Source organism: Cytophaga aurantiaca DSM 3654, assembly GCF_000379725.1.
GTDB lineage: Bacteria > Bacteroidota > Bacteroidia > Cytophagales > Cytophagaceae > Cytophaga > Cytophaga aurantiaca.
The window spans coordinates 57672-115342 of the sequence record NZ_KB903624.1; the positions used below are offsets into that span (position 1 = coordinate 57672).

At 37.3% G+C, this 57671-nt stretch carries 60 protein-coding genes and 1 tRNA gene (2 of these 61 cut by a window edge); 30 read left to right on the forward strand and 31 right to left on the reverse strand.

The genetic code is table 11. The features are described from left to right. A protein-coding gene (locus A3EE_RS0104470) for a DEAD/DEAH box helicase (protein ID WP_018342241.1) crosses the window boundary here: on the forward strand, positions 1-238 show its final stretch. 1103 nt of this gene lie to the left of the window's left edge; the window shows 238 of its 1341 coding nt (coding positions 1104-1341); its start codon lies beyond the left edge, outside the window; its stop codon occupies positions 236-238. A gap of 117 nt (positions 239-355) precedes the next feature. Here the strand turns inward: A3EE_RS0104470 and A3EE_RS0104475 are convergent, their stop codons facing one another. The 4 genes from A3EE_RS0104475 to A3EE_RS0104490 form a co-directional block, all read right to left on the reverse strand. Beyond that, on the reverse strand, positions 356-2230 hold the full coding sequence (locus A3EE_RS0104475) for a c-type cytochrome (RefSeq protein WP_018342242.1): 1875 nt from the start codon (positions 2228-2230) through the stop codon (positions 356-358). Between the two features lie 4 nt (positions 2231-2234). Beyond that, positions 2235-2810, reverse strand: a complete 576-nt coding sequence (locus A3EE_RS0104480) for an RNA polymerase sigma factor (RefSeq protein ID WP_018342243.1) — start codon at positions 2808-2810, stop codon at positions 2235-2237. 292 nt (positions 2811-3102) lie between these two features. Then, positions 3103-3840, reverse strand: coding sequence for a LytR/AlgR family response regulator transcription factor (locus A3EE_RS0104485; protein WP_018342244.1), 738 nt, complete (start codon positions 3838-3840; stop codon positions 3103-3105). 77 nt (positions 3841-3917) lie between these two features. Beyond that, positions 3918-4961, reverse strand: coding sequence for a sensor histidine kinase (locus tag A3EE_RS0104490; protein ID WP_018342245.1), 1044 nt, complete (start codon positions 4959-4961; stop codon positions 3918-3920). A 297-nt stretch (positions 4962-5258) separates the two neighbouring features. On the opposite strand from A3EE_RS0104490, the gene A3EE_RS0104495 reads away from it, so the two are divergent. Genes A3EE_RS0104495 through creD form a run of 5 tightly spaced genes read left to right on the forward strand, consistent with a single transcriptional unit; the run spans position 5259 to position 8584 of the window. Next, the gene (locus A3EE_RS0104495; RefSeq protein ID WP_245553802.1) at positions 5259-5897 is read left to right on the forward strand and encodes a hypothetical protein; all 639 of its coding nucleotides are present in this window, start codon (positions 5259-5261) and stop codon (positions 5895-5897) included. Further along, on the forward strand, positions 5894-6193 hold the full coding sequence (locus tag A3EE_RS0104500; RefSeq protein WP_026209594.1) for a winged helix-turn-helix domain-containing protein: 300 nt from the start codon (positions 5894-5896) through the stop codon (positions 6191-6193). The genes A3EE_RS0104495 and A3EE_RS0104500 overlap by 4 nt, the downstream gene beginning before the upstream one ends. A gap of 48 nt (positions 6194-6241) precedes the next feature. Next, positions 6242-6871 (forward strand): DUF1361 domain-containing protein, encoded by a 630-nt coding sequence (locus A3EE_RS19990; protein WP_018342248.1) that lies wholly within the window; start codon positions 6242-6244, stop codon positions 6869-6871. Continuing rightward, positions 6846-7229 (forward strand): diacylglycerol kinase family protein, encoded by a 384-nt coding sequence (locus A3EE_RS0104510; protein ID WP_018342249.1) that lies wholly within the window; start codon positions 6846-6848, stop codon positions 7227-7229. The genes A3EE_RS19990 and A3EE_RS0104510 overlap by 26 nt, the downstream gene beginning before the upstream one ends. After that, complete coding sequence (creD, locus tag A3EE_RS0104515) at positions 7226-8584, forward strand: cell envelope integrity protein CreD (protein WP_018342250.1); 1359 nt, start codon at positions 7226-7228, stop codon at positions 8582-8584. The genes A3EE_RS0104510 and creD overlap by 4 nt, the downstream gene beginning before the upstream one ends. Before the next feature lie 59 nt (positions 8585-8643). Here the strand turns inward: creD and A3EE_RS19995 are convergent, their stop codons facing one another. Beyond that, the gene (locus tag A3EE_RS19995) at positions 8644-9522 is read right to left on the reverse strand and encodes a DUF2167 domain-containing protein (protein ID WP_018342251.1); all 879 of its coding nucleotides are present in this window, start codon (positions 9520-9522) and stop codon (positions 8644-8646) included. 250 nt (positions 9523-9772) lie between these two features. Here A3EE_RS19995 and A3EE_RS0104525 point away from each other — a divergent pair, with 250 nt between their 5' ends. Both A3EE_RS0104525 and A3EE_RS0104530 read left to right on the forward strand, forming a co-directional pair. Further along, positions 9773-10240: a nuclear transport factor 2 family protein gene (locus tag A3EE_RS0104525; RefSeq protein WP_018342252.1), complete on the forward strand. Its 468-nt coding sequence runs from the start codon at positions 9773-9775 to the stop codon at positions 10238-10240. A gap of 5 nt (positions 10241-10245) precedes the next feature. Further along, positions 10246-10893, forward strand: a complete 648-nt coding sequence (locus tag A3EE_RS0104530; RefSeq protein WP_018342253.1) for a hypothetical protein — start codon at positions 10246-10248, stop codon at positions 10891-10893. A 6-nt stretch (positions 10894-10899) separates the two neighbouring features. Here A3EE_RS0104530 and ung read toward each other — a convergent pair whose 3' ends face one another. After that, positions 10900-11568 carry a uracil-DNA glycosylase gene (gene ung, locus A3EE_RS0104535; RefSeq protein ID WP_018342254.1) on the reverse strand — a complete coding sequence of 223 codons (669 nt, stop codon included), beginning with the start codon at positions 11566-11568 and terminating at the stop codon, positions 10900-10902. Between the two features lie 82 nt (positions 11569-11650). On the opposite strand from ung, the gene apaG reads away from it, so the two are divergent. Both apaG and A3EE_RS0104545 read left to right on the forward strand, forming a co-directional pair. Continuing rightward, a complete protein-coding gene (gene apaG / locus A3EE_RS0104540) occupies positions 11651-12037 on the forward strand; it encodes a Co2+/Mg2+ efflux protein ApaG (RefSeq protein WP_018342255.1) in 387 nt (128 codons plus the stop codon). Further along, on the forward strand, positions 12034-12825 hold the full coding sequence (locus A3EE_RS0104545) for an O-methyltransferase (protein WP_018342256.1): 792 nt from the start codon (positions 12034-12036) through the stop codon (positions 12823-12825). Before apaG ends, A3EE_RS0104545 begins: the two co-directional genes overlap by 4 nt. Positions 12826-12906: 81 nt before the next feature. On the opposite strand, the gene kdsA is transcribed toward A3EE_RS0104545, so the two are convergent. After that, positions 12907-13719: a 3-deoxy-8-phosphooctulonate synthase gene (gene kdsA / locus A3EE_RS0104550; RefSeq protein WP_018342257.1), complete on the reverse strand. Its 813-nt coding sequence runs from the start codon at positions 13717-13719 to the stop codon at positions 12907-12909. Positions 13720-13978: 259 nt separating this feature from the next. On the opposite strand from kdsA, the gene A3EE_RS0104555 reads away from it, so the two are divergent. From A3EE_RS0104555 to A3EE_RS0104620, 15 genes are all read left to right on the forward strand, one after another. Next, the gene (locus A3EE_RS0104555) at positions 13979-14914 is read left to right on the forward strand and encodes a hypothetical protein (protein WP_018342258.1); all 936 of its coding nucleotides are present in this window, start codon (positions 13979-13981) and stop codon (positions 14912-14914) included. 201 nt (positions 14915-15115) lie between these two features. Further along, positions 15116-15481 (forward strand): 30S ribosomal protein S6, encoded by a 366-nt coding sequence (gene rpsF / locus A3EE_RS0104560; RefSeq protein WP_018342259.1) that lies wholly within the window; start codon positions 15116-15118, stop codon positions 15479-15481. 2 nt (positions 15482-15483) lie between these two features. Next, on the forward strand, positions 15484-15735 hold the full coding sequence (gene rpsR / locus A3EE_RS0104565; protein ID WP_018342260.1) for a 30S ribosomal protein S18: 252 nt from the start codon (positions 15484-15486) through the stop codon (positions 15733-15735). Positions 15736-15753: 18 nt separating this feature from the next. Beyond that, positions 15754-16197, forward strand: coding sequence for a 50S ribosomal protein L9 (rplI, locus tag A3EE_RS0104570; RefSeq protein WP_018342261.1), 444 nt, complete (start codon positions 15754-15756; stop codon positions 16195-16197). 273 nt (positions 16198-16470) lie between these two features. Then, positions 16471-17436 (forward strand): GSCFA domain-containing protein, encoded by a 966-nt coding sequence (locus A3EE_RS0104575; protein ID WP_018342262.1) that lies wholly within the window; start codon positions 16471-16473, stop codon positions 17434-17436. A 4-nt stretch (positions 17437-17440) separates the two neighbouring features. After that, a complete protein-coding gene (locus A3EE_RS0104580; RefSeq protein ID WP_018342263.1) occupies positions 17441-19480 on the forward strand; it encodes a thioredoxin domain-containing protein in 2040 nt (679 codons plus the stop codon). A 5-nt stretch (positions 19481-19485) separates the two neighbouring features. Continuing rightward, positions 19486-19938 (forward strand): leucine-rich repeat domain-containing protein, encoded by a 453-nt coding sequence (locus A3EE_RS20000; RefSeq protein ID WP_018342264.1) that lies wholly within the window; start codon positions 19486-19488, stop codon positions 19936-19938. Positions 19939-19955: 17 nt separating this feature from the next. Further along, positions 19956-22445 (forward strand): replication restart helicase PriA, encoded by a 2490-nt coding sequence (priA, locus tag A3EE_RS20005; protein ID WP_018342265.1) that lies wholly within the window; start codon positions 19956-19958, stop codon positions 22443-22445. 5 nt (positions 22446-22450) lie between these two features. Next, a complete protein-coding gene (locus A3EE_RS0104595; RefSeq protein WP_018342266.1) occupies positions 22451-23086 on the forward strand; it encodes a hypothetical protein in 636 nt (211 codons plus the stop codon). A gap of 117 nt (positions 23087-23203) precedes the next feature. Then, positions 23204-23530, forward strand: a complete 327-nt coding sequence (locus A3EE_RS0104600) for a hypothetical protein (RefSeq protein ID WP_018342267.1) — start codon at positions 23204-23206, stop codon at positions 23528-23530. Between the two features lie 231 nt (positions 23531-23761). Further along, the gene (locus A3EE_RS0104605) at positions 23762-24514 is read left to right on the forward strand and encodes a proteasome-type protease (RefSeq protein WP_018342268.1); all 753 of its coding nucleotides are present in this window, start codon (positions 23762-23764) and stop codon (positions 24512-24514) included. Continuing rightward, the gene (locus A3EE_RS0104610; protein WP_018342269.1) at positions 24511-25359 is read left to right on the forward strand and encodes a transglutaminase-like domain-containing protein; all 849 of its coding nucleotides are present in this window, start codon (positions 24511-24513) and stop codon (positions 25357-25359) included. Before A3EE_RS0104605 ends, A3EE_RS0104610 begins: the two co-directional genes overlap by 4 nt. A gap of 122 nt (positions 25360-25481) precedes the next feature. After that, a complete protein-coding gene (gene nrtS / locus A3EE_RS22245) occupies positions 25482-25673 on the forward strand; it encodes a nitrate/nitrite transporter NrtS (protein WP_083921242.1) in 192 nt (63 codons plus the stop codon). After that, positions 25670-26125: a DUF1569 domain-containing protein gene (locus tag A3EE_RS0104615; protein WP_018342270.1), complete on the forward strand. Its 456-nt coding sequence runs from the start codon at positions 25670-25672 to the stop codon at positions 26123-26125. Before nrtS ends, A3EE_RS0104615 begins: the two co-directional genes overlap by 4 nt. Before the next feature lie 11 nt (positions 26126-26136). After that, a complete protein-coding gene (locus A3EE_RS0104620; protein WP_018342271.1) occupies positions 26137-26529 on the forward strand; it encodes a hypothetical protein in 393 nt (130 codons plus the stop codon). A 74-nt stretch (positions 26530-26603) separates the two neighbouring features. Here A3EE_RS0104620 and porN read toward each other — a convergent pair whose 3' ends face one another. From porN to A3EE_RS0104720, 20 genes are all read right to left on the reverse strand, one after another. Continuing rightward, positions 26604-27416, reverse strand: a complete 813-nt coding sequence (gene porN, locus A3EE_RS0104625; RefSeq protein ID WP_018342272.1) for a type IX secretion system ring subunit PorN/GldN — start codon at positions 27414-27416, stop codon at positions 26604-26606. A 430-nt stretch (positions 27417-27846) separates the two neighbouring features. Beyond that, positions 27847-30618, reverse strand: a complete 2772-nt coding sequence (locus A3EE_RS0104630) for a PrsW family glutamic-type intramembrane protease (RefSeq protein ID WP_018342273.1) — start codon at positions 30616-30618, stop codon at positions 27847-27849. Positions 30619-30828: 210 nt separating this feature from the next. Then, positions 30829-32721 carry an amidophosphoribosyltransferase gene (locus A3EE_RS0104635; RefSeq protein ID WP_018342274.1) on the reverse strand — a complete coding sequence of 631 codons (1893 nt, stop codon included), beginning with the start codon at positions 32719-32721 and terminating at the stop codon, positions 30829-30831. Positions 32722-32733: 12 nt separating this feature from the next. Continuing rightward, a complete protein-coding gene (locus A3EE_RS0104640) occupies positions 32734-34212 on the reverse strand; it encodes an NADH-quinone oxidoreductase subunit N (protein ID WP_018342275.1) in 1479 nt (492 codons plus the stop codon). Positions 34213-34242: 30 nt separating this feature from the next. Beyond that, positions 34243-35937, reverse strand: coding sequence for a complex I subunit 4 family protein (locus A3EE_RS0104645; protein WP_018342276.1), 1695 nt, complete (start codon positions 35935-35937; stop codon positions 34243-34245). A 15-nt stretch (positions 35938-35952) separates the two neighbouring features. Beyond that, positions 35953-38007 carry an NADH-quinone oxidoreductase subunit 5 family protein gene (locus tag A3EE_RS0104650; protein ID WP_026209595.1) on the reverse strand — a complete coding sequence of 685 codons (2055 nt, stop codon included), beginning with the start codon at positions 38005-38007 and terminating at the stop codon, positions 35953-35955. Position 38008: 1 nt separating this feature from the next. Next, on the reverse strand, positions 38009-38314 hold the full coding sequence (gene nuoK, locus A3EE_RS0104655) for an NADH-quinone oxidoreductase subunit NuoK (protein ID WP_018342278.1): 306 nt from the start codon (positions 38312-38314) through the stop codon (positions 38009-38011). Next, positions 38311-38832, reverse strand: a complete 522-nt coding sequence (locus A3EE_RS0104660; RefSeq protein WP_018342279.1) for an NADH-quinone oxidoreductase subunit J family protein — start codon at positions 38830-38832, stop codon at positions 38311-38313. The genes nuoK and A3EE_RS0104660 overlap by 4 nt, the downstream gene beginning before the upstream one ends. Continuing rightward, on the reverse strand, positions 38829-39998 hold the full coding sequence (locus A3EE_RS0104665; RefSeq protein ID WP_018342280.1) for a 4Fe-4S binding protein: 1170 nt from the start codon (positions 39996-39998) through the stop codon (positions 38829-38831). Before A3EE_RS0104665 ends, A3EE_RS0104660 begins: the two co-directional genes overlap by 4 nt. Further along, positions 39999-41096, reverse strand: a complete 1098-nt coding sequence (locus A3EE_RS0104670; RefSeq protein ID WP_018342281.1) for a complex I subunit 1/NuoH family protein — start codon at positions 41094-41096, stop codon at positions 39999-40001. A gap of 492 nt (positions 41097-41588) precedes the next feature. After that, positions 41589-41990: a hypothetical protein gene (locus A3EE_RS0104675; protein ID WP_018342282.1), complete on the reverse strand. Its 402-nt coding sequence runs from the start codon at positions 41988-41990 to the stop codon at positions 41589-41591. 15 nt (positions 41991-42005) lie between these two features. Beyond that, positions 42006-42440, reverse strand: a complete 435-nt coding sequence (locus tag A3EE_RS21175) for a hypothetical protein (protein ID WP_018342283.1) — start codon at positions 42438-42440, stop codon at positions 42006-42008. Between the two features lie 18 nt (positions 42441-42458). Beyond that, entirely contained in the window at positions 42459-43127 is a 669-nt protein-coding gene (locus A3EE_RS0104685) for a hypothetical protein (protein ID WP_018342284.1), read from the reverse strand. A gap of 53 nt (positions 43128-43180) precedes the next feature. Further along, a complete protein-coding gene (locus A3EE_RS0104690) occupies positions 43181-43864 on the reverse strand; it encodes a hypothetical protein (protein ID WP_018342285.1) in 684 nt (227 codons plus the stop codon). Positions 43865-43950: 86 nt separating this feature from the next. Next, positions 43951-44760, reverse strand: coding sequence for a glutamate racemase (murI, locus tag A3EE_RS0104695; protein WP_018342286.1), 810 nt, complete (start codon positions 44758-44760; stop codon positions 43951-43953). Next, a complete protein-coding gene (gene pth, locus A3EE_RS0104700; RefSeq protein ID WP_018342287.1) occupies positions 44757-45323 on the reverse strand; it encodes an aminoacyl-tRNA hydrolase in 567 nt (188 codons plus the stop codon). Before pth ends, murI begins: the two co-directional genes overlap by 4 nt. 259 nt (positions 45324-45582) lie before the next feature. Further along, positions 45583-46158, reverse strand: coding sequence for a 50S ribosomal protein L25/general stress protein Ctc (locus tag A3EE_RS0104705; protein WP_018342288.1), 576 nt, complete (start codon positions 46156-46158; stop codon positions 45583-45585). Positions 46159-46179: 21 nt separating this feature from the next. Continuing rightward, a complete protein-coding gene (locus tag A3EE_RS0104710) occupies positions 46180-47106 on the reverse strand; it encodes a ribose-phosphate pyrophosphokinase (protein WP_018342289.1) in 927 nt (308 codons plus the stop codon). 70 nt (positions 47107-47176) lie between these two features. Continuing rightward, positions 47177-47249: transfer RNA gene (locus A3EE_RS0104715), tRNA-Gln, on the reverse strand. A gap of 554 nt (positions 47250-47803) precedes the next feature. Beyond that, complete coding sequence (locus tag A3EE_RS0104720) at positions 47804-48679, reverse strand: SDR family oxidoreductase (RefSeq protein WP_018342290.1); 876 nt, start codon at positions 48677-48679, stop codon at positions 47804-47806. Positions 48680-48810: 131 nt separating this feature from the next. On the opposite strand from A3EE_RS0104720, the gene A3EE_RS0104725 reads away from it, so the two are divergent. From A3EE_RS0104725 to A3EE_RS0104740, 4 genes are all read left to right on the forward strand, one after another. After that, on the forward strand, positions 48811-49779 hold the full coding sequence (locus A3EE_RS0104725; RefSeq protein ID WP_342661991.1) for an OmpA family protein: 969 nt from the start codon (positions 48811-48813) through the stop codon (positions 49777-49779). A gap of 193 nt (positions 49780-49972) precedes the next feature. Continuing rightward, positions 49973-50443 (forward strand): DUF937 domain-containing protein, encoded by a 471-nt coding sequence (locus A3EE_RS0104730; RefSeq protein WP_018342292.1) that lies wholly within the window; start codon positions 49973-49975, stop codon positions 50441-50443. Between the two features lie 107 nt (positions 50444-50550). Then, on the forward strand, positions 50551-51330 hold the full coding sequence (locus tag A3EE_RS0104735; RefSeq protein ID WP_018342293.1) for a VTT domain-containing protein: 780 nt from the start codon (positions 50551-50553) through the stop codon (positions 51328-51330). Between the two features lie 59 nt (positions 51331-51389). Next, on the forward strand, positions 51390-52865 hold the full coding sequence (locus A3EE_RS0104740; protein WP_018342294.1) for a DUF5723 family protein: 1476 nt from the start codon (positions 51390-51392) through the stop codon (positions 52863-52865). Positions 52866-53024: 159 nt separating this feature from the next. On the opposite strand, the gene A3EE_RS0104745 is transcribed toward A3EE_RS0104740, so the two are convergent. The 4 genes from A3EE_RS0104745 to A3EE_RS0104760 form a co-directional block, all read right to left on the reverse strand. Continuing rightward, positions 53025-53342: a rhodanese-like domain-containing protein gene (locus A3EE_RS0104745; protein WP_018342295.1), complete on the reverse strand. Its 318-nt coding sequence runs from the start codon at positions 53340-53342 to the stop codon at positions 53025-53027. Between the two features lie 91 nt (positions 53343-53433). After that, positions 53434-54057 (reverse strand): precorrin-2 dehydrogenase/sirohydrochlorin ferrochelatase family protein, encoded by a 624-nt coding sequence (locus A3EE_RS0104750; protein WP_051081600.1) that lies wholly within the window; start codon positions 54055-54057, stop codon positions 53434-53436. 7 nt (positions 54058-54064) lie between these two features. Beyond that, positions 54065-54835 (reverse strand): uroporphyrinogen-III C-methyltransferase, encoded by a 771-nt coding sequence (cobA, locus tag A3EE_RS0104755; RefSeq protein ID WP_018342297.1) that lies wholly within the window; start codon positions 54833-54835, stop codon positions 54065-54067. A 1-nt stretch (position 54836) separates the two neighbouring features. Beyond that, a complete protein-coding gene (locus A3EE_RS0104760; protein ID WP_018342298.1) occupies positions 54837-56981 on the reverse strand; it encodes a nitrite reductase in 2145 nt (714 codons plus the stop codon). A 330-nt stretch (positions 56982-57311) separates the two neighbouring features. Here A3EE_RS0104760 and A3EE_RS0104765 point away from each other — a divergent pair, with 330 nt between their 5' ends. Then, on the forward strand, positions 57312-57671 hold the 5' portion of the coding sequence (locus tag A3EE_RS0104765) for an OsmC family protein (protein ID WP_018342299.1). It continues 54 nt past the right edge of the window; only the first 360 of its 414 coding nucleotides appear in the window; its start codon is at positions 57312-57314; the stop codon falls past the right edge of the window.

Below are 57671 nucleotides of genomic sequence, written 5' to 3' on the forward strand. Positions count from 1 at the left end.
TGTTATCGACGATCATGCATATCCATTGATGGACCACAATCCACCGAAGACGATACAAGGCGGCAGACAACAACGCAGCAGCAGTCCAAGAGCAACATCTTCTGCCGGTTCAGGCAGATCAGGCGGAAGCTCTAACAAGCCAGCTGGAAGTGCTAGCCGTCGACCAAGCAGCGGTGGTTCATCATCCTCTTCTTCTTCAAGAAGCAGAAATGATGGTCCGCCTAAAAAGAGATGGTAGTTTAGTGGTCAGTGGTCAGTAAACAGTAGACAGTTCGATAATATTCATTCATAAAAATGTCCCGTTGATAAACAGCGGGACATTTTTATATTATTGTCAATTTGAACTTCAGCAATACTACATCGCCCAAATACAGCCACAATCACAATCTTTCGGTGCCGTTTTTTTCGCCTCTTTGATCTTCTCTTCCAGCGCATCCAGATCGGAATCGATCTTACGGATCTTTGCAGCATTTTTTGAATCCTTCGCCTGCACCGACATGCTTTCGGTTTGCAACAGCTCTTTTATTTTCTTATTGAATATTTCTTTCGAAATTACAATTGGCTCTAAGCGTATGTTATTCAATGTATCGATCACAAACGTAGCTGCTGCATACAATAACTGTCTGTTCTTTTCACCAACTAAATACACATGTGCTGTTTTTCCTTGCGGCAAGTTTATATTACCATTGTCTTCATAGAAACCATACACATCTTTCTTATCTTTTAACAAACCTCCTGCACCGTATACTTTAGTATCGGGTAATATCAGATAGATCTGGAATTGTTTAGCGAACGAATCTGCAACATGAACAAAAAGTTTTGACGCTGCAACGCCCGGAATATTTTTTGTAAGCATATCAATATTATGCCAGCCAAAGGCACTGACCTCAACCTGATAATATTCGGCTTGCTTGGTAACAGAGTACACATATGACTTACGATCATCATTGCTGATCCTTGCAGCATTGCTTGGCATCTGTAATACCTGCATCGATTGATTTACCACTTTCACAAACGGACCATTATCTACAATTTTATCCGCACGTTTATTTTGCAATTTATATTTCTGTTCATACAATTTTGACATCAATGCTTTATACGTTTTACATTTTTGAAAATTGATATACAATTCATCTTTGGGATACGGAAGTTTCAAACGTTTGCTTTCATCGTTACAATAATTAGCAAGTGCTTTAATTTCTTTCTCTGAAAGAGTTGGAAATGCTGTCATTACAGCTTTACTATTAGCATTAAATAGGCATACTGCATATTCATCGTTGGAATAATCTACGCCAGATTCTTCAGCCGTTGCAGCTGCATAATCTTGACCGGATTTTTGTTTGTATACAACGTTTGTTGAAATACTATCATATTCAACATATGCAACTTCTTCGCTTGTCCCCCCACACGCTTGTGCGATCATTAAAGAACTGTTTCTAACATATCTTTTAAGCCAATCAAAATCCCTACGCTTTCCAATATAAGCCAGATCAGGACCAACAGATTCCTTACCAAGTGTATGACAGCTTTTACAATTTTCCTTAAACAAGATTTCTCCTCTCGAAACAATTTTAGCTGTATCTTTTTTCAATGCTACTGGCTCCTGCCAATCTATCTTGCCTAAAGGTGTTGTTCCACCTTTATATAATTTCATCTTCGAATCTACTTCATCTGTCGGAACATCTATAAATAAAGGTTTAGCGATCTTTACATGTGCGCTATCCTTTGCCTGTATATAAAACATACCGCCACTGCTTAATAATTCTTTACCCGACTTGGTAGTCAAGCCTGCACGGATCATATCTTCCATGTTATAGGCTTCTTTTACCAGCAGCACAACAGCTGCATTGGTCGACACCAACGAACCTGCAGCTATTTTTATAACCGCACCTTCCGCTGTTTCTAAAATCGTATCCCGATCGATCTGCACAACAAACTCCTGCGTCTTCAATGAATCAATTGAGCCTATTTCTTTCGCAGTAGAGATCTGTGCATACCCATCATTTTCATGCGCTTTTGTTTCACGTACTTTCTTCTCCAGCTGCGAAACCGTATACACAACAACGGTTGCAAACAGCATAACAAGAATACTGTTCAGAAAGATTTTTGTTTTATAAAATGGTTTGCTGTATGACATCACTTTTGCTAAAATGTTTTCAAAATTTCGCTTCGAATCAATTTCTTCTTTTGATACCTTCGCGCGATCGATATTTATTTTAATCTTTTTCATCTTCTTATCGAATGGATAAAATACATTTTTTCAACTTTTCCAGAATGCGGTATACTTTTACCTTCGCATTGTTCTCTGTCATTTCAAGTATTTGCCCCATCTCTTTAAAGGCACGACTTTCAAAAAAGCGCATCTCGATCAGCTGTACATCTGCATCTGCCAATTGACTCATACAAATGGTTAAACTTTTTTCTTTTTGAATGGATGTTTCATCTGCTTCAGTTTCCTGCAGTAGTTCTTTCAATCCTTCCACATCCACATTTACGGTACGATGTACCTTATTTTTTTCGATGGCTTTGTATACTTCGCTTTTAGCAATACGATACAGCCAGGAAGAAAACGGTACTCCTTTAAATGTATAACGGGAAAGATTAATGAGTGCTTTTACAAACACCTGCTGTGCGATATCAAAGGCAGCCTCTTTATCGTCGCTGCGTTGGTAGATGTAGCGAAAAATAGGTTCATGGTATTTTTCATACAAGGGACGAAAAGCCGCTGGATCTTTTTTAGAAGCTTCAATAACCAGAAGCTCCTGTTCCATGGTTTCCACAGATACATGATACGGGGACAAAGGAATCATAGTTTATTGCTTTATTCGTACCTATAACCGGGAAGATTAAAAAAGATACACGCAAAGATGAACTATTTTAAAAAGATTTAAAAATGGGTTACAAAAATTCATTTAAGCACGAAAACTATAAGAATTCGTACAAAATTTTATCGAATATATGAGTTAATAAATCCTTATAGGTTTAATCTAATAATACCGTCCAATAAATTAATTGGACGGAAATGAAAGCCGAGCATATGTAAATATTATTTCCGCCTAGCTTTTATTGCCGTTGGCTTTAGCCAAGGGTCGTAAAGAATCCTTAGTCCAACGAATTACGCCCAACAAAATCCTGAAATTTCTGTTTGAACTGATCCGCAACAGGAATATACTGTTTGTTGATGATTGCCTGACTGCGTTCAATCGCTTCTATTTTATCCAATGCAATAATAAAGGAACGATGCACCCGCATAAATTTATTTACAGGAAGTTCTTCTTCCAGCTTTTTCAAACTACTATGCGTAAGTATAGGTCTGTCTTCTTTTACAAGCCAGATCTTCACATAATCTTTTAAGCCTTCGATGTACAAAATATCATTCAGCTTTATTTTTAACTGCTTGTAATCTGAGCGGATAAAAATGTAATCTATTTCTTCTTTAGAAAAAGATGCTTGCGACGCATTCGCAACAAGATCAAACCATTCTTTTGCTTTTACTGCAGCATTATAAAATTCTTCAAAATTATAGGGCTTCAATAAATAATCTAAGGCATCCACTTTAAATCCTTCTAACGCATAATTATCAAATGCAGTAGTAAAAACAACACGTGTATTTTTTGAAAGGGTACGCGATAACTCAACTCCATTAAGCTCCGGCATTTGAATATCCAGAAATACAACATCGATTTTTTCTTCGTGAATTTTTTCCAGAGCCTGAAACGCATTGCTGCACTTTCCTTTCAATTCTAAAAAAGGAATTTTAGCTACATAATCTTCCATCAGACTCAAAGCCATAGGCTCATCGTCGACAATCAAACACGCAATTTTATTCGTTGCAGTCATGGCTAAGCATATATTTGATTAAATAGTTTTCATTCGTCGGACCACAAAAAAGTGGTCTGACGAATGACCGTAACATTTTAAACCTCTTCTTTTTTATATGCGATCCGTAAGGTAGCAACATAAACTCCATCAACAACGGATGAATAGAGCAGATAAGAACCCGGATAGATCAGATCCAATCGTTTTTTCAGATTAACCAGACCAATACCCGATCCGCTCCTATCTGTTGTATCTTTCGGAAGATGGATATTTTTTGTCGTAAATAATATCTGTCGCTCATCTATTACCATATTAAAAGTAATTTCTGATTTTTGAGAAGCCGATACACCATGTTTAAATGCATTTTCGATCAATGATATAAACAGCAAAGGCGATACTTGAATCGTTTTATCAGGGTCCGGGAAAGAAGCATGTATAACGGTATTGTCCGATGTACGCAACTGCATCAGTTCAATATATTTTTTCATAAAGTCGATCTCTTTGGATAAAGACACATGTTCTGCATTTGTTTCATACAACAAGTAACGCATCAATTTGCCCAGACTATGTACTACTTCTTTCGCTTTGTCCGGATAGCGGTCAATCAGCGAGTAAATATTATTCAGTGAATTGAAAAAGAAATGCGGCTGCAATTGATATTTCAAATGCTGAAGTTCAGAAATTAACTTTTCATTGATGGCTAAGCGATGCTTATCTTCTGAAAGTGCCCATCGCTCGTAAGTTCTTAGTCCTATTGAAAAAAGAATCGGTATAAGCATAGAAACCATATCCAGGTATACATGCAATCGCAGAGGAGATCTCTTCGATGTTATCGAAGGAGCCTCAAAGAAAAAATGTCTTACATTGAAATTCACATACACAAAGAAAACGATCATCAATAAATTACCGATGATATAATATGCTTTATGATTCTTAAACCAGAAGCGATCGATCAGAAAAAAATAATTGATATAAAAAATAATGGTATAATAGATCAATGGAACGGTTGAGCATTTCAGCGTGCGCTCCAGATTAAAATCTGTACCCGCAGACAATACATAAGGCAAAGAAAACAAAACCAACCAAACCAATATGTGGGTTGCAATTGAAATTCCTTTTTTATTATTTTTTTCTAAATCCATAGGACGATTAACAATATTCGCCGGACCACAAAAGCGATCCGACGAATTTGATACTACTATATATTAAATTAACTGTATTGAATTAAGTCAAAATAACACGGTTAAAAAAACACATTCTATTACGACCCTTAAATTATAGACCAAAACCATTATTTTATAGATGAATAAAATTGCTTATGCCCTACCTGATGGTTTTAAATATGTTCAAATAAAGCAGATTTGGCCATAAAAAACTTTTTCAAAATATATTTGGAATATACATTTCAATCCACTTACTTTGAATTACAAAGTCCTTTAATGATGACAGATATCGATAAACAACTTTCCGATTTGAAGCAGATCCGTCAATTGATGGAACGTTCTTCAAAATTTATTTCATTGAGTGGCCTATCCGGCATTTCAGCAGGCGTGATCGCACTCATCGGAGCTGCTATAGCACGCTGGCGGATTAATGCTGTATTAGATGTGAACAATGTTGTGAGCTACAGAGCAATCCCCAGCTTCGATGCTTTATACAAGCTTATGTTCGAACTTTTTGCTTTAGGTGCACTAACCTTCCTACTGGCAGTTGCATTTGCGTATTTCTTTACAAACAGAAAAGCCAGAGCCGAAGGCCAGTCGCTTTTTGATGCCATCAGTATTCGCTTGTTGGTAAATTTAGCGATACCTCTTTTGACAGGCGGCGTATTCTGCTTGTATCTTGTGCAGGAAAATATTAGTTTAGTTGCACCGGCAATGCTTATCTTCTACGGATTGGCGCTTGTAAATGGCAGTAAGTATACGGTAGATCATATACGCTATCTGGGTATAGCTGAAATTGTATTGGGCGTAATTGCCTGCCAGTTCCCAAGCAATGGCTTACTGCTTTGGGCAATGGGATTTGGTGTGTTCCATATTATTTACGGAGCAGTGATGTATTATAAATTAGAACGTTGAAAAACTACATAGCACATTTAAATAAAGCTTTTGAAAACCGCCTTCGCTTGGGGATCATGTCTGTATTGATCACAAATGACTGGGTGGAATTTAATACCCTGAAAGAACTTCTCGACGCAACCGATGGAAATCTGGCAAGTCACATTACTGCCCTTGAAAAAACAGGTTATCTGGAAGTACGAAAAGCATTTATTGGTAAAAAACCCAATACCTCTTTTCGCATCACCAAAGAAGGTAAAAAAGCGTTCAAAGAGCATATCGACGGGCTTGAACAGCTGATCAAAAAATCCATGTAATTTTTTTTATATATTAACTTTGAAATACAAAGTACTTTAACAATAACTATGAAGAAAAACTTATTAATTGTCTCAATGGCATGTCTCCTGCTGGAGCTGGGCCGTATCGTTTACTCCGGTTCCTTTGGATATATTTTCCTCGTTTGGAATCTGTTTCTGGCATTCATCCCCTACCTTATCGCAACACACATTCAACAACGAAAAACAACAGGCATACCGCTTATAGTGTTGTCCTTATTGTGGTTGCTCTTCTTACCAAATGCCTTATACATCATTACAGATTTAAAACATTTGAAAGTCCGTCCTCCCGTACCGGAATGGTTTGACTGTTTATTACTTTTCTGCTTTTCAACTCTTGCCCTGCTCTATGGTTTGTTTTCATTTTATATAATGAATCAGGTGGTGAAAAAATATGCATCGGGCTTCATGCATCAGTTCACCTTGACTGCAGTATCTATGCTTGTTGGCTTTGGTGTATACTTAGGTAGAGAAGAACGCTGGAACAGCTGGGATCTTTTTACCAATCCATTCTCTCTCTTATCTGAATGTTTCACCCTCATCACCATACCTCAGGTCTGGATTTTCAGCTGTTGCTATGGATTTGCTTTCCTTGGCATGTACCATTTGATCTCCTCTCTTATTCACCACAATCATGAAACACACAAACAACTTACTTAAGGGATTTACACATGCGTATAGTGGTTTCACCTACGCATGCAGAGAACGTAATGTAAGGTTTCATCTTGCAGCAACTATATGTGTGTTAATCGCTGCTTCTATGCTACCGCTCTCTCCGATAGAATGGGCGTTCATTCTATCTGCCATTGCATTCGTTCTGGTTGCTGAGTTTCTGAATACCAGCATCGAAATGCTCTGCGATGTAATCACAAGGGATTATTCTATCCCGATAAAAAAGATAAAAGACATTGCAGCGGCCAGTGTCCTGCTTAGCGCACTGTATGCTTTGGCCATAGCATTTCTTATTCTTTACCCTAAACTGTTAAACCTATATCTATCTAACCTTTTATACATATGATCACAAATTTTAATACCTGGGCCCGTACTTCCATCACACTAAAGATGGTCATCATAGGCATTCTTATTTTAGTTTTATTGATACCAACCAATATGGTTGAAAACCTGATTCGCGAGCGGGAATATATACGTGATGAAGCTGTAAAAGAAGTTGCAGCAAAATGGGGGCTAGATCAGACAATAGGTACACCTGTTATCTCTATACCCTATTATACGCAAGGAATTGACGCCAACGGTCACAAACAAACGTACATTCATTATGCTCACGTTCTGCCAAACGATATACAAATCGAAAGTAAAGTAACTCCCGAGAAAAAAAAGAGAGGTTTATATGAAATTGTTTTATACAACACACAAACAACTATAAAGGGTACTTTCAAATCTGAGATCGATAAGCTGCAGCAATTAACCAGCAACGGATTAAGACTGGATCAAGCACATATAGAATTGGGTATCTCAGATCTGAAAGGTTTAAAAGATATTGTTTCTTTTAATATGGACGGAATGGATACCATCGAGTTCAATCCCGGCATACCGAATAACGATATTTATTATTCGGGTATGAGCTTTCCGATCAATCTTACCGATAAAACAGAATTTGCTTTTGAATGTAAATTGAATCTGAACGGAAGCACTTCGCTGCATTTTCTGCCTTATGGAAAAAAGACATCCGTTGAATTGCACTCGTCGTGGGGCGATCCAAGCTTTGAAGGATATTTCTTACCCGACTCCAGCAAAATTACAGATACGTCAACGTATGCGAAATGGAAAATTTTACAGCTAAACAGAAATTATCCTCAGTACGGACTGGATGCTTTTATACGTACAAGTGAACAGGCTGCGGGCTTACAACAAGGTCAAAGTGATTCTTCGTTTGGTGTACGGTTAATACTGCCCGTTGACGAATATCAAAAAACAAACCGTTCAGCAAAATACTCGATCATGTTTATTTTACTCACCATCGTTTCTTTCTTCTTTGTTGAAATTATAAACAAAAAACGCGTACACCCGATCCAGTATCTGTTGATCGGCTTCGGAATTGTTTTATTCTATATTTTACTTCTTTCGATATCTGAGCATTTAAATTTTGATACCGCTTATTGGATCTCCTGTGTAGGTATTGTCTTGCTGATCAGTTTATACACACAGTCAATTTTCCGAAAATTAAAAATCACCTTCCTGATCTCCGCTATTCTTTTGATTCTGTATGTATTCTTTTATGCCTTGCTGCAATTACAAAACTACTCGTTGTTAATGGGCAGTGTTGGCTTGTTCATCATACTGGGCACCACAATGTATTTAACACGCAACATCGATTGGTATAAAGAAGAAAATCCGAAAGAACTTGTGGAATAAATATATAAAAGCCCCCTTTTCAAAATAGAAAAGGGGGCTTTTATATATTACCTTTTTGTTTATTCTTTGGTATACGTATTTTTCTCTCTTTTGCCCGTTATAAACTTCCAGATTGCACCGCCAAAAGCAACCAGTGCTAAACCTATGACTTTCCAAAATTTAATAAACAGTGCAAAAAAACCAACCTTTGCCAATATTTTTCCAGCAACCAATCCACCAACAGTCCATGCAGCAACTTCATCCACATCCGGATCAAAATCAAAATACGTACTCCCTTTTTTAAATGTTACACTCCCCAGCACATCATTAACGTGTGTATTCACTTCAGACAATTGATCAATTGTTGAAATGGCATTTAACATAAATACTCCTTTCCTTCCCAATATTCTTAAATTATAATTCAATGTATTAATTGAGTCCTGACCAAACTTCAATTCTTTCGCCCAATGCAATACTTTTTTATCCGCATCGTAATATGGATTCGCTGCCCATCCGATAAATTCTATAGGCTGATATCCCAACCGAACACGTTCTGGATTTCCATCCTGTGTTTCCTGTTGTTGTTCTTTAAGCAAGTCATCGTAATTAATATCATCGGCATCTTCATCTTTTACATATCCCATGGGATCATAACTCACCGTATAGATCACACCGGTATATATTCCCTGATCCGAAACCAACATTCCTAAAATAGTACTGTCAGGTTCATTGTTCCAGATATCCGTCAATAAATAATTACTTTGTTCTTTCCCTAAAAATTTAAAACCTTTGGGTACTGTAATAGTGGCATCGCCTTCAGGCAATTCAATAACGCCTGTTTTATATTGCAGGGAACTTTCAATCTGTTCCATTATAATTTGTGAACTATCCACTAACTGGGCTTGAGTAGTATATACTACCAGGATCATGGCAACAATGCTTAAAATTTTACTTTTCATATTTTAGGGGTTTTAATGAAAATATATATGTTGAATTCAAAAAGATTTCAAAAATATACATACAGCACACAATTAAGCCTTTTTTCAAAAGATAAAAAAATCCCGTTTAATTAATCTTTTTATCACAAATTCGGTCTAATAAGATTAATCTTCGTGGACTAAATGGATTATTAATTGTTTCTACTTTGATTTCATATTTATCTAAAGTAATTTATATAATCTTTCAGTCTATCATTAACTATTTTCAATTATGCTACATCAGGAACTTTTAGAACATTTTTATCATTCGTTCAAATCCAAAGATGCAGAAGGAATGATTTCGTGCTATCACGATCATATCGTATTTACTGATCCGGCATTTGGCACCTTAACGGGTGCTGAAGCGAAAAACATGTGGCGCATGCTGCTCGGACAAAACAGCTCATTAACGATTGATTATAATAATATTTCTGCAGATGCAAACACCGGCAGAGCACATTGGAAAGCTGAATATGTTTTTTCAAAAACAAAACGTCCGGTTGTAAATAAAGTTACTTCCACATTCGAATTTAAAGACGGAAAAATTATCCGTCAGATAGACATGTTCGACCTTAATCTATGGGCAAAGCAGGCATTGGGCTACCGTGCTTCTATCCTGAACTTCTTTGGCATTTTACCTACTTCGATTAAACGAAAAGCAAAAGAATCATTGCAGAGATTTAGTGAGAAGAATAAATAAGTTAGATGACACTTTATTTTATAAGTGGTTTAGGTGCAGACAAACGTATATTTGAAAAAATAACGATTTCAAACACATACAAGATCGTTTATCTGGATTGGATTATTCCGCTAAAAAACGAAACGCTGCAAGAATATGCTCTGCGATTTTCATCAAAAATAAATACAACTGAACCTTTCTGTATCATAGGCCTGTCCTTTGGAGGCATTCTATCCATTGAGCTTTCTAAAATTTTATCCGCTGAAAAAATAATTCTTATTTCCAGCATATCCTCACAAACAGAACGTCCCTGGTATTTTAAGATTTTAAACATAGTACCGATCCACAAATTCATCCCTAAACGTTTTCTACAAATAAAAATTCCTTTTGTATACAAACATATGGGTGTTACAAACAGTGAAGAACAATCTTTATTTTATTCAATGCTTGTTGATACAAACATTACCTTTTTCAGATGGGCTGTAACATCTATTATAAATTGGAAACAAACAGAAACGATAAAAAATTTATACCACATTCATGGCTCTACAGATCAAATGTTTCCGATCCGATATACGAATCCTACATACATTGTTCCAAACGGAAAACATATAATGGTATATACTCAGTCCAAAAAAATTTCAGAGATTCTATCTGAAATCATTCGCCATTAATACCTTCTACCATTCAATTTCTTTTTTACCAACCGATTTCAAATACGCATTTGTTTTGCTAAAATGTTTATTTCCTAAAAATCCATTATACGCAGAGAATGGCGATGGATGCGCGGATTGAAGCACACAGTGTTTTTTTGTATCTATGATCTGTCCTTTTTTCTGCGCATACGCTCCCCACAAAACAAACACCACATGTTCTTTTTCATCAGATACTTTCTGGATCACTGCATCTGTAAACGTTTCCCAGCCTTTCTTTTGATGTGAACCTGCTGCATTTGCCTGAACGGTTAGCGTTGCATTTAATAATAATACGCCTTGCTTTGCCCAACGCTCTAAATTGCCGGATCTAGGGGCAGGCTTCCCAAGATCGGATTCTATTTCTTTAAATATATTTTTTAAAGATGGTGGCTGAGAAACACCGTCATTTACTGAAAAACACAATCCATGTGCCTGTCCTGCTCCATGATAGGGATCCTGTCCGATAATCACCACTCGAACCTGATCAAACGGGCATTCATCAAAGGCTTTAAAAATATCCTTACCTGCAGGGTAAATCACTTTTGTTTTATATTCTTCACGAACAAAAGTGATTAGCTCCTTAAAATATTCCTTTTGAAATTCATCCTGCAATTTATTTTTCCAGGACGATTCAATTTTAATATCTTCAGACATAATTTAGATTTGGTGTGGTTATTTAGAAAACTATCGGTAAATTTAACTGTTATCAATCAAACTACTAGAATTCTTTATCAGAATGATATCAAAAATTACAGAAGGCGTACGAGTTAGCATCGAAACAAATTACCAGCAGGAATATTCAAGTCCTATGCAGGGCCATTATGTATTTACGTATCGCATCAATATTGAGAATTATGGTGAACATACCATTCGTTTGCTGCGAAGACATTGGTTCATACACGATGCAAACGGCGTAGTACGCGAAGTTGAAGGCGAAGGTGTTGTTGGTCAGCAACCGACACTTGAGCCCGGTACTTCTCATGAATACGTATCGGGATGCAATCTGCAAACCGAAATGGGTAAAATGCGTGGCACCTATTTAATGGAACGCATTGTTGATGGCAAACAATTTTCAGTTATTATTCCGGAATTTACACTCATTGCTCCATTCAAATTGAATTGAAACTTTTCTCTCTTTTATATCGCTTTTTTGAATTTGTAAAACACTACATCGTTGGCCACAACGAGCATGGATTGCATTCTCCTTTTGTATATCAGCTGTATACAACAACCATTCAAAATCATGGTTTTCCGAATTATGAGCAATTAGAACAACATTATTTTGAACTCATCAGTGACCACCACCTGATCACCAATAAAAATCCCGGAGCAGGTACAAGTCTGCATAAAAATATTCGCGTACCGATCAAACGACTTGCAAAGCATTCCATTAAATCGCTACCATGGCGACAATTGATCTGCAGACTGGTTGATGAACGTACACCTCAAATTGTTGTTGAGTTGGGAACCAGCTTCGGCATTACCACTGCGTATATTGCTGCAACCTGTCCCAATGCTAAAATATATACATTCGAAGCAAATTCTTCGCTGATCGAATTATCCAGAGAATTCTTCAAATTAGCAGGGCTTACCAATATTGAAATTATTGAAGGAGATATTGATGAAACGCTGCCTGCATTTTTAAAGCAGCATCCACAGATCGATGTTGCCTACATTGATGCAAACCATCGCTTTGAACCAACGATCAACTATGTTGAACAGCTTATGGAATGTGTTACATGGAAAGGATTAATCATCATGGATGACATTTACTGGTCGTACCCAATGACGAAAGCCTGGGAAGTATTGTCGTCGAAAAAAGCGGTAACGGTAAGTATAGATCTATGGCAGATTGGATTGCTGTACTTCCATACCGGACAGGAGAAAGAAAATTTCAAGCTACGTTTTTAAAAAGTTTTAAGTAATATGTTTTAAGTTTTAAGAACAGCATCTACGTGCATTTCTTAAAACTTAAAACATAAAACGTATTACTTACAATATTGCTTCTCTAATTCTTACCAATCTCGCCAGCACTGCTTCCAGATTATCCAGTGCAATCATGTTTGCACCATCTGATAAGGCCTTCGCAGGATTTGGGTGTGTTTCCATAAACAAGCCATCTGCCCCTACTGCAATCGCTGCTTTTGCAATCGTTTCGATCAAAGCAGGTTTACCGCCTGTTACGCCCGATGATTGATTCGGCTGTTGAAGTGAATGTGTACAGTCCATTACAACCGGAACATCAAATGCTTTCATTTCAACAATGTTTCTGTAATCTACCACAAGATCGCTGTAGCCGAATGAGTTTCCTCTATCGGTAAGCATCACGTTATTATTACCGGCAGCTTTAATTTTTTCTACCGCAAACTGCATCGATTGTCCGGATAAGAACTGTCCTTTCTTAACACTAACTACCTTACCTGTTTGCGCTGCTGCAACCAACAATTCTGTTTGGCGGCATAAAAATGCCGGAATCTGCAATACATCAACGTAAGCAGCCGCCATAGCAGCTTCATGCGATTCATGTATATCTGTAATCGTTGGAATACTAAAAGACTTTCCGACTTCTTCCAGAATTTTCAATGCCTTTTCATCACCGATGCCTGTGAACGAATCCACTTTTGTACGGTTTGCTTTACGGTATGATCCTTTAAATACCAAGGGAATCTTATATTTATCGGTCATGGCGATCAGCTTCTCTGCTATTTCGAAGCAGATATCTCTGCCTTCAACAACACATGGACCAGCTATAAGAAAAAAGTTTTTGGAATCTGAATGATGTATTTTAGGAATTATGATATTCATGTTTGTTGGAATATTAAATAATAAAGGAACTCAAAGTTAAAGCTAGATTTCTGTAATTCATAATCTGTTCAATTGCACCTTGGAATAAACAAAAGAACCTTATGACGCAAATCAAAGCTTATTTAAGAAAAACCATTTAACACATTCTTAGTACAGTACAGGCAATAAATCCAAAAATATGTACTTAATCTGTTTAAAAATTGGATTTAAAAGAAGATTTGGTATTTTTACAGTCAAACTTTTCAAAAACGCATCTTTTATGAGTCAGGAAAAAAAACAAGTTGTTAAAGAAGAAAAGAACAACAATAAAGTATGGATTGTTGTTTTAGCCGTTGTATTACTTGCTGTTAATGGTATTCAAGGGTTCTTTAATTACAAACAAAACGATGAAATCAAGCAGCAGGCAGTTACGATACAAGAAGGAAATGCTCAACGCGATAGTTTAACCACTGCTTTAACTGCTAAAATTGAAGAGTTAAAGACAATCAGTGCTCAACTTGCAGAAGCTGGTGGAAAAAATGAAGCATTAGAAGCTCAGATTCAAGAACTTGAATCAATAAAAGTAAAATTGCAGAAAGATGCTAATTACTACAGAAGCAAATACAACAGCGTTCAGGGTGAAATTGCAAATGCAAATAAGTTAAAGGACGAAGCAGAAGCTAAAGTTGCTGCATTAAATATTCAATTAACTCAGAAAGATTCAACATTGAATATCAAAAATGCTGAAATTGTTCAAAAAACTCAGGTAATCTCTACATTAGAAGAAGAAAAAGGTGCTTTAGCACAAAAAGTAGCTATTGCTTCTGTTTTAAAAGCTGAAAACATCAAAGTAATTTCAGTAAGTTCTAAAGGAAAAGAAAAAATTGACGATGCATATAAAGGCAAGTCACTTGGTCAGATCAAGATCTTATTCACGGTTGCTGAGAACAAAATCGCTCCTAAAAACACAAAAGAATTGTTTATCCGTATCGTTGAACCGGATGGTGCTACTATTACAGGTTCATCTAACGGTGAGTTCAAATACAATACACAAACATTGTTCTACACAACAAAAACAAGCATTTTATACAATGGCTTGATTTCTCCTGTAACTGTTTCTTATACAAAAGAAGGTGCATGGAAAGTTGGAAAGCATACAATCGAAGTATATTGTGAAGGTGCATTAATCGGTACCGGAACATTTGTTATTAGCTAATCATTGTCGTTAGACACACAAAAAGCCCTTTAATTAACTTTAAAGGGCTTTTTTTATTCTTTTTTAGGTGTTCGGATTTATTGACTTTACTATCTGGAAATTACGAGTCTGGCTCTTATTAATCCATTTAACTTTTTTTGGTATTCAGGTTCAAATACCTTACCTTTGCAATCCTTATAAATTAATATATAACAATTAACTATGTCACTTAAACAGTACGAGACGGTATTCATTTTAACTCCCGTTTTATCTGATTCTCAGATGAAGGATGCCGCACAGAAGTTCAAGCAAGTGCTCGTGGATAACGGCGCTAAGATTGTGAACGAAGAAAGCTGGGGGTTGCGTAAGCTTGCTTACCCAATTCAAAAGAAAAACACTGGTTTCTACCACCTTGTTGAATTTGAAGCTAAAACTTCAATAATCAATACTCTTGAAACTGAGTATCGCAGAGATGAGCGTATCATGCGTTTTTTAACAACCGCATTGGATAAGCATGCTATTGCATACAACATCAAAAGAAAAAAAGGCGAATTCAAGAAATCTGAAAAAGTGGAGGAGAAAGCATAATTATGACACTTCAGAACGAATCAATCAACAGAGTCGAGAACAGAAAAAAATATTGCCGTTTCAAGAAAATGGGCATATTTTACATCGACTATAAAGATCCAAATTTCTTATTGAAATTTGTAAATGAGCAAGGTAAAATCTTACCACGTCGTCTTACAGGTACAAGCTTGAAATTTCAACGCAAAGTAGCTCAAGCGGTTAAACGTGCTCGTTTAATTGGTTTATTGCCATACGTAACAGATTCTTTAAAATAATCTAAAGGAGGTAAAATCATGGAAGTTATTTTAAAAGAAGACATCAAAGGATTAGGTTATAAGAATGACTTAGTTCAAGTAAAAGCTGGATACGGAAATAACTTCCTTATCCCACGCGGATACGCTATCAATGCTACTGATTCTGCTAAAAAAGTTGTTGCTGAAAACATTAAGCAAGCAGCTCACAAAGCAGAGAAATTGAAGAAAGACGCTGTTGCTACTTCAGAGAAAATCGCAGGTCTTGCACTTGAGATTGCTGCTAAAGTTGGTGATACAGGTAAAATCTTCGGTGCAGTTACATCTTTACAAATCTCTGATGCATTAGCTAAAAAAGGCATCAATGTAGATCGTAAGAAAATCGCTTTCAAAGGTGATGTTAAAGATGCTGGTGAGCACACTGCAGTAGTTGACTTACACAAAGAAGTGAAAGTTGAATTGAAATTTACAGTAGTAGCTGAGTAATTCTCGTCTACCATTAACATAAAGCCTCTTGTGTCTTGTACATAAGAGGCTTTTTTTATGCCTTCTTGCTAAATTCCAAATAACAAAAAACAAAATCCAAACTACTGCAAACAAGGATTTATATCTATATTTCATTTAAGGTTTAGTCTTTTCTATTCGTTTGGAATTTGTTTTTTGTTATTTAGAACTTAGATAATTAGAGAACAAAGCTGCAAAATTACGGCAGTAGCATCTTTATGAATAAGTTCGTACTTTGTAGTAAATACCAGCTGCATGCAAACCCGTACCGAAATATCTCCCGGCAAAGCTCCATTTACACTTGAACACAACCAAACGGTCGTGACAATAGGCTCTTGTTTTTCAGATATGATCGGAGCACGTCTGCAGTCATACAAGTTTGATGTTGCTGCCAATCCATTCGGTACAACCTTCAATCCTATTTCAATCTTTCAATTGCTTTCCATTTCAATTGACCAAAAATTCAACCCCTTCCCTGCTGCTTTAGGTGAAGTATGGTACGATCACCAATTTCATTCTGAAGTATCAGCATTGAGTTCCGCAGAATTACATGCCATCAGCAACGAACGGATCGCAGCCACAACAAAAACACTGGCTCGTGCATCTGTTTTAGTTATTACGCTTGGTACTGCATGGGTATATCGACATGTTGATACGAACACCATTGTAAACAACTGTCACAAACAAAGTGGTCGGTATTTCAAAAAAGAATTGCTTTCCGTAAAACACATCCTGGAAGACTTTGACGTGCTGTATTCAAAATTGAAAACATTCAATCCGAATATAAAGATCATCTTCACCGTTAGTCCCGTAAGGCATATTAAAGATACGCTGCAATTGAACAGCGTGAGTAAATCGATCCTCTTGTCTTCTGTGCATTACATCTGCGAGCAGCACAACGATTGTCATTACTTTCCTGCATACGAAATTCAGCTGGATGATCTGCGCGACTATAGATATTACGCGGAAGATCTCATCCATCCGAGTACGCAGGCTGAAAAATACATCTGGAACAAACTTGCGCAATGGCTTTTCTCTTCTGACTTACAAGAAGCATTAACGGAATGGGATCAGTTGCAAAAACTACTGCATCACAAAGCGTATCATCCGACCTCTGAAGCACATCAACAATTTATTATACAGGCTATCGATCGTTTCTCTCAGTTCCAATACTGGAACACCGCAGATGAAATTGCTTCGTTAAAAGCTCAACGCAACTAAGTTTATGAAATCTTCACACGCCCACACAAACCGTTTAGCAACAGAAAGTAGTCCGTATCTGTTACAGCATGCGCACAACCCGGTTGAATGGTTTCCCTGGGGTGAAGAAGCGTTGCAAAAAGCGAAGTCAGAAAATAAACCTATTCTTGTAAGTATTGGATACTCTGCCTGTCACTGGTGTCACGTGATGGAGCATGAATGTTTTGAAAAAGATGAAGTAGCAGTCCTCATGAATGCGCATTTCGTTAATATAAAAATAGATCGCGAAGAGCGCCCGGATCTGGATCAGATTTACATGGATGCAGTATCAGCAATGGGTTTACGCGGTGGCTGGCCATTAAATGTTTTTCTAACACCCGACACAAAACCGTTTTACGGCGGCACGTATTTCCCAAAAGACAATTGGCTGCATTTACTGGATCAGATTTCGAATGCATTCATACATCATAGAGAAGAGATCTATACATCTGCTGAAAACTTTGCTGCAGCGTTGAACCAAAGCGAAGTTGATAAATATGGATTAACAGATGAATCTCAGGCATTCACAATAGAAGAGCTGGATCGGGCATTTGACAACATCGCGAAGCAGTTTGATCAGAACATGGGCGGCATGAATAAGGTGCCGAAATTCCCGATGCCTTCTATATATCTATACCTCCTTCGTGATTATGCATTAACAAAACGTAAAGCATCCCTGGAGCATGTTGAACGAACGCTGGACAAGATGGCGATGGGCGGCATCTATGATACCATCGGCGGTGGCTTTGCACGTTATTCTACAGATGGAGAATGGTTTGCGCCACACTTTGAAAAGATGCTGTACGATAACGGACAGCTTCTTGCATTGTACAGTGAAGCCTATACGCTTACAAAAAAACCGTTGTACAAAGAAGTCATCGAAGATACCTACACGTGGCTTACACGGGAACTATTTTCAAAAGAAGGTGGCTTCTATTCCGCACTGGATGCGGATAGCGAAGGGATCGAAGGAAAATATTATTGCTGGCATTTCGAAGAACTTGTTGAGCTTATCCAGGAAGATTTTTCTTTGTTCTGTAATTATTATTCCATTACCGAAGTCGGCAATTGGGAACATGGAATGAATATTTTATACAAACGCACGGATGATACAGCGTTTGCAGCGAAATACAATTTGAGTGCAGACAAATTAAACGAATCTGTTTCTCGTTGGAAAAACATCTTATTCTCCGCACGTGATCCGCGCGAACATCCGGGTTTAGATGATAAGATCCTTGCATCCTGGAACGGCATTATGCTGAAAGGCTTGTGTGAAGCATACCGTGCACTAGGCGATGAAGCAATATTGAACACTGCATTGATGAACGCGGAGTTCATTGTTTCAAAAATGTACGATGGAAAAACACTTTTCCATTCTTACAAAAACAAACAAGCAACCATACCGGGTTTCTTAGAAGATTATACATTTGTTATTGAAGGATACCTTGCCTTATATGAAGTAAGCTTGGACGAACAGTGGCTGCGCCAGGCAATCAATCTGGTAAATCACGTGATCGATTATTTCTACGATGAAAGCGAAGGCTTATTCTTCTATACATCAAATCTCAGCGAAAAATTAATTGCCCGTAAAAAAGAAATATTCGACAATGTGATTCCCGCATCGAATTCTTCTCTGGCACGTAACTTGTATCACTTAGGTAAATTATTAAACAACGAAGACTGGATAGAGCACGGCCGCAAAACAGCATCCCGTTTTAAGAATGTATTCTTAACTGATCCATCGTATGTATCGAATTGGGGCTGTTTAATCACCAGCCTTATGTCTCCTACTGCCGAGATCGTTATCAGCGGGAAAGACAGCATTCAGATCCGAAAAGAAATTGACCGGTATTATTTTCCGAATAAAATTATCTGCGGCTCTGTATTGCCAAGTACCTTGCCTTTATTAAAAGACCGCAAACCAAAAGAGAATGAAACAAACATCTATTTGTGTTACAATAAAACCTGTCAATTGCCTACAACTTCCGTTACAGAGTTAATAGAACATTTAAACCGTATAAATTAAATCCTATGAAAAAGTTATTCTTCCTAACAGCACTTATTCTTTCAGGAATATTTTCCGTTCATACAGATGCGAAAGCACAAGCAGCCTATGATACACTTTGCGAATACAAAACGTATTATTCGTTAGAAGACGCTTTGAAAGATCCATTAAATGTACAGAAATTAGATCTCTCCATGCAGAAGCTTACTGTATTTCCTGACCAGATCTTACAATTGAAAAATCTTGTATGTCTGGATCTTTCTTTCAATAAAATACCTACGCTGCCTGCAACCTTTTCAACGTTAACAAACTTAAAAGTCTTAAACCTGATGGGCACACGCTACATGTCTAAGACGCCGCCTGTACTAACACAGATGCCAAACTTATTGGTTCTTGATCTAAGAGATCATCCGGAATGGCCTGCTGCAACCTTTGACGCTGCAGTAAAACTCTTGCCCAACGTTACCATTATTAAGTAATCTGCTTAGCCCTACAAATGTTCAATACCAATACCCTTGAAGAAGAATTATTTTGTGATGTGGTATTACCATTACCATTGCCACAATTTTTCACCTATAAAATACCGTCGCATTTAGTGGATGGACTTTATATTGGTTCAAGAATTATTGTACCCTTTGGACAGCGCAAATTTGTAACAGGCGTTGTACGAACTATACATAAAACTGCGCCTTCAAATTATCAGACAAAAGAATTGATGGATGTGTTGGATCTTGTTCCGACAATGAACAGCTATCAATTCACGTTTATGGACTGGATGGCTGAATATTATTTATGTTCGCATGGAGAAGTGCTGCAAGCAGCCTTGCCAAGCGGATTTAAATTGAGCAGCGAATCCATGATCCAGATCAATCCGGTTTTTAAAGAAGCAGATTTCGATCTTACAGAGAAGGAACGCAGGATCATTCAAGAGCTGCGTTCAACAACACTCAGCTACAAAGATGTTTCCAAACTGATCAATGTTGCGAACGTACAATTCATTTTAAAATTACTGATCCAGAAACAAGCGATTCTGTTGTTTGAAGAAGTAAAAGAAAAATACTCCCCGAAAATCATCAACCGTATCCGCTTAACGGATAGATATACTTCCAAAGAATCGCTTTCCGAACTTGTCAATACACTTGATAAAAAACCGAAGCAGCAGGAAGTTGTGATGCGCTATTTACAGCAGGTACCTGTTATACAACACGCCGGAAGCAATATTCTTGGTGTAGAAAAAACTTTTTTTGCTGCATCCGAAATCTCTACATCTTCTCTTCAAACATTAATCAAAAATGAAGTCTTTGAAGAGTTTGAAGAAATTGTTTCCAGGCTCTCCTACCGTCCGGATGAAAAAAAGCAACAGGTAGAACTTTCTGCGGATCAGCAAGCAGCCAAAGAATCCATCCTGCAGCAGTTCGATTCCAAAGACAGCGTATTGCTTCATGGCATTACAGGCAGTGGTAAAACGGAGATCTACATAGACCTTATCAAACGCAGTATTGAAAACGGTTCTCAGGCTTTACTACTACTTCCTGAAATTGCATTAACCACACAGATCGTAAATCGTCTTGAAGAATATTTCGGAGATCGGATGGGTGTATATCATTCCCGTTTTTCAGACAATGAACGTGTCGAAGTATGGAAAGGCTTGCAGGAAGGCCGTTACGATTTTATTGTAGGTGTACGGTCTGCCGTTTTTCTTCCCTTCACACATTTAGGTCTATTGATCATAGACGAAGAACATGAAGCTTCTTATAAGCAGCAGGATCCTGCACCACGGTACAATGGACGTGATGCAGCATTAATGCTGGCGCGCATACACAATGCAAAAACATTATTGGGTTCTGCAACGCCAAGCATTGAAAGTAGAGATGCTGCCTTAAAAAACAGATGGGGTTACGTTTCTTTGATGAAACGCTATGGAGATGTGGCATTGCCGGAAATAGCCTTTGCAGATATGCGCAAGGAACGCAAAAACAAAACCATACAGCAGGGATTTTCTTTAGCCTTATTAAATGAAATAAAAGAAACCATTGCCAATAAAAAGCAGGTGATCATCTTTCAGAACAGAAGGGGTTATGCGCCGATGCTGGAATGCGAAGACTGCGGCAATATTCCCATGTGCAACAGCTGTTCGGTAAGTCTTACCTACCATCAGTTCAATCACGAATTGCGTTGCCATTACTGCGGCTTCACACGAAAGGTTCCGCAAAAATGTGACAGCTGCAGTTCGCATCGATTAAAGACCGTAGGTTCCGGAACAGAGCGTATTGAAGATGAATTGCAATTACTCTTACCGGATGCACGTATCCGCAGAATGGATCTGGATACCACACGTAAGAAAAATAGTTTCGCTGAATTAATAACAGCTTTCAGTCAGCATGAAATTGATATCCTGATCGGTACTCAAATGGTGACGAAAGGATTAGACTTTGCCAATGTTGAACTTGTTGGTGTATACGATGCAGACAGAATGCTGTATTTTCCTGACTTCAGAGCCATTGAACGCACCTTTCAGATGATTGTACAGGTAAGCGGCAGAGCAGGCCGTAAAAGCGGTAAAGGCAAAGTGATTATACAAACATCACAGCCGGAACATCCTGTATTCGCATTTATACAAAAGAATGATTACGATAACTTCTTTACACGGGAAGTATATGAACGGGAAATGTTTCTATACCCTCCGTTTAATAGAATCATACACATCTCTGTATTGCACCTGGATAAAAAAGAAGCTATGAGATGTGCGCAGTCCCTTTCTATCAAATTAAAAGAAGCATTGGGAAGCAAGCGCGTACTTGGACCTCAGGCACCTTTAATTGATCGGTTAAGAAATTATTATCATTTCGAACTTTTTGTTAAATTAGAAAAAGATATAAAAGGATTGCAATCCGTAAAAAATAAAATTGCATCCATTGTCTCAAGTGAACATGGCTTACATATGGGCAATAAAGGCCGTATGATTGTTAATGTAGATCCAATATAACCAACATGAAACACAAATTAATTCTATTCATATTCCTGATTGCTTCCATTACTGCCTGTACCTCTAACGATTCAGATGGTACACTTGCGATCGATTCAACTCAAATTAACAAAGCAGATACGATTGCGCCTCCTGCAGTGGATACAACACCTGTGGCTGTTAAATCAACAAAATTAAGTTATACTACTGAAGACAAAACGAATTTACTTTTGTTTGAAAAATTCTCTTTAGGCATCAGCTATGAAGAACTAAAAGAAAAAATCCCTTCTGTAAAGCCACTCCATGCGGAAGACTTCAACGAGCAATTGGGAGCCAAAGGTCTGCAGGAATCTATTCAGGACATCACCTTTTTATCTTATAAAGGTAAATTGGAATTCAATTTCAAAAATGATGTATTAATTCGTTATAGTATTGTGTTTAACGAATCCAACGAAAAAAAGGGAACGAACCTATACAATCAGCTCCTCGACTATTACAGCAATGAACTGGGTACATATCAGCCTGTTAATATAGAAGAAGACAATTATTACACGCAAATAAATATGTGGTATCTAAACCCCGATTATTTATTAGCCGTATACAACCTAAACACTGGTAATCTTACCATAGCTGCACAAAGCAATAAACCAGGCCAACCATAAAAACCGAATTTTTCTTTTAAAGAATAATTTTATTATATTAATATAAAGGCTTTCAAAGCTTCGTCATTTTAATACAAATAAATATTTTAAGAGTAATTATTTTAACAACAAATCGGTATGGAAAAGGAAAAACTGTCTCCTGAAAAAAGAGTTCGTTGGTTAACTAAAGTATACTTTGGCGTATTGGATAGCCCGGTTCACGATGTGAATCCGTTTGAAGAAATCCCGCCGTTTTTAGATGCTACAGTAGGTCAGCTGGCATGGAAAATAGGTTCTGAAACAATTGAAGAATCTAAATCTACATTTTGCAAGCATTTAACCCGTGTACTAGCTTTGTATGATTTTCATATTCCGGAAGAAGAAATTATGGCTTGCATCAACAACGACAAAATGAAAAACAGAGATGTTGTTGCACAATTCGCCTCTGTAGGTAAGTTTCAATAGATATTAAATACATTCATCTCCATCCGCATATATTATAAATTAATATATGCGGATTTTTATTTATAATAGCCTCAAGCAATTATTTTAAATTTTCAGACATCCATTTAACCTACTGGAACAGGTTCCCATTGAAGAATAATATAAATGAATTCCATTTTTTTGTAATACTCGTAGAGAAGGTTCTTTATAAATTACTTCTTAATTTATTTATATCGTTTCTACGTACGCATTATGACATACTGTCTAGCTATTAAAGTAAAAGATGGTTTAGTGGCAATCTCAGATACATGTATTACTGCAGGTTCCAATATATCAACCAAGAAAAAAGTACATATTGAACAATATGAAAACCATTCGATGTTTATTATGACTAGCGGATTACGTTCTGTGAGAGATAAAGCAATAAACTATTTTCAGGAATTAACAGAAACAAATAAAGGTTATAACAAGCTATATAAAGCTGTCAATTCATTTGGCGAACAAATCAAGCGTGTAGCTTTAGAAGACAAGGCATTTTTATTAAACTCAGGACTTAAATTCAATTTGAATACAATTATTGGCGGGCAATTTAAAGATGATGAAACGCAAAAGTTATTTCTTATTTATTCTGAAGGAAATTGGGTTGAATTGGATGAAGGTTCACCTTATGTAATTATCGGAAATTCAGGACAAGGCAAAGCAATACTCAACCGGATTTTAAATGCGGATACCTCAATGAAACAGGCATTGAAAGCTGGATTTCTTTCTTTTGATTCAACACGCGTAAGTTCCAATAATGTAGACTTTCCAATTGATGTTGTGCTCTACAAAAAAGATTCTTTTCAAATGTTTGAAAAGAGATATGAACAAAAAGAACTCGCTGCAATATCAGAACTGTGGGCAGAAAAATTAAAAACAGCCTTAGATGAAATCCCCGAAACATGGATTGATTCTACCTTTGACACATTACAAGAAAAATTAGATTCTAACAACAGCAAGCAATGAAATTCAAGATTCACAGCGACATTTCTTACAAAGTAAGTCTGCCAACAACATTTATATTTAATGTACATGCATTGCGTACAGCAAGTCAACAAATTATTGAGGAGTCGTTAATTGTTACCCCACCCATCACAATAGAAGAATTTTCATATAATTCCGATACAAGTAGATTTGTTCGTTTGAAGGCAGATGAACAAACGTCCTTCACTATATCCTACACAGCCACGGTTGATACAAACTATAAGGTTATTGAGCAGGGCCACGAATTACAAACCGTTCCGGTAGTTGAATTAGATGGGGACATCATTCCATTCCTTTTTCCAAGCCGTTACTGTCAATCAGATAAACTTCAAAAACTTGCTTACAAAGAATTCGGCAAAATTGAGAATGTCTATTCTAAAGTACTTGCCATTACAGACTGGATCTACAACAATGTAGCATATGTTAGCGGCAGCACAGATTCGCAAACATCTGCTATTGATACACTAATAGAACGTGCTGGAGTTTGTCGTGATTTTGCTCATTTAGGTATCGCTTTATGCAGAGCATTATCCATCCCTGCACGATATTTTACGGGTTATGCATTCAAATTAAATCCACCGGATTTTCATGCATGTTTTGAAGCATACATCGGAGGCAACTGGATCATCTTTGATGCAACTAGATTAGTTCCATTGAATGGATTGGTAAAAATAGCTACAGGTCGGGATGCTGCAGATGCGGCCGTTTGCAGCATCTTTGGAAATGCAGTTAGTACCCAAATTAATGTTGAATGTATTGCACTGGAAAACAATTTTGAGCCATTCTGGTATGATAAAAATTCATTAAAAGGGCTTTCCTTTCAATAAAACTCATTTAAATAACCAACTCACAACAGCCTATACTGTCTTAATAATACAGACCAAATATTAAAAACCTATACAATACCTTCTTTATATTTATTAAATTGAATAGAAAGAAGGTTTTGTATATGTCAAATAATATTAAAAGAGCTTTGCTGGTAGCTTTGGTCGTTGGAAGTTTGCTAAACTTAATTAATAGTTACGACGTATTTTTAGAATCGAATTTCACTGCAAGGAATATTTTGAGAATTATTTTGACCTACATCACTCCTTTTTGCGTTTCACTTTATTCATCCGTTCAAGCTGCTAAAAAATCATGATTGAAATACATAACCGTGAATTCCTTTTAAATTCCTTAAATACATTAACAAATAACTCTGTTGCTTCGTTTGGAAAAATGTCTGCACAGCACATGATCGAACATTTATTGTTAACGGTTCAAATCTCTTCCAATAAAATCCCACACCCTTGTTCGTTCAGAGAAGAAAAAGCAAACGCATTTAAACAGGCTCTGATATACTCACCTGCTGAAATGCCGAATGGATTCAGATCTCCCATCTTAACAGAAGAACTGCCGGCATTGACATATGCTGATATTAAATCAGTATTGACAGAGCTCGAAAAGGAATTAATTTATTTCGAAGAATTCTTTCAAAAAAATCCAACTATAAAAACAACGAACCCTTCATTAGGCGACTTGAATTATACTGAATGGATTATTTTTCACAACAAACATTTCACGCATCATTTTAAACAATTTAATTTGATCTAAAGAATACAGCTATGGATACATGGAACACAGACAGGATATATAATTGGTTTGGTTTAGCACTAGCAAATGAATCACCAGATCGAAAATTTTATTATGACTCCAGCGACAATATCTTTTTTGATGTCATAGAAATTAAGAATCATTACTCCATTCGTAATAAAGAAACAGTTTCTGCTCAAGACACTGTATTATTGTTTTTAAAAATTGAAAAATTAGAAAACAACGATGCTTCGCTCATCGAAATAAAAAAGTCAAGAAAAACATTACGTCATTTATTCGACCAAACTACTTCTTATGAAAACTATATGAAAAGAGAAGAGGAATGGAATTTTGTAAACGATGAAATAAAAATATTTCTGCAACAACATTCCATTGATTTTATAAAATCAAGATTGATCGAATAGTGTAAACATTAGGACGTAGAATACAATAGGAGTTCCCATCCTATGTACTCTACGCCTCTTCTACCCTTCACTCGTCAGAATTCCCAAAGATTGTGTTCGTATTCCATTAACTTTTCAGCAGACCAGTTTGATGCCATGCGGCCTTTCTGTTCATCTGAATACATATCTGATAAATACAGATCCTGCGGATTTGAAACTTTTATAATGTACGCGCTGAATAAACGCAGATCAAATGCATCAGCCAGATTTTTATTTTCGTGGTCATTCTCTACATTATACCAGATCGCTTTGGGATTGTCTTTAAATAAATTTTCAGCCAATTCTTTATAACTGAATGAAGCAACAACGGTTTGTATACCTCTTGTATTCAAAAGATGATCCGCAGGTATATAGATTGTTATGGTTTGAATATCGTATACCCATTTGGATTGCTGTTTATCAAACAACACATTTTCTTTTATCTCCATTTGATATAGATCACGTGCCATGTATTTTTCTGATTCAAACATCTTCTTTACATCTCTCCAGTTTTCTCCATACTCCAGAAACAGATCAACCGTATCAGTAGGTAGCGAGGCCAATGCAGGAGATTGCATCTTTTTATAAAAATCGCTTACCGACACTTGTGTATTCAGCGAATCGTTTGTGTATGCTTTAATTTGGCCATCGATAACACCATTTATAATCAATGCTGTAATTTCATTATTTCTGGAAAATAAAGGTTCATTTTGCTTCTCACGAAGATCTAAGGCACGCGTCACTGTTTTTTGATACATCACATCAGATGTATGAACCGGCCTTACAGATAATGGATTATACCCATCTTGCGCATATCCGGAAAAAATGATACTCAGAGTACCTGCTGCAATCAAAATCGTTCTTTTCATGGCTATAAAGTTTAGTGGTTCTTTATAGAATAATGAAAAGGATACAAAAAGATACAGGGTAAATAAAAATATTTTCAGATCAACTAATAAATAGTATTGTTTTCTTATTCTATTTATTAAAAATTAGTTCAATTGAAAATTATTTTCAGCACGACCCCAGCGGAGTCGCATATTTATAGCAATCATATAACAGATAATTTTTATGCACAATACCGAAGGTATTCTATAAATATATGATCCCTACTGGGGTCATAACCTAACATCTAATGCGATGCATCCCTTGCAAATTATATTCAAGTGCCTGCGATTATTACTCTAATAAACTAGAATTAATAAAAATAGATTTTATATAAATATTAACGCGAGTCAGAGACTCTTATTCATTATTCATCCGTAGAGCGATTCGCTAACTCTACGGATAGAGACTTTACTACTCGACTGCTGATTGTGTGGAATCTTCAGCAGCTCCTACCCTGCACCATTGATTCAAATAATCAATTGCTTTCGGGTCACCGTACGAATGTGCCGTTTCGATGTCAGTACATGCATCGTTCGGCTTATTGAGGTAATGATTGCATAAACCACGCTTCAAAAGTGCCTGTGCATAAAAATCTTTTGATTCAATAAGTTTGGTGTAATACGTATAAGCTTCACTATATAATTTCTGACTGAAGTATAAATCTGCCATTTTTAAATACGCATATTTACTTATATGACTTTTATCAGACAGAAATAAATTCATGCTCTCAATTGCTTCAGTACCATTTCCTGTGTTTTCATACGCCGAACTTTGATACCAGTACAAGCTATCAAATTTCACAGGGTGCTTTTCGCATTCCTTAAATGATACAATCGATTGAAGCAACAACGGATTTGATTTATTAGTCATGCCGATTTTATATTCGCACAATCCTTTTATGGCATAATAATCCGGAGCAATGTATCTCGGCACATCGTTTACCTGATTTAGATAAACCAATGCCTGGGGATAGAAACCTCCATCCATACGGATCTTCGCAAATAGTATACGTGCCTCGTAGTTGTCTTCATTAAAATATACAGCAGACTTGCAATGTACACTGGATGTATAAATATCCAGATTTTCCAGACTGCGTTCTGCACCTCTATAATAATCAATGGATGTGGTATAATCCATAAATGTTTTAAACGTAAAGATGAACAGGAAAAATGCAACGATCAATGCTGTCGCCCACTTCCAGTTTGAATTCAACGACTTGAAAATCGATTCCTTTTCTGCAGCGGTTTCCATCAAACTATAATCCAAGCGGATCATATTCGATTGATCATTTACCTTTCCATCTTCTCTAAGATCAAATGTATTCGTTCCATACAATAACTTAACATGAATCCGATGTGCTTCTGATGTCTTGGCAGCAAAGCAAGCCAGTACTTCATAGATCGGTGCATTATTATAGGATATAGGTGTATCCAGTTTAATGGCATAATTTTCTGCTGTTCCATCATACGACTCCAAACGAACAATCTTTCCATACAACGGATATATATCTTTGTGTGTGCTCTTGTTCGAAGCCAGCAATACGGTTTCATTTCCAACATTCCGTTGCGAGTAAAAATTAGACACAAGCATATCTCGCATGCGCACCCAATGTTTGTTGCATAAAACAATACGTGCAAAATTGCTTGAATATAAAACAACAATTGCTGTATAAGCCAGCAAACTTGAAAGCAAGCTATCGTTTGCATGAGGTGATCCAAAACGAATTGCTTCCAATACAAATTCAAATACAAGAATTATTCCCAAGCCGGCAACCAATATAAATGCATTTGCTCCGGAAGCATAGTTCACACGTGCATCAAAAAATGGCGATTGATTTAATGCAGAATTGTAAAACATCTTTAAAGCAAAAAAGGATACGATGACCATGCCAAAAGAAAATATATAAAACATGGACGAAACAGATTGACTGAAAAATACATCATACATTCCATGTGCAGTTATGGATACTGCAATACCTATAAAAATGTGCTTCAGATTTTTCAATAATTTTGTTTGAATATATCCATACCAAATTACGGTAGAACAAAATATATGCATCACAACAGACAATACTCCCCGATCATGAATGATGCTGTAACTTTGATTTCCATAATAGCGATCGAAATACATGATATTTTCCATACCTGCAAATCCCAATGCACTAATGGTTGCAAGCACTAAATAATCAACCGGCTCTTTAATTCTTTTAGAAAATACCAACACACATATAAGAACCGGCAAAGCCTTCGTCGTTTCTTCAATCAAACCAACTCCGAAAATATAATACAATACATTTGCCCAAAAACCTCCGTCATCAGAAATCTGGAATCCATAATGCAGGATATCATACAGGATGACACAAAAAGGTGTAACAATACATGAAAGCCCAAATACAATGAAATACAATATGTAATCTCTTTTAGCAAACAGCTTAAAGCGCGTATAATAATAGCCCCATAAAAGTGCGATCAAAGCTGCTGCTACAAGCAAATCCCAGGTTACATTTAGCTTCAGTACATAGGTAATGTATGTCAGTACAGGACCATTGGAAAAATATTCATTGCGCAAAATATAGTCCGGACAATTCTTTACGAAAAGCGGTTCAGACATCAGTTTATGTATTCCTTCAAAATTTCCGGTTGCAAAAAAAACTTCTGCTAAACCTTTATAGGCTGAACTTCGATTTCCGTTTTTATAACTTAATTCTTTTTCAAAGGAAACAATCGAATTTGCCAGATCGCCTTGATAGGCCTGCGCCCAACCTAATTCACAGAAATAATACGGTTTATCGGTCACTGTAATTTCCTGCAATTCTTCCAGCATCAATTTGTAATCTTTCTTTTCTTTATAGATCAAGGCATGCCCAAAGCGGCCGGCATTTTTATAATTGGGATAGGAATTCGGAACAAGATCTATAAAATAATTTTCAGGTGTAAGATCATCTCTGAAATACAAGCCACCCAGAATATTTTGATACGCAGGTTTGCTGTAGTGTTTCTGCATGATCAGATAGAGATAGGCATACGACAGTGTGTCTGCGTTTTTAAAAGGCTTAGGTGTTTCCCAGGAAGGCTTAACCAATTTTTCATGCGTATGAAATAAAGGCACCGGAAGTATTTTATTTACCAGTAAAACAATCCAGATAAGTATGATGACAAACGCGATGTAAAAATATTTAAGCATAAAAGAATTTTAATTGTATGATTTAAATGGTTAACCAATATAAGTAAAGAAATAATTTAAAACGAATAGCAAACAACTTCTCTCCTTAGAGTTAGCGAAGCGCTCTAAGGAGCTACAAATGAAATAGAGTCTCAGACTCGTTTTATTTACAAAAAAAAGAGCCTTGAATTGCTTCAAGACTCTTTTCTATACTATACATCTAAACACTTCTTAATACGCTCTTACGGTCTTGCCTTCCATGTAATACATGAATGCTTTATTTACAACACGGTTACCGCCTGTTGTCGGATAATCACCTGTAAAGTACCAGTCACCAATGTGGTTCGGACACGCTCTGTGTAATCCTTCAATTGTCTGGAAGATCACTTCGATCTCTGCATTACAACCTTTTGGTGTAATGATCTCAGCGATCTTTTTACTCACCTGCTCATACGGGAACTGCAGATACAATTCCTTCACATGGTTCACCATGTTACCGCTTAAGTTCGCAATCGCAGATCTGCATTTTTCATTTACATTTTCCAACAGATTTTCCTGCTTCGTTTCTTTCAACAAGGCAAGCATAGCACGGAATGCAACGAAGTCTTTAACTTTCGACATATCAATACCATAGCAATCCGGGAAACGTATCTGAGGTGCAGAAGAAACAATAATAATTTTCTTCGGGCCTAATTTATCCAGCATTTTTAAAATACCGTTCTCTAAGGTTGTGCCACGCACGATCGAATCGTCTATGATCACAAGATTATCGATTCCTCTTCTTACAACACCATGTGTGGTATCGTACAAGTTTGCAACAAATGATTGACGCACATCATCCGATGTAATGAAGGAACGAAGCTTCGCATCCTTAATAACCATCTTCTCTATACGCGGACGCAGTGATAATACTTTATCCAATTCCTCTCCTGTAATTCCTTCTGAAATTACTTTCTTACGGTAACGCGACAGATATTCTTCCATCCCTTCAACCATACCTAAGAAGCTGGTCTCAGCGGTATTCGGAACATAAGAAAATACCGTGTTTTCTATATCGTAATCGATTGCTTCAAGAATTTGTGGAGTAAGAATTTTACCAAGCTGCTTACGCTCCTGATAAATCTGAGGATCTGAACCTCTTGAAAAATAAATACGTTCGAAGCTACAAGATTTTTTAGGAAGCTGATCAATGAATTGTTTCTCTTCGTAGTTTCCTTCACGATCAATGATCAATGCAAAACCTGGCTGTACTTCTTTAATATCATCGTAGCTGATCTTCTCCATCGCACTTTTGATGGCTTGTCTTTCTGACGCTACAATTACAATTTCATCATCTGCATAATAAAATGCCGGACGGATACCTGCCGGATCGCGCGCTACGAAAGCTGCACCGTGACCTGCAATACCCATCATTGCATAACCACCGTCAAAGTCTTTACACGAACGCATCAATACGCGTTGCAGATCAAGATCATTTTCAATGATGGTTGATACCTGAGAATTTGAAAACTTGTCTTTATGTTTTTCGAATAAGAATTGGTTCTCTTCATCCAAGAAGTGACCAATCTTTTCCAATACCGTTACAGTATCTACTTTTTCTTTCGGATGCTGTCCAAGTTCAATTAATTTATTGAACAACTCATCTACGTTTGTCATGTTGAAGTTACCGGCAACAACCATGCTGCGGCTTCTCCAGTTATTCTGACGTAAGAATGGGTGACAGTTTTCTATATCGTTATTACCATGCGTACCGTAACGTAAGTGGCCCATTAAAACTTCACCTGTAAAGGCAACGTTTTCTAACAACCACTGAGCGTCGTTAATTTTATCTTTATTATCACGAATGGCTTTTCTGAATTTCTTATTTACTTTCTCAAAAATTTCAGCGATGGGTTGCTGATCTACGGAGCGGTAGCGGCTGATGTAGCGGGTACCTTGGGGAACATCTAATTTGATTACTGCAATACCGGCACCGTCCTGGCCCCTGTTGTATTGCTTTTCCATCAATGTATACAACTTATTGATGCCGTAATATGGTGTGCCGTATTTTTCGACGTAGTGTGCAAAAGGTTTTCGCAACCTGATGAGTGCTATACCACATTCGTGCTTGATCGCATCGCTCATAGATGATAGATTTTAAATGTATACAACTATAACTTTTAGTAAATCCATTAACCAATCGGGGGTAAAGAACAATGCAACCACCGGAAGTATACTTAAACTTACGAAAACAAGAGAACTTTTGTGTTTGGATGTAAGTATTACTGTGTTTTCAAATTCCTTGAAAAACAAGGAATAAGGAACCTTCATGTAATAGAAAACAGAGGCAACTGTTCCTGCGACCGCTACACCGATAACTCCCAACAGAATCGGGGAATGAATGGTTTCATAATGTTGCCAAACTGACGTAAAAACGAAAATTTTAGCAAAGAAACCAGCTGTTGGAGGTAAACCGATCAGGGTTGCCATCACTATAACAAAGATAAGACTCATAACAGGTTCCTTCTTACCTAAACCGTTAAAGTTATTCACAGCATCTCCCTTACTGATATTCTCAAAATAGTCCAATACAAACAAGGCTGCCGGCACACTGAAAAGGTAGACAATCAAATAGAAAAACAGCGCCTGTTGACTCAAATCGCCACCTCCAAGGAGTGCCATACCTATAAAACCTCCCTGAGCGATAGAGGAATAAGCCATTAATCGGCGGGCATTGCTTTGCATTAAAGCAGAGAAGTTTCCTACTAAAAGACTGAATCCGATAATCGTGGCCAATAATAAGCTGTACGATTGCATGCCTTCAAAAATTGCAGATAGTCGCATTAAAAAGATAAATGCTGCAATTTTCGGGATCGTTGACAGAATATTTAATACACCCCAGCCCGAACCTTCATAGGTATCCGGTGTCCAGGGATGGAATGGAAACAGGGAAGTTTTGAAAAACAACGCCGCCAGAACAAGTCCCAAAACAATCCATTTTGAAAATACCGGAACCGATGCAAATACCATGATCCAGCGTGGTGAGAATAGATCCATACCGGCTGTCAGGCCATAGATCAATGAAATACCAAAGAGCATTACGCCCGTTGCAAAGGCGCCATACAGCAGATATTTGATTCCGGCCTCAGTACTTTTTTTATCGAAACGAGATGCAACCAATATATAGGAAGGAACAGAGATCAGTTCCAACGAAAGAAAGACAACAAATAAATTAAGTGCCGCTACTAAAAAGAAACAGCCCATCAGTATAGCTAATAAAAGAATGTATGTTTCTCCCCTTTCGCGCAGCCACAAAGACGATGGAGATAGTTGAATAAAGACCAGTGCAAGTATTCCGCTTATGATCAATAAAATTTTACTGAACAAAATCGTTGGATTCTGTAACAGCATGTGATCCATAAACTCAACGTTGGGTATTGAGCCGCGATCAAATAATTGATTCAGTAAATACAAACCACCTGCTGCAAAACTTATGAAAGCTGTTGCTGCAAAGTAGGTATTCTTACGTGTAGCCTGAAACATATCCAGAAACAGAACCAGCAGCAATGACCCTAACAGCAATGCCTCCGGAACAAGGAACTGTAAACTTTCACGAATGTGTTCTAAAATATTCACTGATATATGCTCTTTAAAATGCAGTTCGTTTTATTTCATATTGATAAAAAAACTCGTCCATGCTTCCATAGACGGTCCGATTTTATTCAATAAGATCGCAGGAAATAATCCGAATAAAATAATCAATCCGGACAAGGAATAAAGCAATGCTTTTTCTGAAACCGTCAGATCTTTTAATGTATTTCGATCAATGCTCATATGCGTTGAAAACTTACCGAAGAACATGCGTTGTAATGTCCATAAATAATATGATGCAGACAACAATAAACCTAATGTTGCTACAAGAGGCATCCATACAGGAATTGCAGCTGTATCGATTGCTCCCTTAAAGGCACCGATAAAGATCAGAATCTCAGCAATGAAGCCGGACATACCCGGCAATCCCAAAGATGCAAAGAAGGCAATGGTAACGATTACGGAATACGCTGGCATTTTAGAAATCAAGCCTCTGTAGTTTGGAATCATACGATCGTGTGTGCGATCATACAATACACCCACGAGTAAAAATAATAATGCAGAGATCAATCCGTGACTGAACATCTGATATACCGCGCCGGTAATGCCTTCTGTTTTTGCAGCTGCTAACCCCAATACTACAAAGCCCATGTGTGATACCGATGAATAAGCAATCATCTTTTTAAGATCGGTTTGTATCAAGGCAACAAAGGCTGCATACAATATGGTAGTGACTCCGATCAAGCCGATCCACCATGAGGCGTCGCCGGCTTCCTGAGGAAACAAAGGCCAAGCAATACGGATCAAACCGTAGCCACCAATTTTAAGCAGGATGCCTGCAAGTACTACGGAGACTGCCGTTGGAGCTTCTACGTGCGCGTCGGGTAACCAGGTATGAAATGGAAAGGCCGGCAATTTAATTAAGAAGCCAACCAGCAATGCAATGAAACACCAGGTACGAATGGAGTAACCGAACACGGTCAATGTATTGTGTTCACCTAATAAACCATTCGGGAAATAATTTACCGGGTTGCTCAGCTGAATGAGATCTAACGAATGTATGATCGATGGATTGTTTATTAATTCGCCTGAATGTATTCCTTCCTGAATGTGTTGAATGGTTACCCCAGCATTGGATGATACATACTCCATCATTTCAGCCGGATTGTACGTGCTGATAAATAAGACGATGAATACAATTAAAATTAAGATTGAACCGAGTAAGGTATATAAGAAGAATTTGATCGAAGCATATTCTCTGCGCACACCACCCCAGATCCCTATCAGGAAGAACATCGGTAACAGCATAAATTCAAAGAATAAAAAGAACAGAAATAAGTCCAATGCTAAGAAACAACCCGGAATTGAAATACATAAAAGTAAATACAGTGCATGATATCCTTTCGCTTGCTTCGTAATGTTCCATGAAGCACAAGCTCCTGCAAACAATACAATTGCACTTAATAAGATCATCGACAAACTCAATCCATCTATACCTAAAAAATAATTCACCGATAGAATTCCTAAGTTCCCTAAGGATAATTGAAACCAATTGGCTTTTTCCATATACACAAGTGAATCATAACTATGGAACTGAAAATATTCCGGTTTGAATGCCGTAAATAAATAGATGCTTAGTGCCAATTGCAATGCTGTTACAAGTACTGAAACCCAGCGGTAACTGCGGTGATCATCGCCCTGTATAAACAACAGACCCAATACACCCAACAGGGGTAAAAAGATCAGTATGGATAAAATATGTGTTGCCATAAAATGTGTATGCAATTACAGATACCAGCCCAACCAGAGCAGCATCAATGCAAAAGCTATTAATGTGAAATAGAAATATCCCTGAATGTTTCCTTTCAAATACGAACGGAAGAATGAACCAATATATCGAATGAAGCCAGCTACAAAATGCACCAGTCCGTCAATTACCCAGCGGTCAAATACATCCGCCAGTTGAGCGACAACAATAAAGAAATAGGCCTTGGCATGAATCGCCCGATTGATAAAATCATCGGTTGCCATACACATATTCGAAATCATAAATACCGGTTGAACAAAAAGAAATGTAATTCCTTTTTCAATAAAGTAATTGTTTGCAAACACACGAGTTAATGTAAGACGTGTATCTACAAATGCATCAATCGTTTTATATTTCTGTACTGCAATTGCTATAGCGCCCAATGTAAATAGCGAAGCAACAATCGGAATGAATATATGAAACTCGTGATGAGTCCCTGAAACAAAAGCGTCCTTCATCCACCAGCCTGTTTGCGCATGCAGCGGATTGAGTGAAAAGAAAAACCAAAAACTCATTGCCCCTAACAGGATCAGAGGAATATTGATCAGCCATTCGGATTCAACAATGTGATCGAAATATTTTTTGTACGATGCATCTGTTTTTAACAATCTGAATTCTCCGAAGAAAATCAAGATCATTTGTCGCGTCATGTAGAAGGCTGTAAGTCCAACGGTAGTAAAGGCTACAGCAACGATCAACCAGGACCAGCTTCCTGAAACGACTGCACGATCATATAAGGCACCCAATATTGCGTCTTTTGAAAGAAAACCTGAGAAGAATGGCAAACCGATCAATGCGGCATATGAAACACTGTATGCAGCAAACGTGATCGGCATCTTCTTTCTGAAGCCTCCCATCAAACGCATATCCAGTGCATCCAGTTCTTTATACTGTCCATGATCGAACTGATGACTCTGCATGTGGTGCATGGCATGGATCACAGCACCAACGGATAAGAATAAACACGCTTTAAAGAAGGCATGCGTTGCTAAGTGAAAGAAAGCAGCATCGTCTGCTCCTACTCCAACAGCCATCATCATATAACCTAATTGTGAAACCGTAGAAAATGCCAGTACCTTTTTGCTATCGAACGTGCGTATTGCCTGTAGTGCTGCTAACAATGCTGTAACACATCCAAAGATCGTGATCAAGTTCGGGACCCAATCAATTAAAAGGAAGGATGTTTTTAATAATAAGAACACACCGGCAGCCACCATAGTAGCCGCATGCAGCAATGCAGATACAGGCGTCGGACCAGCCATCGCATCTGGTAACCATACATACAAGGGGAATTGAGCAGACTTTCCTACAGTAGCAAACCAGATTGCCAAGCCAGCAAATATAGGTACTGCAAGTACTGCTTGATATGTAACAGATAGATTTACGAGTTCTTTAAGAATAGAAATTTCTGTTGTGCCATACATCGCATATAAGATCATGATTGCGATCACAAATGCAAGATCCGCAAACTTGTTATAGAGAAATGCTTTTTTAGCAGCAGCTGCAGATGTGTCTTTTTCGTACCAGAAACCAATCAGTAAGAACGAAGCCAAACCTACGAGTTCCCAGAAAATAAATGTGATCAATAAATTATCACTTAAAATAATACCCAGCATGGAAGAGACAAACAGCGCCAGATAAGGAAAGTACTTCGAATGATTTCTGCGTTCCTTCATGTATTGAACCGAATACAGATGCACCATAAAAGAAACAAACGTTGCAATTACCATCATGGTCGTGCTGTAATTATTCAACAGCATGCTGGTGGTAAATTTGATCGTTCCTATTTCAAACCAGATCCAACGCGAGAGGTGTTCGCCTTTAATACTGATGTGCAAATAGACCGACAATACGAACATCACACCCATCACGCCCGTTGCCAGCCACGAACGGATCGATGCTAAAATATGCTTACCTGTAAAGAATAAAAGAATGAAGGTAATAATCGGCATGAAAAAAATTGTCAACGCCAACATAGAAATACTATCTGCAGGTATTAAAGGAACTTCGATATGTGGAATAAGTCCGCTCAATCTATTTTTCTTTTAAATGAGTAATCTCGTTCAGATCAATGGTATTTAATTTCTTAAACAGAACGATAACAATAGCCAATGCAACAACCGACTCCGCAGCAGCAACCGTTATAATCAGCATACTGAATAATTGTCCGTTAAGATCCGGATCCAATTGTCCGAATGCCACAAGATTAATATTTGCGGCATTGAAGATCAATTCAATCCCCATCAGTACATATAAAATATTACGACGCGTGAATACAATCGCTGAGCCTATGCTGAACAATAAAATAGAAACGATGATATAATAATCTACAGGGATCATGCTTCCGTTTTTGATTTATCCAATACTTTTGATGCAATCCAACCAGCACCAACCAATACAACCAATAAGAAGACAGCTACGACTTCGAAAATCAGAATTTTGCTGGTGATCCAATATTGTCCAGCAGCACGTGTAATACCTGCTTTATCAGATGGCACTTTAGATAAGGTTGGATAGTTGAATGACAAATCCGATAATAAGAATAATAATCCTGCAGCAATTACAACTACCGTAACAATAGAAAGCAACACATGTTTCTTTTCAAAATACGATTCCGGATCGCGGTAGGTATACAAAACACCAAACAATAATAAGATCAATACACCTCCAACATATACAACAAGCTGTACAACTGCCAACAGATCTGAACCAGCCAATACAAACAATGCAGCTACACCCAACAAGGTTGACATTAATGCAATGGCTGCATACACCACGTTACGTGTAAACAAGATTACTAATGCTGAAGAAAGCAATTGTATGGAGAAGAAAAGAAAAACGACCTCAATTAGTTTCATGCGTTTGGCTCTCCTCCTTCCTCAGGCTTTTTAGGAATGATCGGTTTCATGATTGGCTTCATGATCGGTTTTGGTTTAGCTGCATGTTTTACTTCTGCTTCCGGTGCAACTGTATTCTCTGTCGAAGGAGTTTCAGTTTGTGGAGCGGTTACATCTCTTGCAATTTCAGGTGAAGGAGCTTTAGGAATAACCGGCTTCATCACAGGTTTCATTACCGGCTTCGGTTTCGGCACTGCTGCTTCTGTTGAAGTCACTGCTGTTTCATCCGTTGGTTTTACTTCTACCTTTGTTTCCGAAACAGCTTCACTTTCTTTCGGCGCTTCCGTTACAGGTTTCTTCGCAGGTATTACAACCTTTGGTTTGAAAACTGGTTTTGGTGCAGCCGGTTTTTCTGCTGTTGGTTCTGCAGATGCTTCTTCCGTTTTCGCTGAAGTAATTTCTGCTGCTGTTTTATTTTCCGATGCAGCATCTGTCTCCGGTTTCTTCACCGCCGGTATTGCTACCTTAGGTTTGAACGCAGGCTTCGGTGCTGTTGATGAAATTTCTGTTTTCTCTGTTGCCTCTGTAGATACCGGTTTTGCAGCAGCAGCTTTTTTCGCTTTCTCTTCTGCAGTCAGTCTCTCCATTTCTTCTTTCTTCAATACACCTTCAGCCGGACTTAATTCCGCAAAGTGGTATACCATGTTGCTTACATTGTATTCACTGAAGTCGTACGTCTTGGTCATGGTTAAACATTCGGTCGGACAAACCGTCGTACACAAACCACAGAAGCAGCATTTCGCCATGTCAATGTCGAATGTTGCTGCATAAATACGTTTCGTACTGCCGTCGGATGTTTTACCGATTTCAACAGGAGATTTTATCGGTTCAATGTCGATGCAATTTACGGGGCAAACTTTTGCACACAGATCACATACAATGCAATCGTCTACTTCGTTGTGCAAACGATAGCGACCGTTATCCGGCACCGGAATAGATTCGTGCGGATATAAGTTTGTTACAATACCATCTTTGTGCATGAAGTAACTCGCATCCATCACGCCTACCTGTGGCTTACGCTTCACACCTATAGACACAAAAAAATGTTTGAGGGTTAGACGCAATCCTATTAGCATCGATTTAATCGATACAATGAATAAGTCAATATTTGAAATATGTCTAGCCATTTAAAGTTTCATCCACACTACCCACAGTCCGCTTACGATAACTAGGAACAGCGAAAGCGGTAATAATATCTTCCAACATAAATTCATCAACTGATCAACGCGCAAACGCGGATAGGTCCAGCGCATTACCAATTGCAAAAACACAATCGTAATTCCTTTTGAGATTAACCAGAACAATCCCCATACATATCCTGCTGTAGTGCCTGGTGCTCCGCTCGTCCATTCGGCCAAGCGTAAACTACCAATGTTTGGCAAAGCGGTGTTCCAACTTCCAAAGAATAATACCACACCCAAGAAAGCTACTAACAACATCATCGCATATTCTGCTAAGAATAATATTGCGAAACGAAAACCTGTATACTCGGTATGAAAACCGGAAACCAATTCAGACTCTCCTTCCGGAATATCGAATGGTGCACGATTGCATTCGGCTAATGAAGCGATGAAGAATACAACATAAGCAATTAACAAGAACGGATACTTGAATGCATTCCAGCTAACAAAACCTCCGATTTCATTTACATCAATTCCCCAGGAAGTAACGCCAAACAACGCTGTGTTCAACTGCTGTGTATTCACAAAATAAATTCCCTGCTGAAAACTGATCTGCTGCAGATCCAATGTCTGACAGATCAGGACAACTGCAAGTATGCTTAGTGTTAATGGAATTTCGTAGGAGATCACTTGTGCAATGGCACGGAACGCACCCAGGATTGAGAACTTATTGTTGGATGCCCAGCCTGCTAAGAAAATTCCGATGACATCTAAGGAAACAATGGTGATCATAAAGAACACACCCACATCTGCGCTTGAACCGATGAGATCCGGTGCAAACGGTAATGTTGCAAAACCTGCAAAGATGGCTGTGAAAATAAGTACGGGAGCTAAGCGGAATAAAAAACGATTGGCACCGGTTGCAATGATGTCTTCTTTTTGAAGCAGTTTTAATAAATCGGCAATGGTTTGCAGCATACCATACGGACCGGTTTCCATTGGCCCCAAACGGTCTTGAATAAATGCTGCTACTTTTCGTTCTGCCCAAACAACAAATACGGCGTACAAAAGAATCAGCGTCAATACAAATAGTACTACAAACATGCTACGAATTTAAGAACAAAAGCGGGGATTGCCTAAGGAATAAGGGCATTTTATGCACATTATAGCCTAAAGCGGAAGGCCTAAAGCTAAAGGCTGTGCACGTATTTCAAGTTGCCAATATTTGAAGCACTCCTAATACCAAAATTGAGGTATGGAATGTATTGAAATGGGTGTAAAAGATGGAATATTATTTCAGAATTTGAGAGGAAGGCAGAATGTGGTTTAGGCTTAAGGCAGCAGGCTTAATCTGCTTGGGGCGATGCCTATTCTTAGACTTTATGTCTTGGGGCGATGCCCCAAGTTATGATATGTCAGACTTTCAGTCTGATTGTTTTTTCATAGATGACTGTGTCTTAAAATCAAGAAAAATGATGGTTAGAGAAACGATATCCCAGCGGGATAAAATATCTGTAGAAAAACCATACCCTTAAAAATTAACGCGCAGCTCAGAAGGAGCGGCTTCAAAGACTGGGATAAACTAACGGCAAATCTTTATGCCTTTATTTTTAAGGGTATCCGAGTTACCGTTTTCTTTCTATTTTCATCCCAAACAATTCTCTTAGATTTTAAAACTTTCCCATCCCAATTAGTCATTGATTTTATTGATTTTTGAAAATACAAAACAGAAAGTTTATGATTCTCAAAAACTTTTTTTTTTGTACGAATGATCGTACCATTATGAGGGTGTGAAATAAAACGAGTTGATTTTGTATTTGTTTTTTTATAATAAATCAACGCGCCTTTTTCATCAAATTTCCTTTCAATACTGGTTTTTCCGATGAGCTTGTTTTTAATTCTTATTGTTCCGCAGCTAACAGCAGCAAATGCGACAAATAATAGAAGAATAAATATTCCGAAAGTGAAATTTAAATCCTTGTTGCTTTTTGTAGTCATATAAATGAATACACTTCAACTATCCAAAGTAACCTTAATCGTCTCCGCATCTAATTTCTGAAGTGTTGGTTCGTGATATACCGCCCGATAAGCAGAACTTAGAATTTCTTCTTTTAAATAAAAATGAAACGGTAACTCTTTATCTGCTACTTTTGATTTCAATAAATTTTCATGGAGTTCATTCAAACTATTTAAGGGATTCAATTCAATATAAATTGAAATTACTTTCGTCCAGAAGATGGTTAATGTTTCATGATAACCGGAACGATCGGTGTTTTCTGTACCATGAAATTTGTTTAACAAAATGACCCCGGATTTCAATCTGCAAATCGCATCATTAAATTCATAGTTATCTGCATACCATAATGCAACCGTTAAGTGTGCATGATGCGTCCACTCGGATTTAGGTAACGTTTGATTATTAAATTTTTCGATGAATGAGTAAAACATATCTGTACTGTAATTTCATTATTCCCATTGAATTAAAATTTTAGTACTCATCCTGTAATCATCTGAATAAATTTTACACAATACAGGATACATACCATTATTGTTGGGCAATGTGTTTAAGTCAATATTTAAGTCATATGAGTTCACTACACGGTAACAAATTATTTCATCAAATAGATTTTGAAATACTACTATATATCTGCCTGAGGTAGGTTTAGGGTCGCGCCACTTAAGTGTAATTTCATTTCCTACATTTAATATTTTTTCACCCCCATTTTCTATATTTGAAAAAGCTATGTTGCCTCGTGAATAATGAGTATCCTGCGTAGCTCCTCTTTCAAGGTGTAAAGTCCCCTTAAATAAAAGATCATTAATCCCCTTGGGATAAATTGAATTCACTATTATTTTAACACTATCATAATCAGAATATATATTCTTATATACTTGATAACAGGAGTCTATATTATATTTTCCTGCTGTAAGTTGAAAACCCCACCCTGATATATTTCTCAAATATAAATTACCACCTTGGTATATATAGACAGAACTATGAACACTAAGTGTATCATTGTCTTTTATATCCTTTCCATTTCTATTAAAAGCATATTTTGCGTTTTCTACTCTAAGATGCTGCGCAAAAGAGTTTATTATAAAAATAAAAAAGAAAATTACCGTTAAAAATCTCATAAGTAAAGGTTCATTGTACAAACTACTCTAGTAATATCAAACAAATACGTATCTTATTGTTTTAGCTGGATTGCAATTCTTGAGCTCTTTCTACCATCCTCTGAATAGACAATCACTGTAAGAGTTGATGCTATATACGTTCGACCAGGAAATTCATTTATATTAATTTGAAAACTATTTCCATTACATATACGATAGCCAATTACATCATCAAACATATTTTGAAATTCAATAATATATTTTCCTGATTTTTTTTGAGGATCGCGCCAGTAAATAGTTATTGTATCTGAAGATGTTCTTATTAAATCACTACCATTTGTATGTAAAAAAGCTATATTTCCGTTTTCATAATTCACATCCTGACGATTACCACTTGCACTAGACATCATTGTGCATCCGGAGCGCCGAAATTCTCCATTTAGTCCATCTGGAAAAATGGTATCTATAATTGCTTTAACACTATCGTAGTCTTGGTATATATTCTTGTATACGTAATAACAGGAGTCTAAATCATAGGTACCTTTATTAAGATAAAAACCCCAGCCTGTATTATTGATTAAATGCAATTCACCATCCTGCTTGACGACAACTGTGTTGCGAATAGACAATGTATCGCCATCTTTTAATGATCTTCCATTTTTAATAGAAGCATACTTAGTATAGCCTACAACTCTTACTTGTTGAGAATAAGCATGTGTTATAAAAAATATAAAGAAAATAACTGACAGAAATCTCATAGTAAAAAATTCTATTCGTTTGGAATTTGTCTTTTGTTATTTGGAATTTAAAAACAAAACATAAACTAAAGTACTAAATCGAAACTCTACTCCCACAACGGATAGCGCTCCAGCTGCACTTCCTGTCTGAAGAACAGACGTGTAGACTCCGCAAACGACTGTGTATAATCCGACACATAAAATTTATGCTGCACTTCTAAATCCGTATTCAATAAGTTGTTTTCAGACAAATAATCTTTCACTGCTTCGGCAACAATATCCGAGCTGTCGATCACATTCACACTTCCTTTGTATAAGTTATTAATCTGATCTTTTATTAATGGATAATGCGTACAACCTAAGATTAACGACTCAATTCCGTCTAAAGATTTATCCTGCAAATAATTCAAAATAATGCTTTCAGAAATGGCATTGTTAAAATACCCTTCTTCGATCATAGGCGCCAATAAAGGCGTAGCAAGGGCTTTCAAGGTAATCTCTTTATTCAGTTTGTCAATTTTACGTTGATATACATTTGAGCTTACGGTTTTTTTTGTACCAATCAATCCAACTTTTTTCTTTGGATAGTTTGCACCAACATAACGTACGATCGGATCAATCACATTGATCACTTTTGCTTTGCTGCCAACATATTCTTTTACCAATTGGTATGCCGCAGACGACGCTGAGTTACAAGCGATCAGGATCACTTTGCAATTATGCTGCAACAGCATATCTGTAATTTTCACTGAGTAGGATTGTAATGCAGCAGTTGATTTATCTCCGTATGGAAAGTGCGCCGTATCTCCGAAGTAAATAATATTTTCGTTTGGCAATACTTGTGTTACTGCATAGGCAACAGTTAAGCCACCGATGCCACTATCAAAAATTCCGATGGGTCTTTGTGCGTCTGTCATTTCTTTGTATTTACGGTATTCATGGCACGTTCAACGCCGATGGTTGCGAAACCGATCACGGCATCCTTTGCTCTTTTAAGTACGTCCGGCATTCCTTTTTGTTCTTCTGCAGCAAAAGGTGCAAGTACATAATCTACCTGTTGTCCTTTTGCAAACTCACTGCCAACACCCATACGCAAACGTGTATAGCTTGCAGAACTTAATGTATTTTCAATATGTGATAAGCCATTATGTCCGCCACTTGAGCCTTTCATACGCATACGTAATGTTCCGAAAGGCAGCGCAAGATCATCGGTAATCACCAATATATTTTCAATAGAAATTTTTTCTTCCTGCATCCAGTATTGAACTGCTTTACCACTCAGATTCATATAGGTAGTTGGCTTTACCAAAATCAAGGTGCGGCCTTTTACTTTCACTTCAGCAATATGTGCATGACGTTTCAATTCAAATGCTGCACCTTTTTCTTCCGCCAATGAATCCAGCACCATAAACCCAATGTTGTGGCGCGTTTCATGATATTCAGAACCAATATTTCCCAATCCAACAATCAGGTATTTCATATGTAACTAGTAAGAACTGCTGTTATTTATAACGTAAATGTACAAAAAAGTAGATGAGATGCAGGTGAGGAAATTCCAAATAACAAAAAACAAATTCCAAACGACTAGAAATAGATTGAACAATATAAACTACAACAAACATTTAATCAGACAAACGAAAAAATCCTATTATCCCTTATTTAATCCTGGCAATCGTGTTAAAAAAAGAAAGGCTGTACTTTTCAGCACAGCCTTCTTCAATATGAACAGGGAAACTAAATTATTTTTTAGCAGCTGCTTCTTCTTGTTTCAACGATCTTGGAATCGTAACTGTGCAAACAGGAATAGACTTAGCATTTAAAATAGTGTAGTTATTTGTTTTGATATCACCTACTTTAACTGACTTAGCCAATTCAAGTTTAGAAATATCAGCATAAATAACATCCGGAAGGTTCTTAGGGAACGCTTTAACTTGTAATGTAGCTACTTTCTGAACCAATTTACCCCCTTTGATAACACCAGGAGAAGTACCTTCAAATTTAACCGGGATATTCATTTTCACTTCTTTCTTCTCATCTAATAATAAGAAGTCAACGTGAAGTAACATTTCATTGATCGGGTGGAATTGTACTTCTTGTACAACACACTGATATTGTTTGCCTTCTAAATTCAACAATACTGTACAAGCAACGCCTGTGTAAATAATATCGCGGAACAAAAACATTGGTACGTGGAAATGTAATTGTGATTCGCCACCATAAAGCACACATGGTACGTTAGAATCCAGACGAAGGTCTTTTGATCCTTTTTTACCGAGATTTGCTCTGCTATACCCTATAATCTCTACTTGTTTCATAATTGTTTTGTTTTATATGTATTAAAGAAATAATGAACTAACCGATGCGTCGTTCTGGATCTGATAGATTGCTTTTGCAAACAAGTCAGCTACCGTAAGGACTTTAATTTTTGATGTTTCCTTGCGAAGAGGAATGGTATCTGTAACCAACATTTCTGTCAATACAGAATTTTCAATGTTCTCATATGCAGAACCGGAAAGAATCGGGTGTGTACAGATTGCACGCACACTCTTCGCCCCTTTATTCATGATCACTTCAGCAGCACGAGTTATGGTACCACCTGTATCGATCAAGTCATCTACCAAGATTACATCTGCACCTTCAACATTACCGATCAATTGCATAGAAGCAATTTCATTGGCACGTTCACGGTGCTTATCACACACAACGAATTCAGCTTTCAAATGCTTAGCAAATTCACGTGCACGTTTTACGCCACCTACATCCGGTGAAGCAATAATTAATTTATCTGACTGAATACTTCTTAAGTACGGAATAAAAATTGCCGCACCATCCAAGTGATCCACTGGAAAATCGAAGAAACCTTGTATCTGACCTGCGTGCAAATCGCATGTCATCAAACGGTCAACACCTGCAGCAGAAAGTAAGTTAGCAACCAATTTAGCCGCAATCGGCACTCTTGGTTTGTCTTTACGATCCTGACGTGCATACCCAAAATAAGGGATAATTGCTGCTACTTCTGCTGCTGAAGCTCTGCGAGCTGCATCAACCATAAGCATCAATTCCATTAAATTATCTGCATTCGGGAACGTAGATTGGATGATATACACATCTTTTCCACGAACTGACTCATCGAAACTAACATAAATTTCACCATCGCTAAAACGTTTGATCGTTCTTTGGCCTAGTGGTTCTCCGTACGAAGCAGCGATTTTTTCTGCTAAGTAGTGTGAGTTCGTTCCTGCAAATAATTTTAGGGATGACATACCTTTTTAGGTTTGGTATAAAACTAAAACGATTTAACCCCATTCATTAGGATTAAATCGTCTTTTGTTGTTGTCCGACTAGGTTTCGAACCTAGACTCTCCTGAACCAAAATCAGGCGTGTTGCCAGTTACACCATCGGACAATCTGAAAGATAAATAAGTGCTTATTCGTCGTTTCGGAGTGCAAATATAAGGGAAAACTCATTTTTAGCAAAGTCTAATTGCATCTTTTTTTCCTTTTTAGAGAAATTTGGGTAAAAAGATGTACACAATAGGATTCAAGATCCTTGTAATAAGGAGTTTCAGTTTAAAATGCATGGATTAGATATTTCAAAGATAAAATCAATAAGCTTATTTAAGCCATCAAGAGAGTTGGCAAACATGGCCCAATAGAACTTTTAATCCCGTAGGGATGAAATATCTGTAGCAAAGAAATGGATAAATAGAAAATCGTACGAGTCCCATCGGGACGGAATATTTATAGTTATTCGTCGCTCCTAGACGGAGCTCCGTGCGTAAAGATTTATAGGTTAGTTATTTTCTACAGATATGTTACTCCTAACGGAGTAATTACGAAGATCGATAAAGTTGGTGTTGAATTTATAGAATCGTTATTACCTCTTTTATACAAATGATTTTTTAGCGAAACTCAAACAAGTCGTCGGGCCACTAAAACTGTGCAAATAGAAACCATCCTTTACTTTCCCCTAATCGTGCGCTCAATTTCAGCCCACTCTTCTTTTGTTACCACATCCAGACCATTAAACTCTCCCGCACCTTTCAACCATTCTCCTCCATCTATGGTCACAATTTCGCCGGTCATATAAGCAGAATATTCTGAAAGCAGATACGAAGCCAGATTCGCTAATTCTTCATGTTTACCAAAACGTTTTAATGGAATGCGATTTTCGGGTTCAAACAATTCTGCGATCTGCCCCGGGAACAATCTGCTCCAGGCTCCTTCTGTTGGAAACGGTCCTGGTGCAATCGCATTAAATCGAATATTGTATTTTGCCCATTCAACAGCCAGTGATTTTGTTAATGCAATGACACCTGCTTTTGCACAGGCAGATGGCACCACATAGCCAGAACCAGTAGTGGCATATGTTGTCACAATACTTAAAACCGTTGCTGGTATTTTATTATCGATCCAGTATTTACCAAATGTCAGCACACAATTGTATGTACCTTTCAATACAATATCAACCACCACATCAAATGCCTTTGGTGATAAATGCTCGGTTGGACTCACAAAATTACCAGCCGCATTATTTAACAAACCATCTACTCTTCCAAAACGCTCTACAGATTTTTGAAGTAATTCTTCTACTTGACGATAGTCGCGTACATCGCAGGCTACGGGCAATACTTCACCACCAGTTAATTGCTCCAGTTCTTTTGCAGTTGCTTCCAACACATCTAATTTTCTGCTGGTGATAACTATTTTAGCACCCAGCTGCAACAGCATCTGTGCCATGCTTTTACCTAGCCCTGTGCCCCCGCCGGTTACTACGATTACTTTATTTTTAAATGCTTCTGCCTGAAGCATAGGTTTGAATACATTTAATTCCATAGTGTATAAAAGTTAATAGTCAAAATATCTTTGGCCAGAATAATAAATATGTATTTTTACATATATACCGTAAAGTAAATATAACAAACGCTATTCAAGTTCTTTTGTTCACCAACAATTTAAATATGTACATGAAAAAAACCGGTTTAATCCATCTTATTATTGGCATTTCATTGAGTATTGGCTTTCTTTTAAGTTCTTCCTGTATTGTTTCTAAAAAGAAATATGACGCGTTAAGCAAACGTACTTCAGCACTGGAAGCAGACAAGGCAGCATGTGAAGAAAATTTCAAAAATTTAGTGATCGAACAGGCTGCATTAAAAAAACGATACGATAGTTTACTTGCCGTAAGCAATGAATTATTAAAAGATACAACAGACCTTGGTGCAGCACTTCGCAAAACGCAGGCAAATTATGAAGCACTGAATGCTACGTATGATCGTTTATTATCTACACACAACAAGATCATAAACTACAATGCTGCGGAATTGGAAAAGCTGAACAAAAGTTTAGCGAAACGTGAATTGGAAGTTGGTAAACTACAAGCCGATTTAACAGAACGCGAACGTAGAGTTAAAGAATTAGAAAAAGTAATTGCAGATAAAGACCGCGCTGTAGAAGAACTTCGCAACAAAGTCGTTTCTGCTTTATTAAACTACAAGGATAAAGATCTGACCATTCAAGTAAAAGATGGTAAAGTATATGTATCCTTAGCTGAACAATTGTTATTCAAATCAGGCTCTACAGAAGTGGATCCAAAAGGTATTGAAGCGTTAAAAAAATTAGCTGCTGTTTTAAAAGAACAAAAAGACATTACCATTATGGTTGAAGGTCATACCGATGATGTGCCGATTTCAAAAGGTACAAATGGTATGAAAGACAACTGGGATCTGAGTGTATTGCGTGCAACATCCATCACGCGTATCTTAACAGGTGCAGGTGTTGATCCGATCCATGTTGTGCCTGCAGGTCATGGCGAATTCATGCCGGTTGCTCAGGGGAAAACAGCTGAAGCAAGAAGCCAAAACAGACGTACAGAAATTATTCTTAGTCCGAACCTGAATGAATTGTACAAATTGTTAGACGCGACGAAACAATAAATCAATTATCCGTCACATAAATGTGACGGCAATGAAAGCTGAGCCTATGTTAATTTAAAGTATTGTCGCGCTTCATTGCCGTTGTGCTTTAGCCAACGGTTAGGATGATTTACGAAATACTTTAAACGACTTCACAACAGTTCAAAAAATCAAATTCATAATTTATCATTCATAACTCCTAATTAACAAACATATGTTAGATCAACTTATTCAAACAGCACAACAACACCTGGGCCCACAATTGCAGCAAATTGGCGTTAAGCCTGAACAGTTAGGAAGCGTTTTCAACGTTGCTCAGGATACTGTTACAGATGGTTTAAAAAGCGAAGCTACTAGTGGAGGATTGGATTCTGTAATGAGCCTATTCAATGGCAACGGAGGAAATTTACAATCGAATTCGATCGTATCTTCTTTGTCTAACAATTTCGTTTCATCGTTAGCAAGTAAATTGGGTATGGACCAATCTATGGCAACTAAAGTTTCAGGAGTTGTAATACCATTCATTATGGAAAAATTCTCCGGTTCAGAAACAGGATCTGCTTCTTCTCCAACAGACTTAATTTCTAAATTGGGCTTTGGTGATATTACAAGTTCATTAGGTGGTCTACTTGGCGGCAGTGATAAAGGCGGCGATCTATTAGGCGGCTTAGGAAAATTATTCTAATTAATAATTATATAATCTAATTTAAAGTCTGAATGGGTAACTATTCAGACTTTTTTATTTCATAGGTGATGAATTCATTGTTATATTTGATCTTCTAAGTGTGTGATATGAGTAAATTCAAAATTATTATAGATCGGTTAACTGTTCAGATTAAAATTGCTTTAACAGAACTAAATAATGAAATCGTCAAACTAAAAGTATTCTGGGCCAACAGTACGTCAAAGGCCAAGATGTCCATGATTTTTTTACTGGGCATGTACATTCTTCCAATTATCTCAAACTTTATACTTGCAGCATTATTTGCCGTAAATATTGACAGCATAAAAGGTTTGGACCAAACAACACTGATTTATATAGGCATATTGGTATTTTGTACATCTACCTTTTCAATCATTTCTACTACATTGTTGTCCATTGCCTGTGGGTATTTATTCGGGTGGTCATGTTTCCCCATACTATTGGCAATGTTTACGGTAAGTTCATTAGTGGGTTATTATCTGGCAAATCTATTTGATCAGCAAACAATCATGAGCTGGATAGGAGCAAATGAAGTAGCATATCAATTTATCGAAAAATTAAAAAAGCGCTTAAACTTCATGGTTTTCGTAATGCGTGTAACTCCTATTCTTCCTTTCACGGTTACCAACGTACTTTGTTCCTATTTATCTGTACCGTTAAAAAATTATTTAGGAATGAGCTTTATAGGCATAGGCGCAAGACTAGCTATAGCTGTTTACACAGGAACTCAAATCAATTCTTTTGTTACCATGGAAGATGACCCGATCTATAAATATCAAAAATATGCCCTATGGATTGGCTCATTCTTATTATTCGGAATATTGTATTATCTGGTAATGAAAGAAAAGGATAAAGCCCTGAATGCATAACAATTGATCCATATTGATTAAATTAGAACCGAGACAATTTAAATAACTACAATCCCTCTATGAAAAAACTTTTACTTATACTCTCTTTGCTTTCTGCAAGTAACTACACAGTATTCGGACAGGCTGAAGGCAGTGTTGTTTCTGCAACAGCTCGTGCAGGTGTTGCCACAACTTTTGTAACGGATTATCAAAGTATCGGTATCAACCCGGCCAATCTTGGATTGCGTTCAAAATACGAAACCAAACACATAACATTTGGCTTCCTGGAAATGAATGCTTCTGCGTTCGCAAAAGGTGTTACCAAACAGCAAATGAACGATTACATTTTCAGTGGTGATACCTTATCTCCGGCAGGTCAAACAAATGCTGCCAATCTATTTGCAAACAACAACATTTCTGCCAATATAGATATAATGGTATTGGGTATTGCTTTTCAATACGATAAATTAGGAGGCCTTGCTTTCAGTGTAAACGATGTCATGCGCGGCAATGGTAACCTTTCACAAAACTTTACAAGTTTTGCTTTTTCAGGTGCTTTATCAACACAGTACTTTGATCAGTTGAGAACCAATAATGGGACTACGGTAGCAAACGATCCGAATCAATATGCTTACTATAATTCACCTGCAGGTGGAAATGGAATTGATGCAGGTCTTTCTACCGCTGGTGTATCACTGGGTCAGGTATTTAAAGGTACCAATGTAAAGGCGCATTATTACAGAACATTTAATGCAGCATATGGTAGAGAAGTATACAGAAACGATGTATTTAATGTAAGTGCCGGTGTTGGCTTAAAATATGTAATGGGATATTATTACATGGATATACAATCTAAAGATGGTGTATTACAAGGTAATGTTGCTGATAACCCAACATTCTCATCGCTTTCAACCAACTTCAATATTCCTGATAAAGATAATGGCGGAAACTTCATCAATCCGGTAGGACAAGGATTTGGATTTGATATCGGTGCAACAGCTGAAATTTATGAAAAACTAAAAGTCGGTATTTCATTGGTGAATGTTGGCGGTATTAAATACACTAAAAATACGTATGAAGTAAAAGATACAACGATCAATGAATTAAAATTCGATCAATCTACCGCAGATGCCTTCAACCAAACCGTTTACTGGAAAGAAGGACAATCCTTTACTGCTAAATTACCAACTACATTACGTTTCGGTGCTAGTATAGCTCTATTGGAAAAAAGACTTGAAGTGGGTGGTGATATTATTGTTCCCTTAAACAAAGCTGCCGGCAATATCAACACTGCAATGTTTGCTGTAGGTGGTGACTTTTATTTAAAGAGATGGATCAAATTATCTTCCGGTGCATCTATCGGAGGTAATTATGCAAACACGTTAGATGGCTATTCTACCCACGTGTGTGTACCATTCGGTTTCACACTTATCGCCGGAGAAAATGGCGGTTGGGAAGTTGGTGTGTCTACAAGAGATATTATCAGTTTAATTGATGCCAACGGAAAAAGCCCGCTATACTCAGCTGGTCTTTGCATGTTCAGATTCAGAGTTTAACTAGTTACTAGTTTCCAGTTGCTAGACAACGGAATGTTCTAGTAGACAATTTATAAAAGCAAAATCCCGATAGAAATTCTTTCTATCGGGATTTTGCTTTTATACTCTTTTAGCGTTTATATGCTTTTAGAATTCAGCGTTAGGCCTTCGGCCTTATTATTACATTACATCCAGATCTTCATCGATCTCATCTCTCCAGGCAAGAATACCACCTGCAAGATTATATAGATTTTCATAACCAAAATTGCTTTCTAAAAACATAATCGCATTTGCGCTACGTTTACCGCTTTTGCAATGAATGATTACTTGTTTATCTTTTGAAATTTTATCAACGTTTTGAGGAATCGTACCAAGCGGAATCAATTCACCACCGATCTGAGCAGATTCGAATTCAGCAGGCTCACGCACATCTATTAATTGTATATCTGCACCTGAATCCAACAATGTTTTAAGCTCACTTACACTTATCTCTTTCATAATGATCTTTTCTTGTTATGACCAAAGTTACCTATTTCTTTATGTATTTGGAATGAAGTAAATATTATTTTTTCATCTATCAGATGCACTGTTACTTAGGTTCATCTTTCATGGCTTTCGTAATCTCATCCATCTTTTTTACTTTATATTCAAAATCACCCTTTAATTTATTCCGTATTTCATTTAACTGCTGCAGGATCGCATCAATGCTATCGGGTAAAACATCCTCAAGCAATTCACGCATACGTTTTGCAAATGTTGGTGACTGTCCGTTTGTAGAGATAGCAATTTTCAACGCGCCTTTTTGGACAATGGAACCCAGATAAAAATCACACAACTCCGGTGTATCTGCAACATTGATAAGAATCCCTTTTTGTTTTGCATCAATTTGTACTTGTGCATTCAACATGTGTATACAGGTTGCTGCTATTATAAGATCTGCGTCTTCTATATCATGCGGTGCATATGCTTTGTGTATCAGCTTCAAACCGGGATGTTTCTCTGTCCAGTCTGCAATGGTCTGACTGATCTCCGGCGCCACAACTTTAATAGATGCAGCCGGACTATTTTTCAAAATAGCACCAACTTTTTCAGTGCCTACAGCACCGCCACCAATTACAACAATGTGTAACTTATCCATTCTAAAAAAAACAGGAAAGAGTTCATTCTCTTTCCCGCTTTGATTTTTTACTTCTATGTGGTTTGATACATCCATAGGAATATTACTTCTTGTTTGTTGTATCGTTGATCTCTTTTATTTTATCGATTACATATTCCGGATGCAAGCGAACTACTTCTCCGATCACAATAACTGCAGGCGATGAGATACCAGATTTTGCAACAATATCTACAATTGTAGCTGCCGTGCCTAGTACATACTGCTCATCCGGCATGGTACCATTGTGAATGATTGCAACTGGTAAACCAGCTTTTCCTTCATCAATAAAAAGCTGAATAATTTCTTTAAGCTTGGTCATACCCATCAATACAACAACGGTTGCGTTTGATTTCGCTGCAATTTGTATATCTGCTGAAAGCTGGTGATCGCGTGTCGTTCCTGTTAGTACCCAAAAGCTATCGTTCACACCGCGGCGTGTCAATGGGATTCTCTGTAATTCTGGTACTGCAATGCTACTGGAGATACCGGGAATTACTTCTGTAGGAATATTAAACGATTCAACATAAACCAATTCTTCATGTCCTCTTCCAAAGATAAACGGATCGCCTCCTTTTAAACGCACTACATGTCCATGCTTTAACGCATGTTCAACTAACAATGCATTTATTTCGTCTTGTGGAAACTGGCAAACACCTTTCTTTTTCCCAACAAAAACCTGTATGGCTTTAATCGGCGCAAAGCTTAAAATTTCTTCGTGTATCAATGCATCATACAACACTACATCTGCTGATGACAAGGCTCTCATTCCTTTTAACGTGATCAATTCAGGATCACCCGGGCCCGCACCAACCAATGTTACTTTAGGATGTTGCATGTTATACCGTTACTAAAGCTGCAGCTCTGTATGTTTTTATTTGTTGAACAAATTTTTCAGTATCTGCAATGTACTTCTCTGCAAATTCTTTTGTAGGCTCCTGTTCACTCATGCTCAATACCTGAGCAGCAAATGAACCACCGTTTACAATTGAAAATTTATTTGTACTTACTAAATGCTTATCAAAATCATTGATCATTGCAATCTGTGTATTACATGCAATACCTTCACCTGTTAAGATTGCTTTAGCACCACACACATACGTTGCATAAGCTGCATATATTGCATCTGCTGGTGTAGCATTCTGCTGTAAACGCTTAGACCATTTTAATTTCTCTTCAGTATCTAAAATCAATGTACCAACAAGATCAATCATTACACCGGCACACTCACCAACACCCACTTCGGTCACATATTTTTCATCGTGACCTAAATCAATGTAATCGATGTCCTGTAATGTTTCCAGATCAGCCAATGGTTTTAATAACTTATAGAAATACATTTTTTCCGCAGCTACTTGTCTTCTGTAGTAATCGTTAAAATATTCTCCTTCAGTAGAATTTGTTTCGTAATCCGTTAAGATATCACGTACTGCATCCACACAACGTCTGGATGGAAGTTTAAGAATTTTATCCGCAATGGTACCTGTACCATCCGGTTCTAATCCACCGCCCAACATGACCTGCATCGCAGGCAATACATTAGCGCCATTTTTAATCGACATACCATGGAAACCAATGTTTCCGATTGTATGCTGACCGCAGGCGTTCATGCAGCCACTGATTTTTATTTTAATATTTTTATTGAATACGGTATCCGGAAATTCTTCCAATAACATTTTTTCAATTTCAACAGAAAGTCCTGTACTGCTTGAAATACCAAGGTTACACGTATCTGTACCCGGACAAGCTGTAATATCAGCCATACTATCAAAACCTGGTTCAGCCAAACCGATTTCATTTAATTCATTAAACAAACCGGGTAATGCTTCTTTCTTTACAAACTTCAACAACCAACCTTGGTTCACTGTAATACGAACATCATCCGATGCATATTTTTTCACGATTGCAGCAAACGCGCGGGCTTTATCACTTGCTAAATCACCCAAGTGTTGTTTTAACTGAACACCAAAATATCCTTTTTGTTTTTGCTCAAATACATTGGCTTTAACAAAACGTTCGAACTTCACCACATCAACCGGCGTTGCTTCTGTGAATGATGTTACAGCAGGAAGAATGATTTCATCTACCAGATTACGATCAATAACAACCGATTTATCTTTGATAGCGATACGTTCTTTTGCAACGTGTGCCATGAATGCTTCTACCCCAATACCATTCACTAAATATTTCAAGCGCGCCTTGTGACGTTTAGAACGTTCTCCAAAACGGTCAAACACACGGATCACCGCAGTAGAGAATGGGATCAACTGATCTTCTTCAAGGAATTCATGTACATTGTGTGCCACGAAAGGCTGTGCACCCAAACCACCTGCTAATAAAACTTTAAAGCCTCTTACTTCTTTGCCATTGATCGTTTTTACACGCGGAATAAAGCCCAGATCGTGAATGAAACCAAAGGCAGTATCTTCTTCTGATGTAGAAAAAGAAATTTTGAATTTACGACCCATATCCTGACAGATTGGGTTACGTAAAAAATATTCAAACATGCTATGCGCATACGGAGAAACATCAAATGGTTCTTTAGGATCTACACCGGCTGTATACGAAGCAGTAATGTTACGAACCGCGTTACCACATGCTTCACGCAACGTTACTCCAACTTCTTCAAGCTCGTTCCACACTAGCGGAGAATTTTCCAATTTCACATAATGCAATTGAATATCCTGACGTGTAGTTAAGTGTAAATTGCTTGAACCGTAACGATCTGAAATATCTGCAATGCGGATTATTTGATCCGCAGTAACTTTACCGTAAGGTAATTTTATACGAATCATCTGAACACCTTCCTGACGTTGGCCATATACACCACGTGTCAAACGGAAAGAACGGAATTTTTCTGAATCAATCGTATTATCACGAAACCCTTTAATTTTCGTACTCAATTCTACAATATCTGCTTGCGCCGCTGCAGAGACTTGAGGTGCAAAATTAAAACCTGCTGTTTCCTGTGTGTTATTACTCATATGTATGTATTGAAATTGCTTGATATAAGACTATATGTACTCCTGAAAAGGAAAGTAACAGATGAATAGTTCAAATTTAATAAATATTTTACAAAAATAGATATTATCAAAATTTTATTTTAATTTTGTGGTATCACAACCAGTTAAATAGAATAATATTCTGTTTAATATCAAATAAGCAAATAAACGAATATCAAGTAATACCGATCAAAAAACTATATTCGGCTTATTTAAGAATTACTAGAATAAAATTGGGAATTCGATACAAAATACCCGTTTTGTTCACATTCAAAAACATAAAAGTATACATTTTATAACTCATCTTATACAATGGAAATTGAATTAAATCTACTAAACAAAGCATACCATTTCGAAGCGAAAAACGAAGCGGGAAATGCAATATCAATTGACGCCTCTCCTTCTATAGGTGGCGAGAATCATGGCCCGCGCCCGATGGAATTATTGATCATGGGCCTTGGTGGCTGCAGCGGTATTGACGTATTAAGTATCTTACGCAAACAGAAAGTTGAACCAGAAGCGTTCCGCATTAAACTACATGCAGAACGTGAAAAAGATGCTGTACCTTCTTTGTTTACAGACATCGTTGTTGAATTTATTTTCAAAGGCGATGTTGATCCGGGTAAGGCTGAACGTGCCGTGAAGCTTTCTATGGACAAGTATTGCTCCGTA

Excerpts from the sequence above, each read along its gene's own strand:
- A3EE_RS0104475 (WP_018342242.1), bottom strand. The coding sequence starts at position 2,230 with ATGAAAAAGATTAAAATAAATATCGATCGCGCGAAGGTATCAAAAGAA.
- A3EE_RS0104480 (WP_018342243.1), bottom strand. The coding sequence starts at position 2,810 with ATGATTCCTTTGTCCCCGTATCATGTATCTGTGGAAACCATGGAACAG.
- A3EE_RS0104485 (WP_018342244.1), bottom strand. The coding sequence starts at position 3,840 with ATGACTGCAACGAATAAAATTGCGTGTTTGATTGTCGACGATGAGCCT.
- A3EE_RS0104490 (WP_018342245.1), bottom strand. The coding sequence starts at position 4,961 with ATGGATTTAGAAAAAAATAATAAAAAAGGAATTTCAATTGCAACCCAC.
- A3EE_RS0104495 (WP_245553802.1), top strand. The coding sequence starts at position 5,259 with ATGATGACAGATATCGATAAACAACTTTCCGATTTGAAGCAGATCCGT.
- A3EE_RS19990 (WP_018342248.1), top strand. The coding sequence starts at position 6,242 with ATGAAGAAAAACTTATTAATTGTCTCAATGGCATGTCTCCTGCTGGAG.
- A3EE_RS0104510 (WP_018342249.1), top strand. The coding sequence starts at position 6,846 with ATGAAACACACAAACAACTTACTTAAGGGATTTACACATGCGTATAGT.
- creD (WP_018342250.1), top strand. The coding sequence starts at position 7,226 with ATGATCACAAATTTTAATACCTGGGCCCGTACTTCCATCACACTAAAG.
- A3EE_RS19995 (WP_018342251.1), bottom strand. The coding sequence starts at position 9,522 with ATGAAAAGTAAAATTTTAAGCATTGTTGCCATGATCCTGGTAGTATAT.
- A3EE_RS0104525 (WP_018342252.1), top strand. The coding sequence starts at position 9,773 with ATGCTACATCAGGAACTTTTAGAACATTTTTATCATTCGTTCAAATCC.
- A3EE_RS0104530 (WP_018342253.1), top strand. The coding sequence starts at position 10,246 with ATGACACTTTATTTTATAAGTGGTTTAGGTGCAGACAAACGTATATTT.
- ung (WP_018342254.1), bottom strand. The coding sequence starts at position 11,568 with ATGTCTGAAGATATTAAAATTGAATCGTCCTGGAAAAATAAATTGCAG.
- apaG (WP_018342255.1), top strand. The coding sequence starts at position 11,651 with ATGATATCAAAAATTACAGAAGGCGTACGAGTTAGCATCGAAACAAAT.
- kdsA (WP_018342257.1), bottom strand. The coding sequence starts at position 13,719 with ATGAATATCATAATTCCTAAAATACATCATTCAGATTCCAAAAACTTT.
- A3EE_RS0104555 (WP_018342258.1), top strand. The coding sequence starts at position 13,979 with ATGAGTCAGGAAAAAAAACAAGTTGTTAAAGAAGAAAAGAACAACAAT.
- rpsF (WP_018342259.1), top strand. The coding sequence starts at position 15,116 with ATGTCACTTAAACAGTACGAGACGGTATTCATTTTAACTCCCGTTTTA.
- rpsR (WP_018342260.1), top strand. The coding sequence starts at position 15,484 with ATGACACTTCAGAACGAATCAATCAACAGAGTCGAGAACAGAAAAAAA.
- rplI (WP_018342261.1), top strand. The coding sequence starts at position 15,754 with ATGGAAGTTATTTTAAAAGAAGACATCAAAGGATTAGGTTATAAGAAT.
- A3EE_RS0104575 (WP_018342262.1), top strand. The coding sequence starts at position 16,471 with ATGCAAACCCGTACCGAAATATCTCCCGGCAAAGCTCCATTTACACTT.
- A3EE_RS0104580 (WP_018342263.1), top strand. The coding sequence starts at position 17,441 with ATGAAATCTTCACACGCCCACACAAACCGTTTAGCAACAGAAAGTAGT.
- A3EE_RS20000 (WP_018342264.1), top strand. The coding sequence starts at position 19,486 with ATGAAAAAGTTATTCTTCCTAACAGCACTTATTCTTTCAGGAATATTT.
- priA (WP_018342265.1), top strand. The coding sequence starts at position 19,956 with ATGTTCAATACCAATACCCTTGAAGAAGAATTATTTTGTGATGTGGTA.
- A3EE_RS0104595 (WP_018342266.1), top strand. The coding sequence starts at position 22,451 with ATGAAACACAAATTAATTCTATTCATATTCCTGATTGCTTCCATTACT.
- A3EE_RS0104600 (WP_018342267.1), top strand. The coding sequence starts at position 23,204 with ATGGAAAAGGAAAAACTGTCTCCTGAAAAAAGAGTTCGTTGGTTAACT.
- A3EE_RS0104605 (WP_018342268.1), top strand. The coding sequence starts at position 23,762 with ATGACATACTGTCTAGCTATTAAAGTAAAAGATGGTTTAGTGGCAATC.
- A3EE_RS0104610 (WP_018342269.1), top strand. The coding sequence starts at position 24,511 with ATGAAATTCAAGATTCACAGCGACATTTCTTACAAAGTAAGTCTGCCA.
- nrtS (WP_083921242.1), top strand. The coding sequence starts at position 25,482 with ATGTCAAATAATATTAAAAGAGCTTTGCTGGTAGCTTTGGTCGTTGGA.
- A3EE_RS0104615 (WP_018342270.1), top strand. The coding sequence starts at position 25,670 with ATGATTGAAATACATAACCGTGAATTCCTTTTAAATTCCTTAAATACA.
- A3EE_RS0104620 (WP_018342271.1), top strand. The coding sequence starts at position 26,137 with ATGGATACATGGAACACAGACAGGATATATAATTGGTTTGGTTTAGCA.
- porN (WP_018342272.1), bottom strand. The coding sequence starts at position 27,416 with ATGAAAAGAACGATTTTGATTGCAGCAGGTACTCTGAGTATCATTTTT.
- A3EE_RS0104630 (WP_018342273.1), bottom strand. The coding sequence starts at position 30,618 with ATGCTTAAATATTTTTACATCGCGTTTGTCATCATACTTATCTGGATT.
- A3EE_RS0104635 (WP_018342274.1), bottom strand. The coding sequence starts at position 32,721 with ATGAGCGATGCGATCAAGCACGAATGTGGTATAGCACTCATCAGGTTG.
- A3EE_RS0104645 (WP_018342276.1), bottom strand. The coding sequence starts at position 35,937 with ATGGCAACACATATTTTATCCATACTGATCTTTTTACCCCTGTTGGGT.
- nuoK (WP_018342278.1), bottom strand. The coding sequence starts at position 38,314 with ATGATCCCTGTAGATTATTATATCATCGTTTCTATTTTATTGTTCAGC.
- A3EE_RS0104660 (WP_018342279.1), bottom strand. The coding sequence starts at position 38,832 with ATGAAACTAATTGAGGTCGTTTTTCTTTTCTTCTCCATACAATTGCTT.
- A3EE_RS0104665 (WP_018342280.1), bottom strand. The coding sequence starts at position 39,998 with ATGGCTAGACATATTTCAAATATTGACTTATTCATTGTATCGATTAAA.
- A3EE_RS0104670 (WP_018342281.1), bottom strand. The coding sequence starts at position 41,096 with ATGTTTGTAGTACTATTTGTATTGACGCTGATTCTTTTGTACGCCGTA.
- A3EE_RS0104675 (WP_018342282.1), bottom strand. The coding sequence starts at position 41,990 with ATGACTACAAAAAGCAACAAGGATTTAAATTTCACTTTCGGAATATTT.
- A3EE_RS21175 (WP_018342283.1), bottom strand. The coding sequence starts at position 42,440 with ATGTTTTACTCATTCATCGAAAAATTTAATAATCAAACGTTACCTAAA.
- A3EE_RS0104685 (WP_018342284.1), bottom strand. The coding sequence starts at position 43,127 with ATGAGATTTTTAACGGTAATTTTCTTTTTTATTTTTATAATAAACTCT.
- A3EE_RS0104690 (WP_018342285.1), bottom strand. The coding sequence starts at position 43,864 with ATGAGATTTCTGTCAGTTATTTTCTTTATATTTTTTATAACACATGCT.
- murI (WP_018342286.1), bottom strand. The coding sequence starts at position 44,760 with ATGACAGACGCACAAAGACCCATCGGAATTTTTGATAGTGGCATCGGT.
- pth (WP_018342287.1), bottom strand. The coding sequence starts at position 45,323 with ATGAAATACCTGATTGTTGGATTGGGAAATATTGGTTCTGAATATCAT.
- A3EE_RS0104705 (WP_018342288.1), bottom strand. The coding sequence starts at position 46,158 with ATGAAACAAGTAGAGATTATAGGGTATAGCAGAGCAAATCTCGGTAAA.
- A3EE_RS0104710 (WP_018342289.1), bottom strand. The coding sequence starts at position 47,106 with ATGTCATCCCTAAAATTATTTGCAGGAACGAACTCACACTACTTAGCA.
- A3EE_RS0104720 (WP_018342290.1), bottom strand. The coding sequence starts at position 48,679 with ATGGAATTAAATGTATTCAAACCTATGCTTCAGGCAGAAGCATTTAAA.
- A3EE_RS0104725 (WP_342661991.1), top strand. The coding sequence starts at position 48,811 with ATGAAAAAAACCGGTTTAATCCATCTTATTATTGGCATTTCATTGAGT.
- A3EE_RS0104730 (WP_018342292.1), top strand. The coding sequence starts at position 49,973 with ATGTTAGATCAACTTATTCAAACAGCACAACAACACCTGGGCCCACAA.
- A3EE_RS0104735 (WP_018342293.1), top strand. The coding sequence starts at position 50,551 with ATGAGTAAATTCAAAATTATTATAGATCGGTTAACTGTTCAGATTAAA.
- A3EE_RS0104740 (WP_018342294.1), top strand. The coding sequence starts at position 51,390 with ATGAAAAAACTTTTACTTATACTCTCTTTGCTTTCTGCAAGTAACTAC.
- A3EE_RS0104745 (WP_018342295.1), bottom strand. The coding sequence starts at position 53,342 with ATGAAAGAGATAAGTGTAAGTGAGCTTAAAACATTGTTGGATTCAGGT.
- A3EE_RS0104750 (WP_051081600.1), bottom strand. The coding sequence starts at position 54,057 with ATGGATGTATCAAACCACATAGAAGTAAAAAATCAAAGCGGGAAAGAG.
- cobA (WP_018342297.1), bottom strand. The coding sequence starts at position 54,835 with ATGCAACATCCTAAAGTAACATTGGTTGGTGCGGGCCCGGGTGATCCT.
- A3EE_RS0104760 (WP_018342298.1), bottom strand. The coding sequence starts at position 56,981 with ATGAGTAATAACACACAGGAAACAGCAGGTTTTAATTTTGCACCTCAA.